Origin of the sequence: Polaromonas sp. 39-63-25, assembly GCF_002278925.1 — a bacterium.
Lineage (GTDB): Bacteria > Pseudomonadota > Gammaproteobacteria > Burkholderiales > Burkholderiaceae_C > Polaromonas.
In genome coordinates, this window is record NZ_NCJH01000021.1 from 1 (window position 1) to 55833 (window position 55833).

The window sequence follows — 55833 nt, forward strand, 5'->3', positions numbered from 1 at the left end:
GACTCACTTTCTCTTGCGTCGCCAAGAGAAAGTAAGCAAAGAGAAGGCGACCCGATGGTCTGGGTCCCTCCGCTTCGCTACGGGCAGCCTGCGGTGCTCGACAAAAGCGGGGTCTCGCTCGAACTCGGCTTCGCCTCAGACAATCGCGAGCCCTGTTCCGCTTTTGCCTGTGCTCCTCGGCCCAGCCCGACGGGTGGGAACAAATGCGGGTTCGGATGCGGGGAGACCTGACGCGCGAAGCGCGTCAGGTCGGGGTACGCGGCCGTCATGTTTGCACGTGAGAGCAGCAAACGCGGCCAAATGAAGCTCTCCGCCATCGCCCAGCGGGGGGAGGGAGTGGGGAGTCCGTCCTACTGTCCAAGGCAAACCGCAGGCGCAGCGTGACGCCTCATGGGTTTTGCGCAACCCTGCCAAAATCTCCACATGCAGTTCTTCAGAGACCTCAACCTCTCCGCCTTCACCGCAGGCTTCGTGGCCGTGCTCGTCGGCTTCACCAGTTCGGTGGCGATTGTTTTCCAGGCGGCGCAGGCCTTCAACGCCACGCCTGAGCAGATCAGCTCGTGGATGTGGGCGCTGGGCTGGGGCATGGGGCTGTGTTCGGCGATTCCTTCGCTGTGGCTGAAAAAGCCGGTCATGGTGGCCTGGTCCACGCCGGGCGCGGCGGTGCTGGCCACTGCGGGGTTGGCGGGCGGCTTCTCGATGGGCGAGGCGGTGGCGGCCTTCATGGTCAGTGCGGGGCTGATCACGCTGTTCGGCGTCACAGGCTGGTTCGAAAAGGTCATGAACCGGATCCCGATGGCGATTGCGTCGGCCCTGCTGGCCGGCGTGCTGGCGCGTTTTGGCCTGCAGGCTTTTGCTGCGGCGCAAACCGCCTTGCCGCTGGTGCTGTTGATGCTGGCGATCTATCTGCTGGGCAAACGCCTGATGCCGCGGTATGCGGTGGTGCTGACCTTGTTCGGCGCGATTGTGTTTGTTGCCGCGCGCGGCGAGATGGCCTGGACAGCCATGAACTTCTCTTTTGCCATGCCCGTGTTTGTCGCGCCGCAGTTCACGCTGGCGGCGGTTGTCAGCCTGGCTCTGCCGCTGTTCGTGGTGACCATGGCCTCGCAGAACCTGCCGGGCGTGGCGGCCATTCGCGCCGCGGGGTACGGGCCTGACGCGCCGGACGGCGGCATCCCGGTGTCCAAGGTCATCACGCTCACGGGCCTGGCGGCGCTGCTGCTCGCGCCTTTTGGCGCCTTTGCGCTGAACCTCAGCGCCATCACGGCCGCCATCTGCATGGGCCCCGAAGCGCACGAGGACCCGCGCAAGCGCTACACCGCGGCCGTGGCCTGCGGCGCCATTTATGTCGTGATCGGCATTTTCGGCGCTGCCGTGACCGGTTTGCTGACGGCTTTCCCCAAGGAGCTGGTGGTCGCGATTGCCGGGCTGGCCTTGCTGGGCACGATAGGCAGCGGCCTGGCGCAGGCCGTGCGTGACGAATCGCACCGTGAGGCCGCGCTGATCACTTTTCTGGTCACGCTGTCGGGCGTGGCCATTGCCGGCATCGGCTCGGCCTTCTGGGGCGTGGTGGCCGGCGCGATCGCGCTATTTGTACAACAATACCGGCAGCGCGCTGCCTGAGCAGTCACCACCCCCTTACAGATTGACCCGTTCATGAACATTCTCTTCATTGCCGACCCGCTGGCCTCTTTCAAGATCTACAAGGACACCACCTTCGCGATGATGCGCGAGGCGCAGCGGCGCGGCCACCAGATCAGCGCCTGCGAGCAGCAGGACCTGATGTGGCAGCGCGGTGCACCCGTGATGGCCCATGTGCGCGACATCACGCTGACCGGCGACGCCAAGGACTGGTTCACCGAGCGCGGCACGCGCCAGGTCGCGCTGAAAGACGTCGACGCCATCCTGATGCGCAAGGACCCGCCGTTTGACAGCGAGTATTTCTACGCCACGCACCTGCTCGAGCAGGCCGAGCGCGACGGCGCCCGGGTCTTCAACAAGCCGCGCGCGCTGCGCGACCATCCTGAAAAACTCGCGATCATGGAGTTCCCGCAGTTCATCGGTCCCACGCTGGTGACGCGCGACCCCGAGGACATCAAGCGCTTCCATGCCGAACACCAGGACATCATCCTCAAGCCGCTCGACGGCATGGGCGGCATGGGCATCTTCCGCGTCGGCCCCGACGGCCTGAACCTAGGCTCCATCACCGAAACGCTGAACCGTCACGGCGCGCAAAGCCTGATGGTGCAGAAATTCCTGCCCGAGATCGTCAAGGGCGACAAGCGCGTGCTCATCATCGGCGGCCGGCCGGTGCCGCACAGCCTGGCGCGTATCCCGCAAGGCAGCGAGGTGCGCGGCAACCTGGCGGCCGGCGGCAAAGGCGTGGCCTTGCCGCTGTCGGCGCGCGACCGCGAGATCGCCGAGGCGCTGGGCCCCATCCTGCACAGCCGCGGCCTGCTGCTGGCCGGTGTGGACGTGATCGGCGACTGCGTGACCGAGATCAACGTGACCAGCCCGACCTGCTTTCAGGAAATTTTCGACCAGACCGGGTTCGATGTGGCGTCCATGTTTGTGGATGCGCTCGAAGCCGCCCTCTGAATTTGATCAAACAGGCCTGTAGCCCGGCATTGACGGGCGCCACAAGCTCCTGTTTTTATAGCAAGTCAGGGGTCAGCGCACCGCCGACAAAAACCTTGAGCTCGCCCGATGCAAAGGCGACCCAGTGTTCATTGGTGGTCAGCGGCGCCGTCACCACCACCGCGACGCGGTCGGTGGGTTGCGTGTGTTCGGCAAAATTCACGCTGAGGTCTTCATCGCTGAGCGTGGCATGCGCAAACGGGTGCTTGCGCTCGACGTAATACAGGCTGGTCGAGGCATGGGCCCACAAGGCCTGGCCATTGCCGAGTAAAAAGTTGAAGGTGCCGTGGGGTGCGATCTGTGCTGCCAGTTCGCGCAGGGTCAGGGTCAGCTCACCCACGCTGGGCACACCGGCGTGCGATTTGGCCAGCTCCTGCATGATCCAGCAAAACGCGCGTTCGCTGTCGGTCGTGCCCACCGGCCGGAAGCTGCCGTGCAGGCGCGGTGAAAAATCCCTGAGGTCGCCGTTGTGCGCGAACACCCAGTAGCGGCCCCACAGCTCACGCACAAAGGGGTGGCAGTTTTCCAGCGCGACCCGGCCCTGGGTGGCCTTGCGGATGTGGGCAATCACGTTGCGGCTCTTGATCGGGTAACGCCGTATCAGTTCGGCCACGGGCGAGGCGCAGGCCGACTGGTGATCGACAAAATGGCGCAGACCCTTGTCGCTGCCGCCGCTGCCGTCGCCTTCAAAAAAGGCGATGCCCCAGCCGTCCGTGTGTTCGCCGGTGTTGCCGCCGCGTTGCGCAAAACCGCTGAAGCTGAAGGTCACGTCGGTGGGCGTGTTGCAGTTCATGCCGAGGAGCTGGCACATGGCATCAATCCTTGACAACGAGAGGACGAAGCCTCCAGGCTGCGAACAGCGCCAACACACACAGCGCCGCCAGCATCATGAAGGACTCGTTGAACGCGGCCAGCCGCGCCGGGCTGGTCGCAGCCTGCGTCAGCGAATCGCCATGCGCCGCGAGCCGCCATTCCAGCACGATGCCGCACAGGCTCACGCCGATGGCGCCGCCCAGCATGCGCACGAAGTTGATGGCGCTCGAACCTTGCGAAATCAGGCTGTGGTCCAGCGCCCGCAAGGAGCCGAGGTTGAGCGACGGAAGGATGAAGCCGAGCCCGATGCGGCCCAGGATGGCCCAGAGCACCAGCACCCAGATGGCGCTGGTCAGCGTCACCGTCAGCATCAGCGCAAACGACAGCGCCAGCAGCGCCAGCCCGATGCTCACCAGCAACCAGGTGGGGTGGCGGTCGGCCAGCCGGCCCACCAGCGCAATCGTCACCGCCAGCACAAAACCGGCGGGCAGCAGGATGGTGCCGACATAGGAGGCCGACAGGCCCAGCCCGAGCTGCATGTAGACCGGCAGCAGATAGGTGGAGCCGAACAGCGCCGTGCCGTAGATGAAGGCCACGATGCTGCCCATGGCGAAAGTCCGGTAGCCGAACAGCGCCAGGTTCATCAGCGGTTCGCGCCCGGTGGCGGCCATGCGCCGCTGCCAGGCCAGAAAGAGCACCAGCGCCAGCGCCGCGCCACCCAGCAGCAAGGCCGCTTGCAGCACCGAGCCGCCATGCAGGGCCACCATGCCGTTGAGCAGGCACAGGGTGCCGGCGCCGCCCAGCAGCAGGCCGCGCCAGTCCAGTGTGGCGCCCTTGCGGTTCGGCGCCACGCCGCCCGGCGAGGTGACCGGCACATAGCGCCAGGCCATCCACAGCGAGGCCAGGCAAAACGGGATCACCATGAAAAAAATCGAGCGCCAGCCGAACAGGTCGACCAGCACACCGCCCAGGCTGGGGCCGATGGCCGGTGCCAGAACCACGCCCATGCCGAAAATGCCGCTGGCGCGCCCCTGCTCGTGCGGCGCAAAAGCCCGCATGATGATGATGGCCGGAATCGGCTGCACCACGCCGGCCGCCAGGCCCTCGGCCACACGTGCGCCCAGCACCAGCGCAAAGCTGTTGGCAAAGCCGCCGACGATGCCGCCGGCCAGTAGCAGCAGCATGGTGCCCACATAGGTGCGGCGGTAGCCATACCGTGCCAGCAGCCAGGGCGTGGTCAGCATGGAGACCGTCATCGCCACCATGAAGCCCGAGGTGACCCACTGCGCCCGCTCCTGGCCCAGGGTGAAGTGCTGGCTCATGTCGGGAATCGCCACGTTGACGATGGTCGAGGACATGATGGAGGCCATCGTGCCGATCATCACCGAGAGCAGCAGCAGCCAGCGGTAACGCGCGCCGTAACGCGCCTGCATCTCGTCCAGGGTGGCGGGGCTGCTCAAGACCGGCTTTGTGCTGTCGCGGCGGAACGAGGCGGCATCAGTCGCGCGGTTCGGACCAGAGCTTGCCGCCGGTGGACCAGTTCTCGCGCTTGATGTCGGTGATGATCACATCCACCGAATCGGGCGCGCCGCCCAGGACGTCGACACTGACGCGGGTGATTTCGGCGACCAGCTTTTTCTTCTGCTCGAGGGTGCGGCCTTCCATCATTTCGACGTGGTAGGTGGGCATGGTTTTCCTTTGAATTGATTTGAACCGGTGCCCTGATGATAAAAGCCCGGCGGGCGTGTGCCTCTTTTTTGTCGGCAAAGACTGACACAAGAACAAGGCGGGCAGGCCCCCGGGCGGCGCGACAAACGTGGGAAACTCCAAAGGAAACGGCCCACCGGCCTTCGCCGGGCCACCAGCCCATGCCTTTGCCCGCCGCGCCAGGCGCTTTGAGAAAACCCCTTGTTCAACGACAGCCCTTCCTCCGCCCCCGCCCATTTGCCGCGTCTGGCCGGGCGTGCCTACCACTGCCATTGCGGCAGCCCCGTTTTTTTCAGGAACAGCACCTGCCTGGCCTGCGGTACGGCGCTGGGTTACGACCCGGCGCAGGCCAGCCTCCTGCCCCTGATGCCGGGCGACCAACCCGACACCTGGGTGGCCTGGCAGCCCGAAGACGGCGCTGCGCAGCCAGAGACACCGCCGGCGGTTTACCTCCGCTGCGACAACCTGCAGACCCCGGCGGCCTGCAACTGGCTGGTGCCGGTCAGCCAGGACGAACCGCAGTTGCTGCTGTGCCAGGCCTGTCGCCTCAACCGCACCATTCCCGACCTGAACGATCCGGCGCACCCGGACAACGGAGAGCTGTGGGGTCACATCGAGCTGGCCAAGCGGCGCCTGGTGTCGGCGCTTCTGGTGCTGGGTCTGCCGGTGGCGTCGCGGGCGAGTGAGGACAGCGAACATGGCCTGATGTTCGACTTCCTGCGCTCACCCGACTTCGGCCCGCACATCATGACCGGGCACGACACCGGGCTGATCACCCTCAACCTCAACGAAGCCGACGACGCCACGCGCGAGGCCACGCGCAAGGCCATGCATGAGCCCTACCGCACCTTGCTGGGTCACCTGCGCCACGAGGTCGGCCACTATTACTGGGACCGCCTGGTCGCCGGCACGTCCTGGCAACCCGGTTTTCGGGAGCTGTTCGGCGATGAAAGCCAGGACTACCTGGCCAGCCTGCAGGCCAACTACGAGCAGGGGCCGCGGCCGGACTGGGCCCTGCACTACGTGAGCGCCTACGCCAGCGTGCACCCGTGGGAAGACTGGGCCGAGTGCTGGGCCCATTACCTGCACATGCGCGACACCGTCGACACGGCCCTGAGTTTTGGCCTGTCGGCCGAAAGCGCCCAGCTGGAATTCACGCCGTTCACGCTGGATGCCTTGTACCAGCCGGACCACCCCGGTGCGCAGGTGTTCCTGGACTTCCTGAACCAGTGGACACGCCTGACCACGCTGCTCAACGAAATGTCGCGCGCCATGGGGCAGCCCGACTTTTACCCCTTTGTGCTGCCGCGCGAGGTGGTGGCCAAGCTGCATTTCATCCACCTGGTGGTGACTTCCGTCCATGACGGGGCAGACCATGGACAGGGGCAGGCGCAAGGCCAGCGCCAAAGTCAGTTCTGATCAAAAATCGGCTCTAGCCCAATATCCGTGGGCGGGAGCAGCTCCTGATTCAATAGCAGCCGGCGCTGCTCCGGCGGCGGCTATTCGAGCGCCTGCACGGACAGGCCGTGCTGTTCGGAAAACGCCTGAAGGACGGCGGCAATCTGCATGTCCTGCAAGGTGGTCACCAGCTCGACCATCTTGTGGCCGCTGCCCTTGTGGCTGTCGCTGATGGTCACCGTGGCCGCGCCGTCGCCGGCGGCAAACAGCGCCTGCAGCGTCGGGCCCAGCGCGGCCATCAGCTGCGCGCGTTGTGCCTCGGGCGCGCGGGTGCCGGCCGGGTAGTGCATCTCAAAGGAAAAATTGGTTTTCTGGCTCATCCTGATCTTCCATGTCCGTCGGGAAGTTTCCAGTGTGCCTTCGCGCCGGCCCGATGGCGTCGGGCAGGGGCGAGCGATGCCGTCGGCGGCTTGGCCCCGAATGATTGACGGACAGGTTCTAAGTATCCCCGGCGAGGTCTTTCATTTCCCAGGCAATGCGCCCCAGCTCGGCTTTGAGCTGCAGGCGCCCCGCGTCGTCCAGGCCGGCCAGGCTTTTGGCCAGGTTCACGCGGCGCGGTGAAATGGCCGGCCCGCGGGAGGCAAACACAATCGCGTTGCTTTTTTCCGCGGCCATGACTTCGACCGCGTTCCCGCTGAAGCTGCGGTGGATGCGACCGGCCAGCACCGGGTAGTCGGGGTGGTCGTGGTGCAGGTTGACCACCAGCACGCCGTGCTCGCCCAGGGCGGCGAAGCAGTCGTCATAAAACCGCTGGGAGCACAGCGCCGTGGGCTGGCCGTCCTGGTCAAAACCGTCGACCAGCAGCACATCGAAAACCGGAGCGGCGGCCTGCAGGTAAAGCGCGCCGTCGGCGGCGACCACTGCAAACCGTTCGTCGTCGTCGGGAATCTGGAACTCTCGCCGCAGGGCGATCACATGCGGGTTGATCTCCAGCACGGTCATGCGCGAGGCGGGCAACTGCCGGTGGCAGAACTTGGCCAGCGAGCCGCCGCCGAGTCCGATCATGCCGATGTGGGCCGGCGCGGGCTGGAACAGCAGAAAACCCATCATGGTCCGGGTGTAGTCCACGTCCAGCCGCCAAGGCTGGTGCAAAAGCATGCGGCTTTGCAGCTCGCCCAGCGTGAAATGCAGCGACTTCGATGCGCCGTCCTCCCGCACAAAAGGCACGATGTACTGCAGCGACTGAAAATCGTCGGGCGCCAGGGTCACAGCGACCTCGCGATCTTGCGCAGGTCCATCGCGACGGCCGGCAGGGCCATCGCCACCAGCAGCAGGGCAATTGGCAGCGTGGCGCTGAAGCCCATGGCCTTGAAGGCGACAGCGCCAAAAATGCCGCCCGAAAAAAACAGCCCCAGCAGGGTGGCATGGATGAACAGCTTGTCGGTGTTGGCCTGGACAAACTGGATGTTGTTGGCCTTTTTCGACTGGTTCCAGTAGATCAGGCGCCCCAGCTCAATGCCCAGGTCGGTGACGACTCCGGTCATGTGGGTGGTGCGGATCTCGGCGTTCGAGATTTTGGTGATGATGGCGTTTTGCAGGCCCATGATGAAACACAGCAGCAGCACCGCCGTCGGCACCAGCAGGGTGGCAAATGATTTCAGGTTGGCGCCCACCAGACCGAACATCAGCAGCAGCACCGCTTCCAGCAGCAGGGCCAGCGCGTACTTGCTGCGCAGTTCCTGGCGCCTTGCCCAGCTGATGAGCAAGGTGGTGGTGATGGCCCCGCCGATAAACGCGGCCAGGCTCACCAGGCCGGCCAGCGCCAGGCCAATGCTGCCGACCACCAGGTCGTCGGCGATGGACGAGACGATGCCCGTCATGTGCGAGGTATAGCGCTGCACGGCGAGAAAGCCGCCGGCATTGATGGCCCCGGCCACAAACGCCAGGATGCCGCCAAACTGCCGGTTGCTGCGGCGCGTGCGTTCCCTGGCGGTGAGTCGAAGCAGAAATTTGAACAAGATGGACCTCTGCCATGCAAGAAGCATGACAGTGGACATTATGGTGCGGAGAACCGGTGCCGCCGGTGCCGCCCACAAGATTTTTTGACGAAATCGGCCTCCAGTCCCCAAGTGATGGACGCGAGATGCTATTGAATTTGTAGCGCGTCGGGTTTGACCTCCGGATGGGCCGGCAAGCCGGCGTTAGGCGGCGCGACCTTCCGGATCCACTGGCGTGGCCTCCCTGACCAGGTGGTCCAGCGCATGCTCCACGACGCCGTGGGTTTCGACCGGGCGCAGCAGCTGGTCCTTGATCAGGCGCACGCAGCTGCGTTTGGTCATGGAGTGCGGCTGGCCGCCGTGGCTGACGAACATGAACAGGGTGCCGCGGTTGCTGGCCCAGATCAGCTGCGCGCGCAGCCAGCTGCGTTTGGAGTAGAGGTCCACCCAGCTGCCTTCGCGCAGGCCCATCAGGATGTCTTCGGGCTGGCGCCCGCCAGCGCCGGCGACGTCCGCCGGGGTGTCATCGGCGCCGCTGCCGGGCGCCTCAGAGGCCGGCGTGTCGTCCTCCGGCGTGGCGCTCAGCGCCGCCGGCCCGGACGGCAGGGTGTCGTCAAAGCCAGCCTTGTCGAGTTCCTGCGGCGCCAGCCAGGGCTGGCCGGCGGCCTTGGCTTTGCGCTGCTCGGGGGTGGCCGGCAGAAGGTCGCTCAGGTCGGACAGGTCGGTTTCGGCCATGGCCATTTCCAGCGGTGCGTTGTCCGATTCGACGGCGTCGCGCCGGCTGCGCACGCGGCGCAGCTTGAGCACCGGGCGGTGCAGTCTTTCCATGGCGTCGAAAAACGCCTCGGTCTCGCCCGGGTCCAGCCCCAGCGATGCCAGGCCCGCATGCAGCTTGCCCAGCAGGCCGGGAATCATCGCGATGAGCTTGCCCGGTCGCTTGAGCGTGGCCTGGCGCTTGACGCTCCAGAGCAGGTCGGTCACCAGCGAGCCATAACCCTGGGGGTCGATCTGGCGCGCGGTGTCGGTCAGCCGGGCATGCGCCATCACCAGCGCCCAGGGCCCGAACAGAAAGTCCAGCACCACGCCGGGCACATGGTCCAGGTCGGCGCGCAGACTCATGTCCAGGGCAATCTGGTCGGCCTGCGCCTGCCGCTCTTCGGCAAACTGCATGGTCTGGCGCATGTTGCCGCGCAGATCGCGCTCGTGCTGGTCCTGTTCGTCCCACAGCGCCTGCAGTTCGGCCAGCGCGGCGCCAAAGGGCCGGGCGTCCTCGATCTCCAGCGCGTTGAGCCCGTTGAAGGCCTCGGTCAGCGAATGGAAAAAAACGTCGAACGCCGGGCTGCGCTCGTCGTTGTACTTGAAGCTGCGCTGCGCCACCCGCTCCATCAGGCGGCGCCCGGGGTGGTTTTCCTCACTGAAAAAGCGCGAGTCCACCATGGCCAGGCGCAGCAGTGATGGCTCCAGCGCCACAATCGCCTCGCGCACCGGCACCAGCAGGCGTGGGTCCTGCGCGACCTGGTTGACCAGCTTTTTCACCACCTCCATACCCAGCACCTGGCCGACGCGGGTGGCGTCTTTCCTGAGCTGCGTGCGCACCAGCGCCCGCTCGCGGGCACGGCCATAGACGCCCCAGACCTGCGAGCTGAGCTGGCTCAGCACGTCCACGATGCGCGACGGGTTGTCCGGCCCCTCATCGGCGTCCTGCGCCGGCAGCGCCGGGCGGTGCGGGTCGCTGCGGGTGCCGTGGTAGCTTCGGACGTCATCGCCGGCATGGCCAGTATCGGGGGTGGCCGGCCCGGCCTGCAGCGCCGCCTGTGCCGAGTCGGGCGTGCCCTTGAGCGCGATCAGTTCTTCTTCAATGGTGGCGTAGTAGGCGGGCGCCAACCCGTGATCGGCGTTGCTGCCGCCGCGAAACAGGAAGTCCTGGAACAGCGCGTCCTTGACGTCGTGGTTGGACAGGTCCGCGTACTGCGACGGCACCCGGGTGAAGGGTTCGTCCGAGGCGTAACCGATGCCGACGGGGCCGCCCTGCGCGCCCGGCCCGGTGCCGGGGTTCTCACCCGCCGGGGCGCCAGCTGCGGCGCTGCCCGGCTTTTTGCCGGTGGTGGCGGGCGTCTGCAGCACCCGGTAGCTGGCGGCCCGCACCTTGGCCAGTTCCAGCTCATTGATCAGCCGTTCGTAGATGCGTTTGAGTTCGCGTCCCAGGGGCTCGCCGAGGTGTTTGATCCACAGCGCGCTGATGGTGGGCGCGACCGGCGCGGCCAGCAGCAGGGTGCGCAGCGTTTGCGCATACACCTCGGGCCGCACCGGGTTGGCCTCCGCGCGGACGTTGACCAGCCCCTGCGCCGAACTCATCAGGCCGTCGAGTTCGGCCAGCACCTGCTCGACCATGGGCGCGACCTGCTGCAGCAGCCGCGAGGACTCGATGCCTTCCTCGACCTCGGTGTCATCGACCAGCGAGAACATGTCGGCGCCTGCCAGCGCAGGCACCGGGGTGCGCGCCGCAACCGGCTGCGCAGCCGTTTTTGCGGGCTGGTTGAAGGCGGCCAGCAGGGCCCCGGGGTATTGCGCACACCAGCCATCGCGGTGGCGCAGCAGCTCGCGGCAGGCCAGTGCGAGGTCGTCGCGCTCGGTGATTTTCAGGCTTTGTGTCTCCGCCAGCTGCAGCGCCGCCACCGCGTGGTCGATAGAGCGTTCAAGCGCCGGCCTGGCGGCTTTGGCAGCCTCCTGCAGACAGCGGAGTAAGACGTCGGCTTGCGATGCCATGGTGGAGAGGCGAGGTGGCTAACAGAAGTAAGAGTGAAAACGTGTCAAGTCAATTTTCTGGGAAAAAATTCCGGTTCGACCCGACCCCGAAGTGTGGGCTGAACTGGCGGGCTGCTGCTGGAAATGCCGAAGTATCTTGTAACGATTTCTAACTAACCGCGCAGCAAAGAGACGCTGCTTACATTCCACCCGCGTGGCCGTAGCCGCTGGCGCCGCCCGGGGGCAACTTCTGGTGCTTCAGCCTTCGGTGGCTGGTTCGTGAAGAAAATCCGGCTTGAGCCCAATAAGGAAAAGCGCTGACAGCTATGTTTTACATAGCAAATCAGGAAGGCCTGTGCGGGTGCCGCAGCCTGCCGGCTGGCGCACCCTGTTTCTGCGTCACCGGGGCCGGATGGCCAAAGCCACAACAAACCGTTGCAGTTTGTGGTGGCTTTGCAGGGGCGGGTTCGCCGCCCCCGGGGTCAGCGCAACGCGGGATCAGTTGGGCACCAGCACCTTGTTGACCACGTGGATCACGCCGTTGGACTGGTAGACGTTGGCAATGCTGACCATCGCCGTGCCGCCTTTTTCATCGGTGACCATCACATTGGGGCCGCTGGCCGTGACCACGAGGCTGTCGCCGCTGGCGGTGGTCAGGGTCGCGCGGCCATTGCCGGCCATCACGCGCTGGCTCAGTGCTGCAGCGTCAAGCTTGCCGGGCACCACGTGGGCCGTCAGAATTTTTGTCAACAGGGCCTTGTTCTCGGGCTTGAGCAACGTGGCGACGGTGCCGGCCGGCAGGGCGTCAAACGCGGCATTGGTCGGTGCAAACACGGTGAACGGGCCGGGGCTCTTGAGCGTGTCGACCAGACCGGCCGCCTTGACGGCGGCCACCAGCGTTGTGTGGTCCCTGGAGTTGACGGCGTTGTCAACGATGTCCTTGGTCGGGAACATGGCGGCGCCGCCGACCATGACCGACGGGCCGCCGGACATCTGGCTGTTGGACATGCCACCGGCACAAGCGCTGAGCAAAACGGCAGCACCGGCTGCAATGAGTAGTTTTTTCATAGTGAGACTCCTGTTGAGGGTTGTTGGTCTGTGGAATCCGCCACAGCGCGTCGGCGTGGTGTCCGCCTGGAAGGAATACGCCGGGGATGACCCACTGGATTCAAGGGGCAATCTTCAAAAGGCCCTGGGCCGGACCGCAGGGAACAATGCCGGGCCAGGCCGGGTCAAATTTCCTGCAGCGGGCCCCGTTTTTCCCCGCTGTCAGGAGGTGTAACCATGGAGCAAGTGAAACACTGGCAAGACCCGGTCAATGCCTTGTTGGGTCTCTGGGTCCTTCTATCGCCCTGGGCGCTGGGTTTCCAGGATGACAGGGTGATCATGCTGAACGCGGTCATCGTCGGCGCGGCCCTGGTCGCCGTGGCACTGGGGGCGATTTTTGTGCCGCGTGCCTGGGAGGAGTGGACCGAGGGGGCCCTGGGCGTCTGGCTGATCGTCTCGCCCTGGGCACTGGGGTTCAACACGCATGAGCAGGCCACGCTCAATGCAGTGGTCGCCGGCCTGGCGATTGCCGTCCTGGCCCTGTGGACGCTGCTGACCGACAAGGACTACAGCGGCTGGACACGCGACTGGACAGTGCGCTGAGCGATTGGCGGCCGGCCGTGGCGGGCTGAAGCCGGTTACGGCCAGATGACAACCACAGCGCAGCGCGCTGTGGTGGGGGGGTGTTGGCCCGAACAGGCGGCAGCCCTCCCATGGGGAAAATAAAAACGGCGCCCGAAGGCGCCGTGGAGGGTAGTTTGTGCATCAAATACGGCCCCGGCCCTTGTTGGACGGGCGCAGACAGCTATTGACTTGGTAGTGAATCAAGCGCTGCCGGCCTTCACCTTCAAGCGCCAGGCGTGCAGCAGCGGCTCGGTGTAGCCGCTCGGCTGCTCCAGTCCCTTGAACACCAGGTCACAGGCCGCCTGGTAGGCGGCCGACGTGTCGAAGTGACCGGCCATGGGCTGGTACAGCGGGTCCCCGGCGTTTTGCTTGTCCACCACGGCGGCCATGCGTTCAAAGGTTTCCTTGACCTGCGCTTTCGTCACCACGCCGTGCAGCAGCCAGTTGGCCATGTGCTGGCTGGAGATGCGCAGGGTGGCGCGGTCTTCCATGAGGCCGACGTTGTGGATGTCGGGCACTTTGGAGCAACCCACGCCCTGGTCAATCCAGCGCACCACATAACCGAGGATGCCCTGGGCATTGTTGTCGAGCTCCTGCTGTTTCGCCTCAGCGCTCCAGTCCGGCGTGGCCGTGACGGGAACCTGCAGCAAGCCGTTCAGCAGGGCATTGCGCTCCTTGCCGGCGTCGATTTTCTCGAGGTCTTTCTGCACCTTGCTGACCTTGACCTGGTGATAGTGCAGCGCATGCAGCGTCGCGCCGGTCGGGCTGGGCACCCAGGCGGTGTTGGCGCCGGCCTTGGGGTGGGCAATCTTCTGCTCCATCATGGCCTTCATCAGGTCGGGCATGGCCCACATGCCCTTGCCGATCTGCGCCTTGCCGCGCAGGCCGCAGGACAGGCCCACCAGCACGTTGTTCTTCTCATAAGCCGCGATCCAGGCGCTGCTTTTCATGTCGCCCTTGCGGATCATGGGGCCGGCGTGCATGGCGGTGTGCATCTCGTCGCCGGTGCGGTCCAGGAAGCCGGTGTTGATGAAGGCCACGCGGCTTTTGGCCGCGGCGATGCAGGCCTTCAGGTTGACGCTGGTGCGGCGCTCTTCGTCCATGATGCCGAGCTTGACGGTGCTGTCGGGCAGGCCCAGCATTTTTTCGACACGGCTGAACAGCTCGGCGGCAAAGGCGACTTCGGCCGGGCCGTGCATCTTGGGCTTGACGATGTAGACCGAGCCCTTGCGCGAGTTCTTGATGCCTTTTTTGCCCTTGCGCTTGAGGTCGTGAATCGCGATCGTGGTGGTGATCACCGCGTCGAGGATGCCTTCAGGGATTTCTTTGGTCGAGCCGTCGGCGGCGGTGTAGAGGATGGCCGGGTTGGTCATCAGGTGGCCGACATTGCGCACAAACATCAGCGAGCGCCCGTGCAGGGTGACGGGTTTGCCCTTGGGCGAGGTGTACTCGCGGTCCGGGTTCAGGCCGCGGGTGAAGGTCTTGCCGTCCTTGGTCACGCTTTCTGTCAGCGTGCCTTGCAAAATCCCCAGCCAGTTGCTGTAGGCCAGCACCTTGTCGTCGGCATCGACGACGGCGACCGAGTCTTCCAGATCCAGAATCGTGGACAGCGCCGCTTCCACCACCAGGTCGCTGACACCGGCCGCATCACTTTTGCCGATAGCCGTGTTGCGGTCGATGCGGATGTCGATGTGCAGGCCGTTGTGCTGCAGCAGCACCGACGATGGTGCCGAGGCCTTGCCCTGGTAACCGATGAGCTGGCCCGCATCGGCCAGCGTGGTGGTTTTGCCGCCCTGGAGGGAAACGACCAGCTTGCCGCCGCGGACCGCGTAGCCGGTTGAATCGATGTGCGAGCCTTTGACCAGCGGCGCGGTGCGGTCCAGTACGTGACGTGCGTACTCGATCACCTTGGCGCCGCGCACCGGGTTGTAGCCCTTGCCTTTTTCCGCGCCATTTTCTTCGGAGAGCACGTCGGTGCCGTACAGCGCGTCGTACAGCGAGCCCCAGCGCGCATTGGCTGCGTTCAGCGCATAACGCGCATTCAGGATGGGCACCACCAGCTGCGGGCCGGCCTGTTTGGCGAGTTCTGCATCGACATTGCCCGTGGTGATGGGGACTTTTTTCGGCGAGGGCACGAGGTAGCCGGTTTTCTCGAGGAAGGCGCGGTAGGCCTTCATGTCGGCAATCGGGCCGGGGTGGGCTTTGTGCCAGCTGTCCATCTCGGTCTGCAGGCGGTCGCGCTCGGCCAGCAGGGCGATGTTTTTCGGGGCCAGGTCCGCCACGATGGCGTCAAAACCTTTCCAGAAGGCGGCGCGGTCCACGCCGGTGCCGGGCAGGACCTTGTCATCGACAAAGCGTTGCAGAACCGTGGCCACCTGCAGGCCGTGGAGCGTTGTGCGTGGGGTTGTTGTCGTCATGGGGGAACCTCAAAAAAGGGCAAAAAGAAGGAAAGGGAAGGAAAAAAGGGAAGCTCGAAACAGTGAAACGGATTATCCCGCCGGGAAGAAACCCAGCACGTCGCGCAGATTGCTGCCGTTGCGCGACGGCTGGGTGCCCAGCTCCTCGAAGGGCAGGGCGTAACGGTTGACCCAGAGGGTCTGGTAGCCGTACCAGGTCGCGGCCAGCGCGTCCCAGCTGTTGCAGCTGACAAAGGCGATCTGCGCAACGGGCAGCCCCGTGGCCTGCGGCCCGAGCGCATAGGCATCGGGGTGGGTCTTGTATTTGCGGATGCTGTCGACACTGATCACATGGTCGAGCAGATCCTCGAGCCCGGCGGACTTGACGGCCACGTCCAGCATCGAAGGATCGCCGTTGGACAGAATGCCGGTGACGATGCCGCGTTTTTTCAAAGCCTGCAACACTTCGCGGTTTTCCGGAAAGGCCGACAGGTGCCGGTACTGGTTCATCAGCCGATCTTCGCGTTCGGCCGTCAGGTCCAGTCCCAGGCGCTTGCACGCGTAACGCAGGCCGGCGCGTGTCAGCTCCCAGAACGGCCGGTAGTGTTCACCGCCATTGCTGGTAGTCACCAGCCGCGTGTATTCAATCTGCTTGTCGCGCCAGAGCACGCCCAGCGCCTGTCCCTGGCCCGGAAACAGCTGTTCCGCCAGCAGGCCGACGCTGTACACGTCGAACAGCGTGCCGTAGGCATCAAAGAGAACAGCCTGTGGCGCGGCGCGCCCGGTTTTGGGTTTTTCCATGGCTAGACTGTATTTGATACTTTGTCAAAGATTAATTGATTAAAAAGTGATTTATCCATGACATATTTGTTGGTAATTTCCGGGGCCTGACGGGTGCCGCATAATTTGCAGCCGACGATTCCCAAGTCCGACAGGCTCCTGGCAGTCGGTCAACCATCGTCTTTCAAGGATTCCACTGTGTCCGAGCCCTCCCCGCCGCCCCCAACGGCTTCTGGCCCCGCCACGCCTCTGCCGTTGGCAGGCCTGCGCGTGATCGAATTCACCCACATGGTGATGGGCCCGACCTGCGGCATGGTGCTGGCCGATCTGGGCGCGGAGGTCATCAAGGTCGAGCCGCTGGGCGGCGACAACACGCGCCGCTTGCTGGGCTCGGGCGCCGGGTTTTTTGCGCTGTTCAACCGCAACAAGAAAAGCATCGCCCTGGACCTGCAGACGCCGCAGGGCCGGGAGATTGCGCTCAAGCTGGTGGCGACCGCCGATATCGTCAGCGAGAACTTCAAGCCCGGCACCATGCAGAAACTGGGGCTCGACTATGCCAGCCTGTCCAGACTGAATGAAGGCCTGATTTATGTCAGCCACAAGGGGTTTTTGCCCGGCCCGTATGACCACCGCACCGCGCTCGACGAGGTGGTGCAGATGATGGGCGGCCTGGCCTACATGACGGGCCGGCCCGGCGATCCGCTGCGTGCCGGAACCAGCGTCAATGACATCATGGGTGGCATGTTCGGTGCCATCGGCGCCATGGCCGCGCTGGCTGCGCGCGCGAAAACCGGCAAGGGCCAGGAGGTGCAGGCGGCCCTGTTTGAAAACAATGTGTTCCTGGTGGCCCAGCACATGATGCAGTTTGCCGTGACCGGCCAGCCGGCCGCGCCCATGCCGGGCCGCATCTCGGCCTGGGGCATTTACGACGTGTTCACCGTGCAGGGCGGCGCGCAGATCTTTCTGGCCGTGGTCAGCGACACCCAGTGGCAGCTGTTTTGCGACGCTTTCGGGTTTGCCGACCTGCGCGCCGACCCGCGGCTGGACAGCAACAACGACCGCGTGCGTGCTCGCGACTGGCTGCTGCCGCAGCTGCGCGAACGTCTGGCGCCGCGAACGGCGGCCGAACTCAGCGCGCTGTTCGAGCAGCACGGCCTGCCGTTTGCGCCCATCACACGTCCCGAGGACTTGTTTGACGACCCGCATTTGCAGCAGACCGGCGGCCTGGCGCCGCTAACGCTGCCGGACGGGCGCGCCACTCATGTGCCGCTACTGCCCCTGACTCTGGGCGGCGAGCGCCCCGGTGTACGCCTGAACCCGCCCCGGCTGGGTGAACACACCTTGGGATTACTGCAGGAACTCGGTTATGGCGAGACGGACATCCAGGCCCTGCAGGACGGCAAGATTGTTGCGAGCTCAGGGATGGAGGCTCAGTCGGCGGCGCAATAAAGACCTTCAACGCCCCATTGCCACCTTTTGTGCTCATAATCGCGGGCCATGAGCAAACTCAAACAGATGGAGTCTTTCGTCTCGGTCGCCACGCGCGGCAGCCTGACCGCGGCGGCCAATGCCGAGGGCGTGGCGCCGGCCATCATGGGGCGGCGGCTCGATGCGCTGGAAGAACGGCTGGGCGTCAAGCTGCTGGTGCGTACCACGCGGCGGATTTCGCTGACCCACGAGGGCAGTGCCTTTCTGGAAGACTGCCAGCGCCTGTTGATCGATGTGGCCAACGCCGAGGCCAGCGTGTCGGCCGGCGGGGTCAAGGCCAGCGGGCATCTGCGCATCACCGCGCCGGCCGGGTTCGGTCGCCGCCATGTGGCGCCGCTGGTGCCGTTGTTTCGCCAGTTGCATGCCGACGTCACGATTTCGCTGAACCTCAGCGACCGCGTGGTCGATCTGGCAGGTGAGGGTTTCGACTGCGCGGTGCGCGTCGGCGACCTGCCCGATTCCTCGCTGGTCAGTGTGCGCATGGCCGACAACCGCCGACTGTGTGTGGCCACGCCCGGCTACCTGCAGCGCCACGGCACGCCGCAGCACCCCACCGAACTCGCGAAATTCGACTGTCTGACGCTGTCCAGCGACGCTTCGCAGACGCGGGGCTGGGCGTTTCGTGTTCCACGCAACGCCCAGGGGCGACAACATGAAGGCGTCCTCACGGACGCGGCAGGTGACAGCGACTACGAAGTCGTCCATCTCAAACCGGGCGGTCCGCTCGACTGCTCGGACGGCCAGGTGCTGCACGACTGGTGCATGGCCGGCTACGGCATTGCCTGGCGCAGCACCTGGGAGGTCGAGGCCGAAATTGCCGCCGGCAAGCTGGTGGCGGTGCTGCAGGACTTCGACGCGCCGCCCAACGGGATTTACGCGGTGTTCCCGCAGCGCAAGCACCTGCCGCTGCGCGTGCGCCTGTGGATAGACTTCCTCAAGCACAATTACGGCGAGCCGGCGTTCTGGACCGGCCAGCGCACCGCGCAGCCCTGAACACAAGCACCGGACCAGCCGCGAGACCTCCATGACGCTCGAAGCCCTGCTCGCCTACGCCCATATCCTGGCCATCCTGACCATGGTGGTGTTTCTTGCCAGCGAGGCCGCGCTGTGCCGCAGCGAGTGGCTCAACGCCGCCGTGGTCGAGCGCCTGGTCAAGATCGACCTGATCTACGCCGTGGCGGCGGGTGCCGTCTTGCTGACAGGCTTGCTGCGCGTGTTCCTGGGTGTCAAGGGTGCGGGCTGGTACGGCACCAACCCGCTGCTCTACGTCAAGCTGGCCTTGTTCGTCGTCATCGCGCTGTTGTCCATCCAGCCCACGCGGCTGTTTGCGCGCTGGCGCCGGGAGCTGCGCGCCACCGGCCGCCTGCCCGACGCCAGCCAGGTCACCAAGGCGCGCAAGCGGGTGATGGTGCAGGCCCATCTGCTGCCGCTGATCCCGCTGGCCGCCGTGTTTCTGGCGCGCGGCTACGGCAAGTAGTAGGCCGCGCGGAAACTGCGCCGGCCCGCACCCGTAAAATCAGCGCATGCTCCTAGTTAAACAAGAATTGCTCGCGGTCCTGGCCGCTGAGCTGGACAAGCTGTCCCCCGGTGCCGGCCAGAAGGCCGCTTTCGAGTCGCCCAAGGTCGCCGCCCATGGCGACTTCGCGTCCACGGCCGCCATGCAGCTGGCCAAACCGCTCAAGCTCAACCCGCGCCAGCTCGCCGAGGGGCTGCGCGGGTCTCTGCTGGCGGCGCCGGCTTACCAGCGCTGGGTCGATGCGGTGGAAATCGCCGGGCCGGGCTTCATCAACTTCCGGCTCAAGCCGGCGGCCAAGCAGGAAACCGTGCGCGAGGTGCTGACGGCGGCCGGGCAGTACGGCGTCAAGCCGGTGGACAAGACGCGCCGCGTGGTGGTCGAGTTTGTCTCGGCCAACCCGACCGGGCCGCTGCACGTGGGCCACGGCCGGCAGGCGGCGCTCGGCGACGCGATCTGCAACCTGTTTGCGACCCAGGGCTGGGACGTTTACCGCGAGTTCTATTACAACGACGCGGGCGTGCAGATTCACACGCTGGCCACCAGCACGCAGGCACGCGCCAAGGGCCTCAAGCCCGGCGACGCGCTCTGGCCCGAGCCGGCTTACAACGGCGACTACATCGACGACATCGCCCGCGACTTCATCGCGAAAAAAATGGTCCGCTCCGATGACCGTGAGTTCACGGCTTCGGGAGACATCGAGGACCTGGACGCGATCCGCCAGTTCGCCGTGGCCTACCTGCGCCACGAGCAGGATCTGGACCTCCAGGCTTTTGCAGTCGGCTTCGACAACTACTACCTCGAGTCCAGCCTGTACAGCTCGGGCCGGGTCGAGGCCACGGTGGCCAAGCTGAAGCAAGCCGACAAAACCTACGAGCAGGATGGTGCGCTGTGGCTGAAGTCCACCGACTACGGCGACGACAAAGACCGCGTGATGAAAAAAAGCGACGGCAGCTACACCTACTTCGTGCCCGATGTGGCCTACCACCTGGCCAAGTGGGAGCGCGGTTTCACGCGCGCCATCAACATCCAGGGCATGGACCACCACGGCACGATCGCCCGCGTGCGTGCCGGCCTGCAGGCCGCCGGTGCCGGCATTCCCCAAGGTTACCCGGACTATGTGCTGCACACCATGGTGCGGGTGATGCGCCACGGCGAGGAAGTGAAGATTTCCAAGCGCGCCGGCAGTTATGTCACGCTACGCGACCTGATCGAGTGGACCAGCAAGGACGCGGTGCGCTTTTTCCTGCTCAGCCGCAAGCCCGACACCGAGTATGTGTTCGACATCGATCTGGCCCTGGCCAAGAACAACGAAAACCCGGTGTATTACGTGCAATATGCGCATGCCCGCATCTGCTCCGTGCTGGCGGCCTGGGGCGGTGATGTCGCCACGCTCAAGGGCATGGACCTGTCCGCGCTCGACAGCCCGCAGGCGCAGGCCCTGATGCTGCTGATGGCCAAGTACCCCGACATGCTGGCCAACGCCGCAACCGGGTTTGCGCCGCACGACGTGGCGTTTTACCTGCGCGAGCTCGCGGCCAGCTACCACAGCTACTACGATGCCGAGCGCATTCTGGTCGACGACGAAGTGGTCAAGCTGGCGCGCCTGGCCCTTGTCGCCGCCACCGCGCAGGTGTTGCACAATGGCCTGAAGGTGCTGGGCGTTGACGCCCCGCAGAAGATGTAAACCAGAGCCTGACACCATGACGCGTCACTCTTTCACCAAGCAAACCGGGCAAGGCATGAACACACAACGAGGCGGGACCCTGCTGGGGCTCATTATTGGTGCGCTGATCGGCCTGGCCGCTGCCCTGGCGGTGGCCGTCTACATCACCAAGGTGCCGGTGCCTTTCATGAACAAGAGCCAGTCGCGCAGCCCCGACCATGACGCGGCCGAGGCCAAGAAAAACCGGGACTGGGACCCCAATGCCCCCCTGTATGGCAAAAACCCGGCCAAGCCGTCTGCGGCGTCGGGCGGACCGGTGATCGATGTCACGCCCCAGAAGCCGGCAGCGGCGCCTGTGGCCCCGGCTGAGCCGGCTGCCAGGACCGCCAAACCCGCGGTCGACCCGATCGGGGACCTGGCCAAGGCCAGGCTGGCCGCACCGGCCGCCGCCCCCGGGGCCGACCCGTTCACCTATTTTGTGCAGGTGGGCGCCTTCCGCACCCCCGAGGACGCCGAGCAGCAGCGCGCCAAGATCTCGCTGATGGGATTGGAGGCCAGGGTGACCGAACGCGAGCAGTCCGGCCGCACGGTGTTCCGGGTGCGGCTGGGGCCTTTCGACAAGAAGGACGACGCCGACAAGGCCAAGGAACGGCTTGACGGCAGCGGCATAGAAACCGCCCTGGTTCGCGTCCAGCGCTGAACTTTCTGCCGGCAGGGTATCCAACCTTCTCGCACCCCGCCAGCACTAACGGAGAAATGACTGATGCAACGACGTGAATTTTCGATGGCCACCGCTTCGGTGGCTGCCGCCGCCTCTCTGGGCGCCCTGAGTATCCCGGCCCAGGCCCAGGGGCCGGCGCCGCGCGCGGGAACCGACTTCCTGGTCCTGGACAAACCGGCCCCGGTCGAGGCCCCGGCCGGTAAGGTTGAGGTGGTGGAGTTCTTCTGGTACAGCTGCCCGCACTGCAACACTTTTGAACCGGCACTGGACGAGTGGATCAAAAAGGCGCCGAAAGACGTGGTGGTCCGCCGCGTGCCGATCGCCTTCCGTGCCGATTTCGAGCCGCAGCAGCGCCTTTACTACGTGCTCGAGGCCATGAACAAGGTCGACGAACTGCACAAAAAGGTGTTTTACGCCATCCATGTGGAAAAGCAGACGCTCAAAACGCCGGAACTGATTGCGGACTGGGCTGAAAAGCAGGGCCTCAACAAGGCGAAGTTTCTCGAGACCTACAACTCGTTTTCGGTGGCGACCAAGGCCCGCAAGGCCACCCAGCTGCAGGATGCCTACAAGATCGACGGCGTTCCGGCGCTTGGCGTCGCCGGGCGTTATTTCACCTCTGGGTCGATGGCACAGACCATGGGGCGCGCGCTGCTGGTCACTGACTACCTGATTGCCCAGGTCAGGAAGGGTTAGCCCCCACGGTCGCTCACTGCGTGTAGCTCCCTGCCCCCCGAGGGGGCCGCTGCGCCTGCGGCCCGGCAGAGCCGGTTCCGCGGCCCCGGCTGGTGGAGAAGCAGCAGCCCCCGTGCTTGTTGCTTCCCATCCCGTTCGTCCTGAGCTTGTCGAAGCATGTCCCTTGGGAGCTATCGAGCCCCGCCCCGAATGGACGGGTTTTTTATGGGGGCGGCGGATTCCCCGGAGTTGCGTCGCTACAATGGGCCAACACCACCAAAGCAGCAAGATTCGTGCCTTTATGAAAAAAACCGCCTGTGTACTGATGCTGGCCGCCGTCTTCGCGGCTTTTCCGGTTGCGGCTGAAAAGGCCGACCGCGACAAGCCCATGAACGCCGAGGCCGACGCCCTGCGTTACGACGACCTCAAGCAAACCAGTGTTTTCACCGGCAACGTGGTCATCACCAAGGGGACCATCATTGTTCGTGGCGCCCGCGTCGATGTCCAGCAGGACCCCGAGGGCTACCAGAACGCGATCGTGATTGCGGCACCCGACAAGCTGGCCTACTACCGCAAGAAGCGCGAAGGTGTTGATGAATACATCGAAGGCGAGGGCGAAAGAATCGAATACGACAGCCGTGCCGACACCGTCAAGTTCATCAGGCGCGCCGTGCTGCGCCGTTACGTGGGCGCCACCCTGGCCGATGAAACCACCGGCGAGCTGATTGTTTACGACAACCCGACCGATGTCTTCACCGTCGACGCCGGCGCCCAGACCAGGACCCCCTCCAACCCGACGGGGCGCGTGCGCGCCATGCTGGCCCCGCGCAACACGGTTTCCGGCGCCCCCGCAGCGCCCGCGCCGGCCGGGCCTTCTCCCTCCCTGCGGCCCAGCACCACGCTGGGCAATGACAAGAAGTAACCAAACTCCCATGGATGTGTCCCCGGAAACCGCTCCCGTCAGCCGCCTGGTCGCCACCGGCCTGCAAAAATCGTACGGAAGCCGTCAGGTCGTCAGGGATGTCTCCCTTGCGGTGAAAAAAGGTGAAGTGGTCGGCCTGCTCGGTCCCAACGGCGCCGGCAAGACGACTTCCTTTTACATGATCGTCGGGCTGGTGCGCGCCGACGCCGGCGAGATCACCATCGACGGCGAGTCGATCGAGCACATGCCCATCCACAAGCGTTCGCGCCTGGGCCTGAGCTACCTGCCGCAGGAGGCCTCGATTTTCCGCAAGCTCACGGTCGAGCAGAATGTGCGCGCCGTGCTGGAGCTGCAGACCGACGAGGCCGGCAAACCGCTCAATGCCGCGGTGCTCAACAAGCGCCTGGATTCATTGCTGCAGGACCTGCGGGTCGACCACCTGCGCGACTCGCCGGCACCGGCCCTGTCCGGCGGCGAGCGTCGCCGCGTGGAAATCGCCCGCGCGCTGGCCACGCAGCCGCGCTTCATCCTGCTCGACGAGCCGTTTGCCGGCATCGACCCGATCGCGGTGATCGAGATCCAGCGCATCATCGGTTTCCTCAAGTCGCGCGGCATCGGCGTGCTGATCACCGACCACAACGTGCGCGAAACGTTGGGCATCTGCGACCACGCGTACATCATCAGCGACGGCCATGTGCTGGCCACGGGAACCCCTTCTGAAATCGTCAACAACGCCGATGTGCGCCGGGTCTACCTCGGTGAGCACTTCAAGATGTGATGGTTCCCCCCCGTTGTCGCTCACTGCGTGTAGCTCCCTCCCCCCTGCAGGGGGCGGCGCCTGCGCCCCGGCCAAGCCGGTTGCGCGGCCCCTGCTTGCTTAATACCTCCCAACCCGCGTTGCTGCGCGTTTAAGGGGTGGCATGAAGCAGGGACTTTCCCTTCGCGTCTCGCAGCATCTGGCGCTCACGCCCCAGTTGCAGCAGTCGATCCGCCTGCTGCAGCTGTCGACGCTGGAGCTGAGCCAGGAAGTCGAGCAGATGCTCGACGAAAACCCGTTTCTTGAAGTGGCCGAGGAGGCCGCACCGCGTGAGGATTTCGGCCTGGGTCAGGTGGACACGCCGGTCAGTCAGGAAACCCGCGAGTTTGAATCCACTACGGATTCCATAGCAGTCAGCGCAGAAGATACGGGCGCTGCAGGCCAAAATGATGCCGAACCGAGCAGCGAGGCCAAACTCGAGGAAAGCTGGGAGGGCGACGGCAGCGTCGACACCGCACCTGACGACAACGAATGGGGCGGCGACGCCACGCCGCGCAAGAACAACAACGACGACAGCGATGTGGATGCCACCGAACTGGCGCGCAGCCATGAGTCGCTGCAGGACCACCTGCACCGGCAGGCTCTTTCGCTGCGCCTGTCGCCCGAGGGCAAGGCCGCGCTGCATTTCCTGATCGAATCGCTCAACGATGACGGTTACCTCGAAGACAGCCTGTCCTCGCTGGCCGCCGGCCTGGCCGGGGATGACCTCGAGCAGCTTGAAGCGGTGGAGCATGAGTTCGCGGTGGCGCTCAAGCTGCTGCAGCACATGGAGCCTGCCGGCGTCGGCGCGCGCAACCTCGCCGAGTGCCTGAGCCTGCAACTGCTCGACTGCAAAAACAACGACGAGACCCGCGCCGCCATTGCGATGTGCCAGCAACCCATGGAGCTGCTGGCCAAGCGCGACGTCAAACGCCTGTCGCAACTCTGCGGTTTCCCCGAGGCGGTGATCAAGGGCGCGATCGGCCTGATTGGCCGGCTCGACCCCAAGCCGGGCCGGCGTTTTGTCAACGTCGAGCGCAACCTGATCGTGCCCGACGTGCTGGTGGTCAAGTCCGGCCGCGGTTTCAAGGTCTCGCTCAACAGCGACGTGATGCCGCGCCTGCGCGTGCACGACATCTACGCCAACGCCCTCAAGCAGAACAAGGGCCAGGGCGGCCAGGCGCTGCAGCAGCGTCTGCAGGAGGCGCGCTGGTTCATCAAGAACATCCAGCAGCGTTTTGACACCATCCTGCGCGTCAGCAGCGCGATTGTCGAGCGCCAGAAAAACTTCTTCACGCACGGCGAGCTGGCGATGCGGCCGCTGGTGCTGCGCGAGATCGCCGACGAACTCGGCCTGCACGAATCGACGATCTCACGCGTGACCACCGCCAAGTACATGAGCACGCCCTTCGGCACTTTCGAACTCAAGTATTTCTTCGGCTCGGCACTCGGCACCGAGACCGGCGGCAATGCGTCCAGCACCGCGGTGCGCGCGCTGATCAAGCAGTTTGTCGCGTCCGAAAGCCTGAAAAAGCCGCTCAGCGACAACCAGATTTCCGAGATGCTCAAGGAGCAGGGCATTGAATGCGCGCGCCGCACGGTTGCCAAATACCGCGAAGCGCTGCGCATTGCGCCGGCCAACCTCCGAAAATCTTTATGAACATGGCCCCCACGCTCCCGCACTTCGTGTCGTTCGCTGCCCCCCGAGGGGGCCGCTGCGCCTTGCGGCCGGCGGAGCCGGACCGCGGCCCCTGCTTGTCTGGCGAGTCAGTTAATTTATGAACCAACTCCAACTTTTTCTCCCGTGCGCCGCCGGCGTCGAAGAACTTCTTGCCGCCGAGGTCAAACGCATCACCGGCAGCACCGGCAAGGCCTGGCGCGCCGGCGTGCAGGTGACGGGCTCTTGGCGCGATGCGCTGCAGCTCAACCTGCACAGCCGGCTGGCGCAGCGCGTGCTGATCGAGCTGCAGCACAACAGCTACCGCAGCGAGCAGGACCTGTACAACGCCGCAGCCGGCGTGGCCTGGGAGATCTGGTTCACGCCCAAACAGACCTTCAAGGTCGAGATCACCGCACAGCACAGCCCGCTGACCAGCCTGAACTTTGCCGCGCTGAAAATCAAGGACGCCATCGCCGACCGCTTCCGCGACAAATACGATGTGCGCCCCGACGTTGACACACGCTGGCCCGATGTGCGCGTTTACGCCCACCTGACCACCGACACCGTCACGCTCTACATCGACACCTCGGGCGAGCCGCTGTTCAAACGCGGCTGGCGCGAGGACAAGGGCGATGCGCCGCTCAAGGAAACCCTGGCGGCCGCGATGCTGGCCGCCAGCGGCTGGAGCGGCGAGGCAGGCCTGTGCAAGCAGGGTGTGCCGCTGTACGACCCCTGCTGCGGCTCCGGCACCATCGTCATCGAGGCGGCGCAGATCGCCTGCAACATCGCCGCCGGCATGGGCCGGCACTTTGCGTTTGAAAAATTCGTGCCCTTCCAGCCCCACGTCTGGGAAGGCCTGCTGGACCAGGCCGAGCAGGCCATCACGCCGCCGACGGCGCCGGTGTTCGGCAGCGACGTGTCCTTCCGCATGGTCGACTTCGCCGAACGCAACGCCGAACGCGCCGGCGTCTCGCACGCGGTGCAGCTGCGCGGCGGCGACGCGCTGCAGCGCATGCCGCCCGCGCCCTCGGGCGTGATGCTGGTCAATCCGCCCTACGGCGAGCGTATTGACGTGGCCGGTGTGGCCGGCATTCCCGCGCTGCAGGGACGCGACCAGCGCCGCCAGCAGGGCGGCCAGGCGCAACAGGACCACCGCAACCAGCCCATCGACGAGTTCGGCCAGCCCTTGAGCCGTGACGCCGGCGACAGCCGCGACACCCGGGACACGCGCGAAGAGCCCGCCTTCGAAACCTCGCGCGACCGTTCGGCCAACCCGGGCCGCGAGCAGGCCGTCAATGCCTGGGGCGAAGAGGCCTCGGACTTCTTTCCGCAACTGGCCAGCCACTGGAAGAAAAACTACGCCGGCTGGACCGCCCATGTGCTCACGCCCGACATGAAGCTGCCGCAAAAAATGCGGCTCAAGGAGTCGCGCCGCGTGCCGATGTGGAACGGCCCCATCGAATGCCGGCTGTTCCGCTTCGACATGGTGGCCGGCTCGGCGCGCGAGAAAAAGCCCGCCGCCACACCTTGAGCCCGGCCGCCATGGACACCCAGGCGCGGGCCGGCGACTGCGTGGTGCTGGACACCAACATCGTGCTGGACCTGTTTGTGTTCGGCGACCTGGCGGCGCAGGCGCTCAAAAGCGCCGTGATCACCGGGCAGCTGCAATGGCTGGCCACCGAGGCCATGCGTACCGAACTGGCGCGCGTGCTTGACTACCCGCAGGTCGCCAAACGCATGACGCGCGACGGCCTGGTTGCTGCGCAAGTGCTGCTGGCCTTCGACACCCATGCGCGCACCGTCGCAGCCGGCCCCAAGGCGCCGGTGACCTGCAGCGACGCCGACGACCAGATCTTCATCGACCTGGCCGTGGCGCACAAAGCCTGGCTGCTGAGCAAGGATCAGGCCGTGCTTTGCATGAAAAAAAGGCTGCTGGCCCTTGATGTACGTGCGCAATCAGCTATTGATTTGATAGCTGTTTGAGGTTTTCCGCCGGAGAACGTACGCCGGAAGAACGGCTTCAGCCCAGCGCCTGCACGACCGCAGCGAAGAAGCTCGCAGGCTGAATCGGTATGGTTCCTTTGGGTTTGGGCATGGCGCTCCACTGGGCGATGACCACCTGTTTTGCGGGGTGGATGTACAGGTACTGGCCAAAGATGCCGATGGCAAGATAAGCGCCCTGGTGCACCGCGCCGGCCGAGGCGGCCAGGGGCCACCACATATAGCCGTAGGGCGTCTGGCTGTCATGGCCGCTGTTGCTGCAGGCCTCCTTGATCCAGTCCTGGGGCAGGATCTGCGTACCACCGGCCACGCCGCCGCCCAGCATGAACAGGCCAAAACGCGCGAAGTCGCGCAGGCGTGCGCTCAGGCCGCTGCCCGCCACCTCCATTCCGCCCGGCGACTCCAGCCACCAGCTGGCATCGGCCTCCATGCCGAAGCGGGCCCAGATGCGTTCGGACAAATAGTCGGACAGCGGCTGCCCGACCGCCGCGCGCAGTACGGCGCCGGCCACCTGGGTTTCGCCGGTGCTGTAATTCCATACCGAGCCCGGCGGGCCGGCGCGCGGCAACGCGGCCATGCAGTCCATGAGGGCGCCCGGGCGCTGGCTCAGTTGCGCTTCCAGCAGGCGGCGCCGGTCGGAATGGGGGTCGGTGTAGGTTTCATTCCAGCGCACGCCGGAGCTCATCTGCAGGACCTGCCGGATCGTCACGCCCTCATAGGCCGAGCCTGCAAGCGTCGGGACGTAGCGGCAGACCTGCTCGTCCAGGCTGCCGATGTGGCCGTCGTGGATGGCCGCACCGACCAGGGTGGCGGTGATGGACTTGGCCATGGACATCGAGGTCCAGCGCGTCTGCGGTGTATTGCCCAGCGCGTAATGCTCGAAGGCGACCTCACCGTTCTGGAGAACCAGCAAGCCGCTGACACGGTTCAGGGCCAGATAGTCGAAAAGATCCCAGCGGTGGCCCCCATCGTCGAACCCGATCGCGGGCCAGGGCCGGGAACTCACGGGCAAGGCATGAACGTTGGCACCGCGCGCCACGACGCGGGTGGGGAACAGGTGGTCCACATGGCGAAGCGTGCTGACCTGCAGGTCGGGCAGCAGGGCGCCATCGTAAAGATCGCGGACGGAGCCGATGGCCTCCAGGCCGGAAGCTGCGCCGGCCGCGGCTGGCTGGTCAGGCATCGGGCGTTGCATCGAAGCCGCTGGCAGGTCGGAATGGACGATGGAGGCAGCCGGAGGCGTCATGCCGGGACGCCCAGACCCAGCGCAAGGGCGGTGTAGCGGATGGGATACACCGCGTTGATACGGTCAAGCATGCAGGCCTCTGTAAAAGGAGCTGGGTGGTGCGAAAGCGCCGGGCCGGCCCGCGTGGGGCCTGCGGCTACACTGCCCATCATACGAGTTAAACCACCACGGACACCCCATGACAGACGCCGCCGCCCCTGCCGATTCGACCTTCCCGGGCGCCCTGAGCCCCGAGGATTTCGAAACACTGGACACCATCCTCGACGACCTGCGCAAGCGCGAGGAAGAAACGCCGCAGTGGGAGTTCTGCGAGGGTTTCCTGGCGGCGCTCGCCTGCACGCGGCGCGAGATTCCGCCCGACGAATACATGGCCGTGCTGCTCGACTTCGAGGGTGCCGAAGACGAGGCCGCTGCCCGGCAGCTGTTTGCCAGTGACGAGCAGCGCGCGCAGTTCATGGACCTGTGGGAGCGCCGCTACAAAGACATCTGCCGCGCGCTGGATGCCGACGTGGAAAACCTGCAGGACGAGCGCGCCTTTTACCCGCAGGTCGGCGACATGCGCGGCATGCTGGCCCGGCTGCCCGAGGAAGAGCGCAAGGACATCGACATGGACAGCGTGCCCTCGTTCGCCCAGGTCTGGGCGCTGGGTTTCATGTACGCGGTCGAGTCCTGGCCCGACGAGTGGGCGCTCTCACGACAGGAAGCCAAGGACAAGCAGGCCGTCGAGGACCTCGACGCCGCGCTGGGCGCCATCATCGAGCTGACCGACGACGACCCGGGCCCGATGGAGATGCCCATGCTCGGCGAAGACGCCGCGCCCAGTGCCAGCGAAGTGCGCCTCGAACAATTCGGCGAAGCCTTATGGGCGGTGTACGACCTGCGCGGCTTCTGGCGCAGCTTCGGCGCCAAGGTGGCGACCATTCACAAAGAGGCCACGCCCGGCCGCAATGATTTGTGCCCCTGCGGCAGCGGCAAGAAATACAAGAAGTGCCACGGGGCGGGGTGAGCCCGGGTCTCTGGTTTGACCAGAGAGCGTGAAATCAGCGCGGTGCGGGCCGCTGCCGCATCAAGCGGGACTTCGCCGAGAACAGGAGCGCACGGGAATACAGCTTGTGAAAGCCAAGCAGCAGGCGAAAGGTCAAACCCAAGTCAGGCGTCTGGGCGCCGGCCCTTGCGGCGCGCGCCGGCACCACAGCGGACCCAAAGTACAAGCGCGTGCCTCTGGAGTTCTCGCCTTCCATAGGAATGACCATCAACCATGAGCGCGTACGTCCCTGGAAGTCGCACATGAGCAACTGATTTTCACGCCGTTCCTCCACGCTCCACGCGGCAAACGAATCAACTGCTCCTGAAGCCAGTTGACCGGCCTGGACGTCCGTCGAGGGTTTCGAAACGAGCCATGCAAGCAGCAGCCTTTCAAGCCTGAACAGGGGCGTTGTGTAAAAGGCCTGGACATACTCGGCCTGGGAAACGTGCCGCGCTATCTCCGTGGTGTAGCAATCCGCGTACGCCCCCCCGTATTGGTATTTTCTCAGGAGCGCGCCGTGCGGGAGTTCAGATCGTTGAATGGATGGCATGTAGTGGATGCTTGGAGTGCGAAGCCTGACGTGAAAATGACCGGACCACCACCCTTTGCGGCGACGCCGCCTCCGGCAGTTGCGGGTGCGTGTCGAGCGACATGTTATGCGTCTGGACTCTCATCACGCGATGACACACTCCACTACCATCCAAAGATACTCGCGGTTGCGAGGTCCTACAAGTTGAGACGTTTTTGATCGAGCCGCCCCAGATGGACAGAGTTTCCGAGCGATAACTTCCCTCTCAGCGAACAGCGCAAGCTCCGCCCTGATACTCTCCGATCCCCCACGTTTCAAGATTTCGAAGTATTGTTTATTGCCGACCTTCACTCGGAAAGCGCGTGCATTAACCGCCTCGACCGGCAGCCATCCAAACGAGGAGTTTGGAACTGAGGTCGCAGGAGGAGGAACATAGGCGACTGGTTCTACGATCACAAAGTCTGTATTCGGTGGAGACGAGGTGCACCCGATCAAGGCTTCGAGCAGCAATGCCAGGGTCAATGAAGTGACCGACGCGGACAAGCTAGGACGCATAACGTCGGCGCTGTACGGCGGGCAGCGTACGCCGCGCAGCGGCCTTCTGCTGCTGCATGTCCGCGACGAGCAACAGGTTAAACATCATTGTGTGCCCATGACTCATCAACCAGCACTTTGAAGTAAGACCAGAGATTGTCTTCTGCTCCGTTTGTCAGACGCTTATTCACTTTTGCCGGTGGAAAGACCCAACTCTCTCCGCGCACAATCCCCAACGCTTGGTACTCTTGATTAATTGCCCAGTCTCCGCCTTTAGAGCGCCGATAGACCTCACCGAGATAACCACCAAGCATTTTGCAAACCGTTTGAATTTCCTCGTCCGACGGAGACTTCCGTAGTAGCTTAGCAATTACGCCTTTAGGCCGCGCCTTCTCAAGTTGTTCGGCTACAAATTCAACCTGTTGGACGCTTGCAGTTGAATAGTCTAGCGAAACAGCAAATTTTTCACGCGCAAAGTCCACTGCATCCTCAGCGTACGCAGCCATCATTTCGTTGATTGTCGGGGCAGCCATGTTTGATGTTTAACATTGATTGGACGCCAACGGCACCCAGTGGTCCGAAGGAAAACTAAGACGTTGCCTGCCGTTGGCGGTCCAATCGATCAACCAGTTAAACTTCATTTTTTTACCTGCGATCTGACTGACCGATGCGCTCGTTCAACTCTTTGAAATCGGCGATGAGTTTGTCACATGCTGCTTTTTCCGCTTGGCACAAGGCAGACATCTCAATGAATATGCCACCATCGGTCTTCATTTTTATGGCTCGACGAACTACGGCGGGATAGGCACTGTGGCTACTTGGTGTGAATGACCATTGAACATCGCCTGGCTCATTTGCAATCGTCCAGGCATCAGGCTTTGTAGTTTGGATTTGAACCCCCGGTTTGGCCTGCAGCGCTTCAAGCGCAGCTTGAACAGTTGGATAACCAATGCCTGGACTCAAAGCGGACGGGGCTGGTTCGGCCGGAACAACAGATTGAGCAAAAGCTGAGGCTCCGACAAAGCAGAACAGCAGCGAGGCAAGGTAACGCATTTGAGCAACCCTCGGTGAGGTTTAACGCTGGAGATGACCGGTGGACAGTAGGTCGGCGAAGCCGGCCAATAGGACGTCCGTGTCGATCAACCTGTTAGATTGCGGGGCGCTCACTTTCCCTCGCCCGCCCACGAGGGACGTTTCTTCACAGGCTTCGATTTCCATTCGTGCCCATTCGAATCGCTAACTTGGGCCACGATTTTGTCCCAGTACTTAGCGTATACGTCCATGGCGTCCTGGGTCACGACGTAGATTTCCGACGGTGCGGCCTCGGAGAGTGTTTTGCCTCGAATGCCGCTACTGATCAGAAGGTGGGTGTCGTCCAGTCCCTTCGGCAGGCGAAGAGCGACGTGGCTCACGTGGATGGGACGGCGTCCGACGTTCGTGACAGTTACGACACCCCAGAACTTGTTCTCGTCGTACTCCGGCGCGCCAAAACTCTTCATGTCCCATTGAAGCGATACCTGAACACTTGCACGATCGCGCAGGTAGTTCATCACGCCAAGGACGGTGCCCGTAACGCCAGATGCAAGACCCAGGACTGCGACTACTTCGGTGATGGTCATAGAGCAATCTAACGTGATGTCGACCGCAAACCCTGCGGTATAACTTGGCGAATGCGGTTCAACTTGGTCATCAAAATTTCCTGCAAATGGCGCGGCTGTTGGGTTTTACCGCAATACGCTGCAAATTCATACAGGGATAAAAAATTTGCGAAACACCGCAAATTCACATTTTGTGCTTCCTGAGGTGCCGGTCAGGCAAATTCAATAGTCTTTTTGGCCTCCAGCCCAATGGAGACGGGCGCAAGCAGCTATTTATTTGGTAGCGAATTGCCATGGTTCGCCGGACTCAATCCGGACTTTGTCAAACATCATGCGAATAAACGATGAACCCCATGTGTTGGGCCACCTTGTCATAAAGAAGCCGGCCGGCTGAATTGGTGGTGTGTGTTTGCCAGTACACCCGTTTGATGCCGGCGGCCTTCGCGCGCTCGTACACGCCTTCGATCAGCGCGCGCCCGACGCCCTGGCCGCGCGCGGCCGGATCGGTGAAGAGGTCCTGCAGGTAACAGGTGAGCTCGATGCGGGTCGTGCTGCGGTGATACAGGTAGTGGGTCAGCCCGAGCAATTGCCCATCAAGCTCGGCCACCAGCGCAAAGACAGGCTCGTTAGGGTCGAAGAAACGCTGCCAGGTGGTTTGCGTGATCTCCGGCGCCAGCGCGGTCTTGCCCTCGCGGCCGTAAAAGGCGTTGTAGCCGTCCCAGAGCGGTGTCCAGGCCGGAAAGTCGGTTTGTTCAATCGGACGTATGCGAAGGGGAGAGGTCATGTCTGAAGGGTGGTGAGTTTCAGGTTCAGTGCAGTGAGCGGGTCTTCAAGGCATCCGGAGCAACCACGCTGTCGTCCTGGTAGACCCGCGCGAGCAGCAGGCTGAGGGCGTACCGGCGTGCCGGCGGCGTGGCGCGGAGAATGCCCTCGTCCTGCAGGATCTTGATCAGTTTTGTCGGGGCCACGCGTTTGTCGCCCACGATCTCGACATGGCCCGCATCGACTTCCACCCGGCGCGCCCGCGTGTCGGTTTCTATCCGGGCGTTGCGCTGCTCCGCCAGCGAGAAAATTTCGTCACCTTCCGCGCAGCGCCCGCCCTCTTCGCGCCGGCAGGTGCCACGCTCGTTGGTGTCTATCTTCAGGTAGTTGGCGACCTGTTGCGCCAGAGCGCCGGGCTCGCGGATGAACAGCGAGGAATAGGTGATGTCGGCCCATTTCGGGCCTGTCACCAGGTAACAGCTCAGCGGCACCATGCCCAGCGTGAGCGGGTAGAGCCAGGTCTTGCCGCAGGTCCTGGCCGCGTCGATGCCGGCAAAAGGCCCGGAGATGGTCACCAGACGCACATCGACAGCGCGGCCGGAGGGCGCCGTGGCGGAAGATTCCGTCATCGACCTGCGTGCGATCAGCGCGCCCTGGCTGTGGCCTATCACCGTGATCTGGGGGACCCGGGATTGCGCCGAGAGCTGGCTGACGGCCTGCTTCAGCTCGTCGGCAACTTCGGCGAGCCTGGCACGGTCGTCATAGGTAAAACAAGCCGTCTGCTGGCCATGAAAAGCCAGCACCTGGGCCAGGCCCCGAAACTGGCCGGAGGAGCCGAAGCAGCCGTGCACCAGGATGTGGACCGGCTGGCTCGCGTCGAGGTGCAAGGTGCGATCCGGGTTGTCCGTGCAAGGCCCCAGGCCGGGAATGTTGAGGCTGATGTCAGGCGACGGCAGGCGGCCCGGCTCCAGGTCCACGGTGTTCATCGCCTGTTTTGAAGCGCAGCCGGCCAGCAGGCCGAGAAGGGCGATGAGAATGGCGATGTGTTTCATGTCTTTCTTTCAAGCATGGCGCCGGCTCATGCGAGCGCCCCGTACACCGGCTCGCAGCGCACGTCGGTCTTGACCGAGTTGGCGATGAAGCAGGCGTCGTGTGCCTCGTGGTGCAGACTGTCCAGCTCTTCGCGGGTCGGCTGGCGCGCGCCGGAAAACTCCACGTCGGGCCGCAGGGTCACGACAGTCATGGCCATTTTTCCATCGGCATTTTTTTCCATGACCCCTTCCGCGGCGTCGAAATAACGGTCCACGCAGAATTTGCGTTTGGCCGCGATCGACAGAAACCACAACATGTGGCAGCTCGACAGCGAGGACACAAAGGCTTCCTCCGGGTCCAGCGCCGAGGCGTCGGACATCGGCAGCGGCACCACATGCGGTGACGACGAACCGGGCACCTCCAGGCCGCCGTCAAAACGCAGCAGGTGCCGGCGGCTGTAGCGGTTGCCCGCAAAGTCGCCTTCGTTGCGCAGCCATAAAACTTCAGCGGTGTAGTGAGCCATGGTTATTTGAAGAAGGTGTGCAGGGCGTGCGCCGTTTCCAGCGGCAGCTCTTCGGGAATGAAATGCCCGGCCGGCAAGGCCTGGCCGCTGACGATGCCGGCGCATTGCGCCTGCCAGAGGTCCAGCGGCTGGAACAGCTGCTGCACCACACCGCGCTCACCCCAGAGCACCTGGGTGTCGCAGGCGATCTTGTCGCCGCGCGCCCGGCTTTCGCGGTCATGCACCAGGTCGATGCCGGCGCTGGCACGGTAGTCCTCGCAGGCGGCGTGGATCGCCTCGGGCGTGCAGAAGCAACGTTCGTACTCGATCAACGCCTCGGGTTCGATGTAGCTCAGGCCCCGGCTGCCCCAGCCGCCGAGCTTGGCGTGCAGGTAGGCCAAGGCGCAGCCGCCAATCATGGTTTCGGGCAGCGGGTTGGGCTGGATCAGGTGGAACCAGTGGTAATACGCGGTGGCAAAACGCATGTCGGTGGCGTTGTACATGTCCAGCGTGGGCGCAATGTCGATCAGGCACAGCTTGTCCACGCGCCCGGGGTGGTCCACGGCCAGGCGGTGCGCCACGCGGCCGCCGCGGTCGTGGCCGCACAGGTAGAAGCTGCCGCGGCCCAGCGCGTCCATCACGGCCACGGCGTCCTGCGCCATGTTGCGTTTGCTGTAGTTGCTGTGGTCGGGCAGGCCGGCCACCTTGGACGAGTCGCCGTAGCCGCGCAGGTCGGGCAGGACCAGGAAAAAATGCGCCTGCAGCGCCAGCGCCACGCGGTGCCACATCACATGGCTTTGCGGAAAGCCGTGCAGCAGCAATAGCGTCGGGCCGGCGGCATTGCCGCCGTAGCGGGCGAAGATGGAGGTGCCGTTGACTTCGAAGTCGCGCGCCTCGAAGCCTTCAAACCAGGCCTGCGGCAGGGTGGAGGCCATGCTCAGTGCCCGCCCTGTTTCCGGCGCGCCAGGTAGGTGTGCAGGTTGGCCGCCGCCGTTTTGCGTACCTTGCTGCGCAGAAAGGGCGTCCAGCCCAGCAACAGGCCCGGCGTGCCCAGCGCCTGGCGCGCCCAGGCCCAGAAGTCGAAGCGGTCACGGTGGGTGGCGATCAGCCCCTGCGGCGTGAAGGTGAAGCGCCCGTCGATCACGTTGTGCACCATGCGCCCGGTGGCACTGAAGCGGTAGTGGGCCTCCCAGTGCGCCTGGCCACCGGCCGCGTCGGCCCTGACGTCGCTGTAGTCGAGTTTCCACACATCGCGCCCCTTGGCCCGGGTGGCGTCGCACAACATGTGCCACATGCCCGTGACCTGCTCATGCCCGCGCAGCGAAAAGGCCTCGTCGTCAAAGGACGCGTCGGGCGCATAACACTGGGCCATGGTGTCCGGGTCCAGGCGCGCAAAGGCGCTGTAGAACTTCTCCAGGGTCTGCTGGTTGGGGTGCATAAACACTTTCGGACGGGAGGGCTCGCGGGGATCTACTCGCGAAATCGTACACCCTCCGGCTGCGCCTGCGTCGTGACCTGTCGCCGACGGCAGGCACCCGGGCGACAGGCCGGGCATTGATAATGCGCCAACGCGACCCATCTGCTCCACCATGATCCCTTTTTCCGTTCTGGACCTCTCCCCCATCGTGGAGGGCAGCGACGCCGCGCAGTCCCTGCGCAATACCCTGGACTTGGCGCAACACGCCGAACGCTGGGGCTTCCAGCGCTACTGGCTGGCCGAGCACCACGGCATGGCCGGCATTGCCAGTGCCGCCACGGCCGTCGTCATGGCGCATGTGGCCGGCGGCACCTCGCGCATCCGCGTCGGTGCCGGCGGCATCATGCTGCCCAACCATTCCCCGCTGGTGATTGCCGAGCAGTTCGGCACGCTCGAATCGCTGTTTCCCGGCCGCATCGACCTCGGGCTGGGCCGGGCGCCGGGTTCCGACCAGGCGACGGCACGCGCGCTGCGGCGCGACCTGAACGCCGACCCCAACGAGTTTCCGCAGGACGTGGTCGAACTCATGCATTACTTCGAGCCGGTGTCCGAGGGCCAGCGCGTGCGCGCCGTGCCCGGCGCGGGCCTGAAGGTGCCGCTCTGGATTCTGGGTTCCAGCCTGTTCGGCGCGCAGCTGGCGGCCCAGCTCGGCCTGCCGTTTGCCTTTGCCTCGCACTTTGCGCCGGCGCAGATGATGCAGGCCATCGAGGTTTACCGCAGCCGCTTCCGCCCCTCGGAACAGCTGGCGCGTCCCTATGTGATGCTGGGTTTCAATGTGTTTGCGGCCGACAGCGACGAGCAGGCGCAGCTGCTGTCGTCGTCGATGCAGCAGGCCTTTGTCAACCTGCGCAGCGGCCGGCCGTCGCGCCTGCAGCCGCCGGTGGCCGGTTACGAGGAGCGCCTCACGCCGCCCGAGCGCGCCATTCTGGAACAAACGCTGTCATGCTCGGCCATAGGCGCCCCGACGACGGTGCGCCATGCGCTGGAGGCCTTCGTGGCCCGTACCGGCGCCGACGAGCTGATGATCACCTCACAGATCTTCGACCACAAGGCGCGCCTGCGGTCTTACGAGATCACGGCGGGCCTGCAGGACTAAGCGCACTTTCAAGAGTTGAAATGCAAGCCAGGGCCGCGGGTCCGGCTTTGCCGGCCCGCAGGCGCAGCGGCCCCCTCGGGGGGCAGGGAGCTACACGAAGTGAGCGACCGTGGGGGCCTATTTCTTGACCGACAGGAGCTCGATCTCGAACTGTAGCGTGGCGTTCGGCGGAATCACGCCGCCTGCGCCGCGCGAGCCATAGGCAATTGCCGCCGGGCAGGTGAGTTTGGCCTTGCCGCCCACCTTCATTTTCTGCACGCCTTCGGTCCAGCAGGGGATGACGCGGTTCAGCGGGAATTCGGTCGGTTCGTTGCGCTTGTACGAGCTGTCGAACTCCTTGCCGTCCGGAAAGCTGCCGCGGTAGTGCACCTTGACGGTGTCGGTGGCGGCCGGGCTGGCGCCGCTGCCGTCTTTCAGCGAGCGGTAGACCAGCCCGCTGGCCGTGACGGACGCACCCGCCTCCTTGGCGGCAGCGGCCGCGGCCGCATCGGCTTGCGCCCAGGCGGCGGGCAAAACAAACAATGACAAAACGCTGGCGCAGAGGATGGATCGCACAAAAACTCCTTGGGTGATGTTCAGAAAGACTGGCCGGGCCCGGCCTGATGCACCCATGTTAGCGCGGCACGGGTCAGCGCCGCCGCCCGCCTTCTTTACCAGCCAGAGCCGCGGGTCCGGCTCTGCCGGCCCGCAGGCGCAGCGGCCCCCCTGGGGGGCAGGGCGCTACACGCAGTGAGCAACCGTGGGGGCCACATTCAGCGCGGCGCGTTGCGCAACAGGTCCCGGTTGTCGTTCCACCAGGGGTCGTTGATGCCCTCCAGCAGCTTGTCGAAGGCAAAAGCCTTCTGGCTGATCACCAGCCGGGCCGCGCAACGCCGCACGGCGTGAAAGGACTCGTCCGTACTGTCCAGTGGCGGGCAGCGGGCGCTGAGCCTCTGGAAATAGTACGGCGGCCAGGTGCCGGTGGTGTTGACCTCCTGCCCGGACAACCAGTACACCCCGTCGGTGCGGTTGGCCCTCCAGCGTTCGTACACCGGCGCGGGCAGGCCCTGCTTGAAAAAGTAGTTGCGCAACTGGTCGGTGGGAGCCTTGCCCGGCGCGGAAGCCGGCGCTTGTTGCAGGCCAATCCGCCCGGCGGGCAACAGTCGCCAGGCGCCGGCCAGCCAGACGATGGCGCAGGCGCCCGCGCAGTCGGCGCTCGTGACCGTGTGCGGGTACAGGGCGGCCAGGGTGTCGGCCAGCAGCAGGGCTTCCGCGGTGTCGCCGCCTGAAATGGCCAGCTCGACCCGCCCCAGGGCATGCCAGGCGTCGGCCGGTTTGCGCCGCACCAGTTCGGTCAGGCGGGCCGTGTCGCCCGGCACCAGCTCGCCGCTGATTCTCAGGCTGCGCGCCACACCGGCCAGCGGGCCGTCCGGGAAGGGGTTGCTGTAGCTGAACTCCAGCGCGTGGGCGCAAGGCAGCGCCAGCAAGGATCCCAGCAGGGGCAGCAGCGCCATCGGTGCGGCGCCGGGCACGCGGCCCGTCGCACCGGGGCGGTGCCAAAGCGTCTGGAGCCAGCGGGGTATCAGCATTCAATCCTTGTCAAACCCGTCAGCCGCGCTGTGGGTGCTTCTGGCCAAAAAACAAAACAACTTTACACGTCCCGCCTCTGCGGCGCTGCAGGGCAAGGCCTACTTTACACAGCCCGCAAAAACCCTTCGCCACGAGACCCTGAACGTCGCCGGCCTGGCGTTGATCTGCGGCAAGCCAGCCTGGCGCTCCTGTGTCATCCTGTCGCCATGAACACAGTCACTGCCTCTGCTCCGGGTTTTCTTTCTGCCGCCACGCGTTTTCTTTTCTTCACCGGCAAGGGCGGGGTCGGCAAGACCTCCTTGTCGGCCGCGGCGGCCATCGCACTGGCTGATGCGGGCTGGCGCGTGCTGCTGGTCAGCACCGATGCCGCGTCCAACCTCGACGAGATGCTGGGCGTGCCGCTGCGCAACCAGCCGGTGGACGTGCCCGGCGTGCCGGGTCTGGCCGTGCTCAACATCGACCCTGACGCAGCCGCCGAGGCCTACCGCCTGCGCGTGCTCGCGCAGCTGGAAGCCGATGCCAGCGAGGACGAACGTGCCACCGTGCGTGAGCAGCTGTCCGGCGCCTGTACCACCGAGATTGCCGCGTTCGACGAATTTGCCGCCTTGCTGGCCCAGGAGGGCGGCGGCTGGGACCATGTCATCTTCGACACCGCGCCCACCGGCCACACCTTGCGCCTGCTCAGTCTGCCCAAGGCCTGGAGCGGTTTTCTGGCCGGCAACGACCGCGGCGCCTCCTGCCTGGGCCCGCACTCGGGCCTGAAGATGCAGGAAACGCGCTTCAACGCCGCCCTGGCCGCGCTCAGCAATGCGGCCATCACCACCGTGGTGCTGGTGACACGGCCCGATCCGCGCCCCATGCAGGAGGCCGCGCGCACCGCCGAGGAGCTGCGCACCCTGGGGCTGTCCAACCAGCGCCTGGTGGTCAACGGCGTGTTTCACGCCACGGTGCAGGCGGGCGGCAAGGTGGACCCCACCGCCCGGGCCGTCGAGGCGCTGGGCCTGCAGGCCCTCGCGCAAATGCCCGACGCGCTGGCGCGCCTGCCGCGCGACGAGGTGCCGCTGCGCGCCTTCGACACCGTGGGCCTGTCGGCGCTGCGTGCGTTGTTGGGGGGCGGTCCGATGCCGGCGACGGTCCCCGATGCAGCTACGGGTGTGGCCTCCTTGCCGGCCGAACCCTTGTCCCGCATGGCCGACGAGCTGGCCGCCCTGGGCCACGGCCTGATCATGGTGATGGGCAAGGGCGGCGTCGGCAAAACCACCATTGCCGCCGCACTGGCCGTGGGCCTAGTGCAGCGCGGCCACAGTGTGCACCTGACCACCACCGACCCGGCCGCCCATGTGGCCGGGACGCTGAACGGCAGCCTGCCCAACCTGAAGGTCGGCCGCATCGATCCCAAAGCCGAGACCCAGGCCTACATTGCCAAAATCATGGCCACACGCGGCAAGACGCTGGACGAGCAAGGCCAGGCGCTGCTGCTGGAAGACCTGCAGTCGCCCTGCACCGAAGAGGTGGCGGTGTTTCATGCCTTCAGCCGCGTCGTCAACGAGGCGCGCAGCGCCTTTGTGGTGCTGGACACCGCGCCCACCGGCCACTCGCTGCTGCTGATGGACGCCACCGGCGCCTACCACCGGCAGATGATGCAGCAGTACGAGGGCAGCAACAACGCCGTGCACATCATCACGCCGCTCATGCGGTTGCAGGATGCGTCCATGACCCACGTCATCCTGGTGACCCTGCCCGAGGTCACGCCGGTGAGCCAGGCCGCGGCATTGCAGGACGATTTGCGCCGCGCCAAAATCGAGCCCTGGGCCTGGGTCATCAACAAAAGCGTGGCCGCCACCGGCACCACCGACCCGCTGCTGCAGGCCCGCCTGGCCGGCGAACACCGCCAGACCGCGCGTATTGCCGGCGGCCTGGCACGCCGCACCTTTGTGCTGCCCTGGCTGGCCGAGCCGCCGGTGGGGGTGTCGGCCCTGGGCGCGCTGGCAGCGCCTGCCGCGGTGTGAACAGGCCCTAAAGCGCCTTCGGCACCGCCTGGCTCAAAAAGTCATACACCGCGCGTATGCGGCGGCTGGTGCGGATCTCGCGGTGCACGGTGAGCCAGATCGGCAGCGGCGGCACCTTGATCATGGGCAGCACGGCGACGACGTCCCTGTCGGTGGCGGCCAGGTAGTCGGCGATGAAGCCTATGCCCAGACCGGCACGCACGGCCTCCCAGTAGGCGATCAGGTCGTCGCAGCGAAACGCAAATGCTTCGCGTGTGACCGGCAGGCCAAAGCCCGCCATGCCCTTGAGGATGGCCTCGTCGCGGTCGCTGCCTACCAGCTCGTGGTTCAGCAGATCCTGCGGTTGCTTCGGCGTGCCGCGCCGGCGCAGGTAGTCGCGGTGCGCATAAGTGCCCAGCGTGACCCTGGCGATGCGCTTGACCACCAGGCTGGCCTGGTCGGGCTGCACCATGCGCAGCGCGATGTCGGCCTCGCGCCGCAGCAGGTTGCTGACCGCGTTGCTGGCCACCAGTTCGACCTGGATGTCGGGCAGGGCCAGGCGCATTTGCGCCAGGATGGGTGGCAGCACAAAACAGGCCACTGGCTGGCTGGCGGTGATGCGTACCGTGCCCGAGATGCCCGGCTCCAGGCCCGACACGTTGCGCGCGAGTTCGTTGGCGGCGTTGTCCATGGCGCGGGCCGACTCGGCCAGCTGCAGCGCCGTGGCGGTGGGCAGCAGGCCACGCCCGGTGCGCTCAAACAGCAGCACGCCGAGCTGTGCTTCCAGCTCGGCGATGTGGCGACCTATGGTGGGCTGGCTGGCGCTGAGCACACGCGCCGCGCCCAGCAGGCTGCCCTGGTCCAGTGCCGCCAGGAAGGAGCGCACCAGGCGCCAGTCGAAGTTGTTATTCATGGATGAATACCTGATGTGGAGCGTTAGGGGATTGTCGAACAGCTGGCAGATTTCCACAATCACGCCATGTCCACCCCTTTTCTTCAGGAGATTTCCATGACGCAGCCTGCCACCGTTCTTATCCTCGGCGCCCGCGGGCGGTTTGGCCTGGCGGCCACACGCGCCTTTGCCCAGGCGGGCTGGCGGGTGCTCGCCCAGCTGCGCCCGGGCGCCAGCGGCCCGGTGATGCCCGGGGTGGTGTGGCTGGCCGCGCAGCCCGGCGACACGGCCCGGCTTGCCGCCGCCGCACACGGCGCCGCGGTGGTGGTGCAGGGGCTCAGCCCGGTGTACACACACCGGGCCTGGCGCCGGGACCTGCCCGGCCTGACCCAGGCCGCCATCAATGTCGCGCGGGAACTCGGCGCCTTGCTGATGCTGCCGGCCAGCGTCTACAACTTCGGCGAATCCATGCCACCCCTGCTGCGCGAAGACACGGCGCAGGCGGCCAGCACCTTCAAGGGCCGCATGCGCATCGCCAGCGAAGCGCAGGTGCGCGCGGCCACGCAGGACGGCCGCATGAAAGCGGTGGTGATTCGCGGCGGCGACTTCTTTGGCAGCGGCACCGGCTCGTGGCTGGACGAGGTGATGGTCAAGGACATCCGGCGCGGCAAGTTCACCTATCCTGGCCCCCTGAACGTGCCCACGGCCTGGGCCTGGCTGCCCGACATGGCGCGCAGCTTTGTGGCGGTGGCCGGGCAGCGCCATCAGCTGCCGGCCTTCGAGACCCTGCACTTTGCCGGCTACAGCCTCACGGGGCAGGACTGGGTCGATGCACTGACCGACATCGCGTGGGAGCGCGGCTGGCTGCCCGCCGGCGGCAAGCTGCGTACTCAATCGCTGTCCTGGCTGATGATGCGGGCGCTGGGCCTGGTCATGCCGAAAATCGCGGCGCTGTGTGAAATGCGCTACCAGTGGTTCACGCCGCACACCCTGGTCAACACCCGCATGGCCGCCCTGACCGGCGCCGAGCCCCACACACCGTTTCCCGAGGCGCTGCGTGCGGCCCTGGCAGAGCTGGGCCTGTTGACCTCGCGCAAGGAGGTGGCGGCAAAAGGCGCTACGGTGACGGCACCAGTCTTTGAACGGAGCGCCTCATGAACCTGAACCGCAGAAACTTTGTGCGCTTGGCCGGTGGCGGCGTGGTGCTGGGCGCCACGGCCGGACTCGCCGGCTGCTCGTCCGAGCTGCCGCCCGAGGCGATTGCCGCCTGGAACGGTCCCGCGGCCGATACCGCCGATGTACGGCGCTGGATCCTCAGCTACGCGATTCTGGCGCCGCACTCGCACAACCTGCAGTCCTGGCTGGTGGACCTGCGCCAGCCCGGCGAGATCATGCTGTACTGCGACCTCACGCGGCTGTTGCCCGAGACCGACCCGCAGTCGCGCCAGATCATGATGAGCCAGGGTACTTTTCTGGAATTGCTGGACCTCGCCGCCAGACAGAAAGGTCTGCGCGCCGACATCACCCTGTTCCCGCAAGGCGAGTTCGGTCCGGCCACGCTGGACAAGCGACCCGTCGCACGCATCGTTTTGGCCGCAGATGCCGGCGTCAAGCCGGACCCGCTGTTTGCCGACATCCTCAAGCGCCACACCAACCGCGAAGCCTATGAGATGCGCGAGCCCGCGACAGATGCGCTGCAGGCCATTGCCGCCAGCGTCGCGCCCTTTGCCTTGCGCACCGGCTTCGTGGGAACCAGCCAGCCTGACCTGATGCAGAAGCATCGCGCCATTGCCATGGAGGCCTGGCGCATCGAGCTGGTGACGCCGCGCACCGTGCTGGAATCGTTCAAGGTGCTGCGTGTCGGCCCGCGCGAAATTGCCGAGCACCGCGACGGCCTCACCATCAACACGCCCATGGTGCGTGCGCTGACGTCACTCGGCCTGTTCGACCGCAGCAAGGCGCCGGGGCCGGATGACGCGGCCACCACCGGCCAGATCAAGGATTTCAATACCAAGATCGCCGCGACGCCGGCATTTTTCTGGATGGTGACCGAAGGCAATGACCGCAAGACCCAGGTCAACGCCGGCCGGGCCTATGCGCGCGCGCAACTGGCGGCGACGGCGCAGGGGCTGGCCATGCAACCGCTGTCGCAGGCCTTGCAGGAGTATCCGGAACAGGCCAGACCTTATGCCGACATCCACGCCCTGCTAAAAGCGCCACAGCCACGTTATACGGTGCAGATGTGGGCGCGGCTGGGTTATGCGCCGGCTGTCGGCCCGTCGCCACGGCGCGGTTTGCAGTCCCACCTGATCACCGCCGCTTAGGCAGCGGCAAATCGCGGCCTGAGCGTTCGGCGCAGCAAAAACAGCACCACCCCGAAGTTCAGCAGGTTCCAGGCAATGCCGTTGAGGAAAGCAGCGTTGTAGGAGCCGGTGAGGTCAAACACCTTGCCCGACATCCAGCCACCCAGTGCCATGCCCACCATGGTGAACATGATGACGGTGCCGACGCGGGCGCCGGCTTCGGCGGCGGGAAAATGCTCGCGCACGATGATCGCGTAGCTCGGCACAATGCCGCCCTGAAACAGGCCGAACATCGCGGAGATCACATACAGCGAGACCATGCCGTCAAACGGCAGGAACAGCAGCAGCGCGACGGTTTGCAAGGCCGAGCCCAGCAGAAGCGTGCGCAGCCCGCCGATGCGGTCGCAGATGGCGCCGGAAATCAGGCGGCTCACGATGCCGCAGGCCAGCATCAGCGACAGCATTTCAGCACCACGCGCCGCGCCGAAGCCGAGGTCGGTGCAATAGGCCACGATGTGCACCTGCGGCATGGACATGGCCACGCAGCAGGACAGGCCCGCCACACACAGCAGCGCCTGCGCCTGACCCAGCGTCAAACCGAAAGGCCGGTCGCTGGCGGCGACACCGCGCACGCTGACCGGCGCCAGAGCGAGCGCCGGCGGTCGCTGGCGCATCAGCTGGGCCAGCCCGAACATCGCCAGGCTGCAGAACACGGCCAGTCCCCAGTAGGTCTGGCGCCAGCCCACGCTTTCCACAAAGTGCTGGATGATGGGCGGCCAGAGGGCGCCGCCCAGGTAGTTGCCGCTGGCGCACACCGCCACGGCAATGCCGCGGCGCCGCACAAACCACAGCGAGGTGTCGGCCAGCAAGGGAGAAAACGTGGCCGAGCTGCCCAGCAGGCCGATCAACAAACCGTGCGCCAGCGCAAACAGCCAGATGTTTCCCGACAGGGCGGCTGCGCCGAAACCCAGGCCCATGCCGACAGCGCCCACGCTGAGCGGCAGCGCCACACCGAAACGGTCGGCCAGCCGGCCCATGAGCATGCCGCCCAGGCCAAAGCCGACCATCAGCAGCGTGTAAGGCAAGGCAGCGTCGGCACGCGCCACGCCGAAGTCGGCCTGCACCGCCGGCAACACCACGGGCACCACATACATGCCGGCGGCACCCACGGTCATCAGCGCCAGGGTCACCAGCAGGCGGCGCCAGGCCGTCGCGGAGTCAATCAGATGGGCAGCGGCAGGGGTGGCAGGCATGAGCTAGGGCCTGTTCACACTGTTTATACAAGTGCGAACGTGGTGAAAACAGTGCCAATCTAGGCGCGCGACGACACCCAGACCGGGCGTCTGGGTTAGGAGTGCAACAACGAGTGGCGCTGTTTTCACCACGTTCCCTTCGGGTTGCGGCCAAAAAGGCCATGCGCAGCGTTGCAAAGCCTTGCCGGGCGCCAGCCCGGCTGCGTTTTGCGCCTCGCGCATGACCTTTTTGACTCGCAACGCATCTTGCATAAACAGTGTGAGCAGGCCCTATCCCAGCAGTTGCACCAGCCGCTGCAGCGCATGCTGCACGGTGGCAAGGCGCACCGCGGCGCGGTCACCGTCAAAGTGCTGGACTTCGCTGCTGAGCCGGCCGTCCACCATGAAGCCGAACCAGACGGTGCCCACGGGTTTGGCCCGGCTGCCGCCGGTGGGGCCGGCCACACCGGTGACGGCGACGGCGACCCGCGCCCGCGAATGCGTGATGGCGCCCTGCACCATGGCGCGCGCGACTTCTTCGCTGACCGCGCCGTGCCCGGCGATCAACGCCGCATCCACGCCCAGCATGTCGGTCTTGGCTTCGTTGGAGTAGGTGACAAAGCCGCGCTCGAACCAGTTGCTCGAACCCGCCAGGTCGGTGCAGGCGGCGCTGATCAAACCGCCAGTGCAGCTTTCGGCGGTGGCCAGCAGCCAGTCTTTGTTGAGAAGCAAATCGGCCAGAAGCCCAACCAGGACGGGCGCAGGCAGCTCACCTTTTGATAGTGATGAAAAGTTCACCAGAAGCTCCAGGCGGCGATCACCAGCAGCGTGCAGAACGCAGCCGCGAAGTCGTCGAGCATGATGCCGAAACCACCGCGCCAGCCAAAACCCTTGAAGGTCCTGTCGGCCCATGCCATGGGGCCGAACTTCACCGCGTCAAAAAAGCGGAACAGCACAAAGGCCGCGAGCTGGCCCCACAGGCCCGCCGGCATGACCAGCCAGAGGATGAGCCAGAAGGCCACGACTTCGTCCCAGACGATGCTGCCGGGATCGGCCACGCCCATGTTTCTGGCCGTGACCGTGCTGGCCCACCAGCCCAGCAGCGTGGCCACGGCAATCAGCAGCCCCATCTGCGGCGTGCTCAGCCAGGGCGCCATTGCCAGCCAGGCCAGCCAGGCCCACAAGGTGCCGGCCGTGCCGGGCGCCACCGGGCTCAGGCCCGAGCCGAAGCCCAGCGCCAGCAGGTGGGCTGGGTGCGCCAGCATGAAGCGGGCCGTGGGCCGGCGCGGTGGCGCCGGGTTTGGCACGCCCGGAAAGGCAGGGGTTTCGTTCAGTGGGGGCATGGTGTGTGGGAAGAGGGTGCGCTGGGGGCGAGGCGATTTTATTTCATGCGTAAAAATGGCACGCAGCCCAATGAGGGTGTGCGCAGATAGCTATGTTTTTCATGGCGTTTCAAGGGGCGGGGCTTTCTTCCAGCACTGCCCGCAACACGGCATCAAAGGCCTGCGGCTGCTCGAACTGTACCCAGTGGCCCGCGTTGTCTATCCAGTGCATGCCGCGAAAATTCGGCGCCGACTGCAGGGCCAATGCCAGCGCTTCCTGCCGTTCGCGGTACAGCGCGTCTTCGCGGCCGTAAATCGCGTACACCGGACAGCGCACCTCGGCGAGTGTGCGCGCCAGCACGTCGGTGTAAGCCAGGCGGCGGCCCTTCATGCGATCGCGCAGCGTGTTGTCGCTGTGTATCCGCAGCGCCAGCGCGGTGATGGCCTCGGGCCGGTAGAGCATCAGCGCGGCGAGGTTCTTGCGGTGCACGGCCTCGCGTTCGGCCGGGTCGGGCAGGTGGCGCCAGGCGGTGAGCGTGACGGTGTTTCGCGAGGCCACGCCCAAGCCGGGCGAACCGATGAGCACCAGCCGCGCCACGCGGGCCGGCCACTGCGCCGCCAGAAAGCCGGCGACCATGCCACCGAAGGAAAACGCCACCAGGTCGCAGGCGGCATCGCCCAGCAGAACCTGCAGACCCGCTTGCACCGGCGCGGCCAGCGCGTCGGCGTCGTTGCCGGTGGCGGGCGGCGCCGAATCCCCAAAACCCGGCAGATCGGCGGCCAGCACCTCGCGTCCGCTGCCCACCAGCGCGTCGATGTTGCGCAACCAGTGGGTCCAGCTGCCGCTGCCGCCGTGCAGCAGCACCACGGGCCGATGCGGCGCACCGGTCGGGGCCGGATCGGGCCGCCAGCGGTGCCAGACCATGCTGCCGCTGCCGCAGGGCGTTTCGAGTCGGGTGGCGCGGTCCAGCAGGCGCCGGACTTCGGGGGGCGGGGCGGTGGACGTGTCGGCTTGCATCAGGGGGTTATACCTGCACCGCGGGCTGAACGCCCTCGGCCTGGGCAAACCACCCGGCCCAGTGGTCCAGGCAGGCCCTGATCTTGGGCAGGCGGTGCCGGCTCGTCAGCGTGACGGCGTAAATCGGGCTGGGCTGCTCGTCCACAAATTCGGGCAGGACGGGCACCAGCAGGCCTTGCCGCACCAGGGGCTCGGCGACCACGGTGGCAAAACGCGAAATGCCCAGGCCGTGCAGCGCCAGCTGCGCGGTGATGCCGGTGCTGCCCGAACGCCACTGGCCCTCCGCCACCACTACGCTCGGCTCGCCCTTGACGATGAAAGGCCAGCGGTTGAGCATGGCGACCGCGCTGTTCGTGATCAGGCGGTGCTGGTGCAGATCGTCCGGATGGCGCGGTGTGCCGTGGGCCTGCAGGTAGCCGGGCGTGGCGTACAGCTTGCGACCCAGCATGCCGAGCTGGCGTGCCACCACCGTGTCGGTGGTCGGCGTGCCGGTGCGGATGGCGATGTCGATGCCGTCGTGCGCCATGTCCACCAGCCTGTCCTCGACCTGCAGTTCCACACACAGCCTGGGGTGGCGCGCGTGCAGGCTTTCGAAGCTGGGGATCAGGAGGTACTCGGCCACCACCGTGCTGGCCGCCACGCGTACCCAGCCGCTGGCCTGGCGCGACTGGCTGGCAAACTCGCCTTCGAGCTCGTCCAGCGTGCCGGTCAGGCGCCGGCAGTACTGCAAAAAGGTCTCGCCTTCGGCGGTGGGTGTCAGGCCGTGGGTGGAGCGGTGGATCAGCCGCGCGCCACAGGCTTTTTCGATGCGCGCCAGCGCGCGCGAGACCTGGCTCACCGGCACGTCGCGCTCGCGCGCCACGGCAGAAAGGGAGCCGAGCTCGGCCACGCGGGCAAACAGGTGCATGTCGTCGAAGCTGAGGTCGCGCATGGCGTCATGGTAACCAGCCGCCGGCATCCCCGCCTTTGCAGCGAATGCAAAACCCAATTGCACGGCGCGCCGTTTCCCGCGGGCGAGGGTTTGCCTACAGTTGCCTGCACCAGCCACCGCAACGAAAGGACCGGCCATGTACAGCGATCTCCACCATGACAGCTACCAGCGCCTGCACGATGCAGCCAAGCGCCAGGCCGAGGCCTTGCGCCGGCAGGCGATCGACGACTTCTGGCGCCAGTTGGGGCAGGCCTTGCGCCGCCCGGCAAGGCTGCAACTTCCGCGGGAGGCCTGAGATGCCCACGCTGACGCTGAAAGTGGCACCGCTGCAAACCCCGGCCCGTGACCGGCAACTCGCCCAGGCGCTGACCACGCTGACCGCACAGCTGCTCGGCAAGCGGCGCGAGGTGACGGCGGTCATCATCGAGAGCCTGCCTGCCGGACATTGGTACGTGGGTGGCGACGCCGTGCAGCGGCCCACCGCGCTGCTGGAGATCAGCATCACCGCCGGAACCAACACGGCGGAAGAAAAAGCCGCATTTGTCAGCGCGGCGTTTGCCGAACTGCAGCGCCAGCTCGGCGAGGGCGGCGCGCTGGAAGAAGCCAGCTACGTGGTGGTGCGGGAACTGCCGGCCACCGATTGGGGCTATGGCGGGTACACGCAACAGGCCCGCAAGCGCGCACCGGCTCAGGCAAAGTGATCGAAGGACGCGTACCGGCCCGGCACCGCATGGCCCGAGGCGTCGACCAGCCGCAGGCCAGGCGGGTGTTCGATGACACCGATGCGGGTCACCGCTGTCTGCGCCTGCAGCGCGGCGGCCTGCACCACCGCCCGTGCCGACACCGGGGCGGTGAAGACCAGCTCGTAGTCGTCGCCGCCGGCCAGCGCGCAGCGCAGCCGGGTTTCATGAGAAAAATGGCCCTCAGCCCTTGCTGGATAAGCGTCATCAGCTAGTAAATTTATAGCAACCGAGGTGTCGATGCGGGCGCCGGTGCCGGAGGCCTCCAGGATGTGGCCGAGGTCGCCGAGCAGACCGTCGCTCACGTCGATGGCCGCCGTCGCGATGCCGCGCAGCGCCAGGCCCAGCGCGACACGTGGCGTGGGCTGTTCCAGCCGCGTGCGCGCGGCGGCCAGCCGTTCATGCGGCAAGGCGATGCTGCCGCGCAGCGCTTCCAGCGCCAGCCGCGCCTCGCCCAGCGTGCCGCTGACATACACCTCATCGCCGTCGCGTGCGCCCGAACGCAGCAGCGCCTGCCCGCGCGGCACCTCGCCGAACACGGTGATGCAGATGTTCAGCGGGCCCTGTGTCGTGTCGCCGCCGACCAGTTCGCAGCCGTGGGCATCAGCCAGTGCGAACAGGCCACGCGAAAAGGCCGCGAGCCAGGCCTCGTCGGCCCGCGGCAGCGCCAGCGCCAGCGTGAAGGCCAGCGGCTGTGCGCCGCAGGCGGCGAGGTCGCTGAGGTTGACGGCCAGTGCCTTGTGGCCCAGCGTGAACGGGTCCACGTCGGCAAAAAAATGCCGGCCCTCGACCAGCATGTCGCAGGAAATGGCCATCTGCATGCCGGCGGCGGGCTGCAGCAGCGCGCAGTCGTCGCCGACGCCCAGCACGGCGCGGGTCGTGGGGCGTGTGAAGTAGCGTGCGATCAGGTCAAATTCACTCATGGGGGGAGCATAACGGGTGGAATCCTTCTTTGCTTCTACTGCTGGAGGTTTGCCCACAAGCCGGGGGTTGCCCGGCGGCAACTCACTTTCTTTTTGCGTCGCCAAAAAGAAAGTAAGCAAAGAAAAAGGCGACCCGATGGTCTGGGTCCCCTGCGATCCGCTTTTACCTGCGCTCCTCGGCCCAGCCCGACGGGTGGGGGAAGAACGCGGGAACGGATACAGATACGGGGAGACATGACGCGCGCAGCGCGTCATGGCGGACTCAAGCAACCGTCATGTTTGCACGCGAGCGCAGCACACGCGACCAAAGGAAGTCCCCCTCCATCGCCCAGCGGGGCGAGGGGGCTAGGGGTGGGAGTGGGGAGTTGCGCCTAATGTCCAAGGCAGACTGCAGGCGCAGCGTGACGCTGACAAGGTCAGACCGGCAATCCCCGAAACTTCAGCGCGGCCTGGCGAATCACTTCGGCCAGCAGGTTTTCCTTGGCCTGCAACTCGCGCAACCAGCGTGCGTCGTTGTTCGACAGCTCCACGCTGCTGCGCAGCAGGTGGATGCCGCTGCTGGCGCCCAGGGCTCTGGCATGTGAGCCGATCTTGTCCATGGTCATCAGGATGTGGTCGCGCAAGGCCATGTGTTCGCCGGTAGCCGGATCCACGTAAACGGCTTCCAGCCCGAAGCGGCAGGCCTGGAAGCGGTTGTAGGTATAGACCAGGTAATCGTCCTCGGTCGGCGTGAAGGGTTGGTCGTTCATGAACCACGAAGCGAGCGACTGCACGTAACCGGACAGCGCGGCGGCCCGGCCTATGGTCAGCGGCGTGTCGAAGACGCGGATCTCGATGGTGCCGAACTCCGGCTTGGGCCGGATGTCCCAGTAGAAGTCCTTCATGCTCCTGACCACACCGGTGCGCGTCATCTTCTCGAAGTAGACGGTGAACTCGTCCCAGGTCAGCGCCATCGGCGCGCGGCCCGACAGCGGAAAGGCAAACACCGAGTTCAGGCGCGCCGAATCAAAGGCCGTGTCCTGCCCCTGGACATAAGGCGAGGAGGCCGACAGTGCGATGAAATGCGGAATGTAGCGCGACATGCGGTGCAGCGTCAGAAGCGCGGTGTCGGCATCGGGGCAGCCCACATGCACATGCTGGCCGAAAATCGTGAACTGCTTGGACAGGTAGCCGTACAGCTCGGACAGCTCGCGAAAACGCGGCTTGTCGTAGATGCGGCGCTCATGCCATTGCTGGAAGGGGTGGGTGCCGCCACCGACCACGGCGATGTTGAGCTTGTCGGCGCATTTGACCAGCGCGTCGCGGATCTGTGTGAGCTGGCCCAGCACCTCGGACGAGGACTGGCAGACGCCGGTGGAGATCTCGATCATGCTTGAGGTCATTTCAGGCACCACGCTGCCGGGCAGCGGGATCTTGTCCATCAGGCGCAGCATGTCTTCGGCATACGGGGCGAGATCGTAGTCATGGGTGTTGACGAGCTGCAGTTCCAGCTCGACGCCCAGCGACAGCGCCTCCGATTTCTGGAAGGGCTCCAGCCCGCCGGGTGCCAGTGGCGTAGGGGTGTTCTTACTCACGGAGCTCTCCGGTTGAGTTGGTCCAGGGCTTGTGCGTCCAGGGTCTGGAGCTTTCACCTGCGCGGTAGATGGAGAAGGTGGCGAGCATGGCGCCCAGCACCTCCATCAGCAGGATGGCCGGCAGCGCAATGCTGGCAATGCGGGGGCCCAGCGACGCCGACGAAGCCACAAACTGGGACACGATGAGCAGCGCCACCGAGGACATCGGCGACATCGCGCAGCCGACCCACAGGGCCTGCTTCCAGCTGGCGCCGCTGCCCACATTGCCGAGCGCGACGCCGGTGATCTTGGCCAGGGCCCGTGCCACGACCAGCGCCGCCACCAGTCCGGCCACCTGGCCGCTCCAGTCGGCCTGCGCGGCCACCACGGAGACCAGCACGAACATCAGCATGGTCAGCATCGCCGAGGCGGTGCCCATCTGCCGCGGCCATGACCAGGGCCGCGGGTTGAGCTGCTTGAGCATCATGCCGCCCAGCAGCGCGGCCAGCGGCGCCGAGCCGCCAAAGTGGGCGGCCAGCGCGGCGCCTGCGGCGATCAGGGCCAGCAGCAAGATGGCGGTGTTCTCGCTGGTCGGGCTCATCACGCGCAGCGCCGACCGCAGCGCCAGCGCCAGGCCGGCACCGACCACCACCGACAGGCCCAGCACCACGGCCACCGGGTAGAAGGTATCGGTGAGGCTTTGTTCACCGCGGCCCATCATGCCGGCGCGGGCGCTGCAAAGTGTCAGCGCATACAGCGTGCTCAGGGTCGACAGCACCATGGCGCGCTCGGTCACGGGGCCGGAGGCGCGGGTGTCGATGATCACACGCGACAGCACCGCCGGCGAAGCCGCCATGGCCAGCAGGGCCAGCGGCTCGGCGACAACCTCACGCATGCCGAAAAAGGTCAGCGCCCAGTAGACGGCAACAAAGGTCAGCGTCGATTCGGCCAGGCTTTGCACCAGCACCATGGGGTTGTGGCGGAACCAGCGCAGCGGAATGCGGCCGCCTGCTTCAAACAGCACGACGGCCACGCCGAGCTCCAGCAGAAACAGGCCCGTTCCCTGCAGCGGCCAGGCCGCGCCGGTGAACCCGGCCAGGCCGGCAAAGGCGCCGACCGCCGAATAACCCACCACCTTGGGAACGCCGGCATAACGCTGCACCAGGTGCCCGGTCAGCGCGGCCAGCGCCAGCAGGATGGACCACTGAACTGTGGGCAGGCCTGCCGAGGGTTTGATCCATTCGGCCCAGATGGCCATGACTTCATTCATGGATGAGTGTCTCCGCTGATTGATTGAAATTCACGCAGCGCCGCGCCAGGATGCGCGGGTGCTCGATGGGGACAAGCCGCCGATGCGGCGACAGGCCCCGGGGCCTGCTGTGGTTCATTGTTGCGGCCGGTGGTTGCAGGCCGGGCAGGCACCCATGGAAAAGGGAGTCCTAATTTACAACGTTTCACACTCTTTGCACGTAGGACAATCACTGACATGCGGACTTGCTGCGCGATTTGCGCGCCTGTTGTCAGGGTGTTGACAGTTCCTGTGCAAACTTCCTGCCCGAAAAATTCAATCAGGCAGAAAAAAACTGGCCGGCTTGCTGCGCCAGCGGGCCCAGATCGCGGAACGGATACGGCGGCGGTCCACACCGCTGACGCTGTGGGCGCGCAGCGCCAGCCGGAAGGCGAAGTAAAAGCTCACCCCCAGGTTGAGTGCACCGATCAGCGGGATGGACGCCACACACCACCACAGGGCCGGTTGCCGCAGCGCATCCCAGCCGAGGGCCGCCGCGGCTGCGGCCAACTGGCCGGAGGACAAGGTGACGTGGCGCACTTCGAGCTCCAGCCCGAAAAAGCCGGTCATGGGCGGAATCAGCCCCAGCATGAAACCCAGGGCGATGTTGGACGTGAAGCCCGAAATGTTGTCGCGCATGAAATGGGCCCAGCGTCGCGCCCGTACCACGCCCAATGCCCGCGTGATGCGCGGGTTGTAACGCATGGCCGACGCCAGGTGGTACAGCACAAACCAGTTTTCCACCCAGCCGCCTATGATGCTGGCGACAAACAGCACTACGCCGGTGAAGGCGGCCCACAGCAGCGTGGGGCCGAACAGGCTCAGGGTGTGCAGCACATGACCGGCTTCTTTCGCGTCTATCATCGGCTGCCCCAGCGCATACTGCATGGCGAGGCTGATCAGCAGCACCACCGGCACCACCACAAGCACGTTGCCCAGCACAGCCGCCACCTGGGAACGCACCAGGTGGGTGACCTCGTCGACAAACTCGCTGACCGCTTCGCCGGTGCGCAGGTCCTTGAGCTTGGCGGCCATGGCCGGTGCCGTCATGGCCGGCTGCTTGGTGGCCAGCGTGAAGTGCAGCAACTGGATCAGCACAAAGCTGGCGGCATACACGATGCTGGCCAGAAAGCCGCTCCAGAAGGCCGACAGCGCCAGCCCCACCACCATGAACTTGAGCAGCGTCGTGATGGCCGTCACGGCGCCGCCGCCGGCCGCCGTGCCCAGCATGTTGGTATAGGCTGCACGGTCGCGCGTGATGTAGTGCTCGCCGGTTTCGGCGCCGCGCTCGGCCACCTTGGCGGCCAGCAGGGTGGAGTTGCTGGCAACCAGCGCGCGTATGCTGCGCCGTTCTTCGGCCAGCAGCACCAGCCGGGCCAGCAGCTGCATGGCGCTGGTGGCGGGCTTGTCCGAGAGCAGGCAGTCGAGCAGCTCACGAATGCGCAGGATGCGTTCGCGCAGCTGGCGCAGGCGAAACACCAGGCCGACCGAGATGCCGTGTTCGTCGAGATGGGCGTACACCGACGAGGCGGCACTGCGGCAAGCCTCCAGCCGGCTCTTGAACTGGTCCAGCGTCAGGTGCAGCGCGCCGCTGTCGGGCCCGTGCAGCAGCAGCGCGGCGCGCAGCGCTTCAAGATCGGTTTGCAGGCCGTGAAAGGGCCGGGCCAACAGGCTCTGGGGGCTCATGCGCAGTCGCAGTTCCGGCGCAAAGCCGGTGGCGCAGACCTGGCTGGTGCAGTAGGTCAGGGAGTCCAACAGGGTGATTTGCCAATCCTGCGGCAGGGTGCTGGCGGCGGGGGCAAAGGGTTCGACGGGGGCTTCGTCGCCGGCCGGTGCGGCGATGGGCGGGTCCAGCAGGGCGCCCAGCCGCCCCAGCGTGCCCTCGTCGAGCAGTTTGAGCCACTGCGCGTCAAACGGCACCGGGAACAGCAGCATGAACAGTTCGGTGGCATGCGTGGTCTCGGGCGTGCCCGGCAGCAGCTTGTAGCGCAGCCGTTCGCCCAGTTCGCTGAGAAAAGCGGCACGCGGCGCAAAACCGAAATCGGCAAACAGGGGCGTGGCATCCACCGTTTCGACCAGGGTCAGCCACCATAGACGCAGCCGCTCCGGAAAACCCGGCCGGGCCTGCGCCGCGTCGAGGAACAGCCCCACCCGCGACAGCGCCGCCTGGGCATTGCTGGCGTCTCCGCGTATCCAGTCCAGCAGGTCGCTGAGCCAGAGGTGCCGCACGGCCAATTCGGCCCGCGGCTCCAGCTGGTCCAGCAGCTCGCTCAGTGTCCGCATGACCAGAGGGCCCTAATGCAGCACGCGGCCGCCGCCGGCCCCGTTGCCGGGTCCGCCGGCATCGCCAGCGTCGAGCACAAACATCGGAATGACCGACTCGAAACGTTCACCATCCTCGGCGACGCAGAAGTAGCTGCCATGCATGGTGCCGGTCGGGGTGCGCAGGCGCGAACCGCTGCTGTACTGGAAGGACTCGCCCGGCTTGAGCAGCGGCTGATGGCCCACCACGCCCAGGCCCTTGACCTCCTCGGTGTGGCCGCGTGCGTCGCTGATGATCCAGTGGCGCGAGATCAGCTGCGCCGCGACTTCGCCGGTGTTGGTGATCGTGACGGTGTAGGCAAAGCCATACACCTCGTCGTCGGGTGCAGATTGATCGGGAAGGTAGTGCGGCAGGACGTCGCA

The 55833-nt window shown here is 65.6% G+C and carries 56 protein-coding genes (1 of these 56 only partly in view); 23 read left to right on the plus strand and 33 right to left on the minus strand.

What is annotated here, in order from left to right; all coding sequences use genetic code 11:
* Window positions 1-423 precede the first annotated feature (423 nt).
* On the plus strand, window positions 424-1623 hold the full coding sequence (locus B7X65_RS19405) for a benzoate/H(+) symporter BenE family transporter (RefSeq protein ID WP_293595937.1): 1200 nt from the start codon (window positions 424-426) through the stop codon (window positions 1621-1623).
* 33 nt (window positions 1624-1656) lie between these two features.
* On the plus strand, window positions 1657-2598 hold the full coding sequence (gene gshB / locus B7X65_RS19410) for a glutathione synthase (protein ID WP_293595938.1): 942 nt from the start codon (window positions 1657-1659) through the stop codon (window positions 2596-2598).
* A 55-nt stretch (window positions 2599-2653) separates the two neighbouring features.
* Here the strand turns inward: gshB and B7X65_RS19415 are convergent, their stop codons facing one another.
* The 3 genes from B7X65_RS19415 to B7X65_RS19425 are packed head-to-tail and all read right to left on the minus strand — an operon-like array spanning window position 2654 to window position 5139.
* Window positions 2654-3448 (minus strand): class II glutamine amidotransferase, encoded by a 795-nt coding sequence (locus B7X65_RS19415; RefSeq protein WP_293595939.1) that lies wholly within the window; start codon window positions 3446-3448, stop codon window positions 2654-2656.
* A 4-nt stretch (window positions 3449-3452) separates the two neighbouring features.
* Complete coding sequence (locus tag B7X65_RS19420; protein ID WP_324488589.1) at window positions 3453-4910, minus strand: MFS transporter; 1458 nt, start codon at window positions 4908-4910, stop codon at window positions 3453-3455.
* A 37-nt stretch (window positions 4911-4947) separates the two neighbouring features.
* Window positions 4948-5139 (minus strand): 4-oxalocrotonate tautomerase, encoded by a 192-nt coding sequence (locus B7X65_RS19425; RefSeq protein ID WP_293595940.1) that lies wholly within the window; start codon window positions 5137-5139, stop codon window positions 4948-4950.
* A 219-nt stretch (window positions 5140-5358) separates the two neighbouring features.
* On the opposite strand from B7X65_RS19425, the gene B7X65_RS19430 reads away from it, so the two are divergent.
* The gene (locus B7X65_RS19430) at window positions 5359-6576 is read left to right on the plus strand and encodes a putative zinc-binding metallopeptidase (RefSeq protein WP_293595941.1); all 1218 of its coding nucleotides are present in this window, start codon (window positions 5359-5361) and stop codon (window positions 6574-6576) included.
* 80 nt (window positions 6577-6656) lie between these two features.
* Here the strand turns inward: B7X65_RS19430 and B7X65_RS19435 are convergent, their stop codons facing one another.
* The 5 genes from B7X65_RS19435 to B7X65_RS19455 form a co-directional block, all read right to left on the minus strand.
* Entirely contained in the window at window positions 6657-6935 is a 279-nt protein-coding gene (locus B7X65_RS19435) for a hypothetical protein (RefSeq protein WP_293595942.1), read from the minus strand.
* A 118-nt stretch (window positions 6936-7053) separates the two neighbouring features.
* Window positions 7054-7824, minus strand: coding sequence for a fused MFS/spermidine synthase (locus tag B7X65_RS19440; protein ID WP_293595943.1), 771 nt, complete (start codon window positions 7822-7824; stop codon window positions 7054-7056).
* Window positions 7821-8573 (minus strand): YoaK family protein, encoded by a 753-nt coding sequence (locus B7X65_RS19445; protein ID WP_324488593.1) that lies wholly within the window; start codon window positions 8571-8573, stop codon window positions 7821-7823. The genes B7X65_RS19440 and B7X65_RS19445 overlap by 4 nt, the downstream gene beginning before the upstream one ends.
* Window positions 8574-8756: 183 nt before the next feature.
* On the minus strand, window positions 8757-11318 hold the full coding sequence (locus tag B7X65_RS19450) for a DUF1631 family protein (protein WP_293595944.1): 2562 nt from the start codon (window positions 11316-11318) through the stop codon (window positions 8757-8759).
* A 477-nt stretch (window positions 11319-11795) separates the two neighbouring features.
* A complete protein-coding gene (locus B7X65_RS19455) occupies window positions 11796-12365 on the minus strand; it encodes a fasciclin domain-containing protein (RefSeq protein WP_293595945.1) in 570 nt (189 codons plus the stop codon).
* Between the two features lie 216 nt (window positions 12366-12581).
* Between B7X65_RS19455 and B7X65_RS19460 the strand changes: the two genes are divergently transcribed.
* Window positions 12582-12947 (plus strand): SPW repeat protein, encoded by a 366-nt coding sequence (locus B7X65_RS19460; RefSeq protein WP_293595946.1) that lies wholly within the window; start codon window positions 12582-12584, stop codon window positions 12945-12947.
* Window positions 12948-13168: 221 nt separating this feature from the next.
* Here B7X65_RS19460 and B7X65_RS19465 read toward each other — a convergent pair whose 3' ends face one another.
* Entirely contained in the window at window positions 13169-15385 is a 2217-nt protein-coding gene (locus B7X65_RS19465) for a malate synthase G (protein WP_293595947.1), read from the minus strand.
* Between the two features lie 72 nt (window positions 15386-15457).
* Window positions 15458-16165, minus strand: a complete 708-nt coding sequence (locus B7X65_RS19470; RefSeq protein WP_293595948.1) for a haloacid dehalogenase type II — start codon at window positions 16163-16165, stop codon at window positions 15458-15460.
* A gap of 177 nt (window positions 16166-16342) precedes the next feature.
* Here B7X65_RS19470 and B7X65_RS19475 point away from each other — a divergent pair, with 177 nt between their 5' ends.
* The 11 genes from B7X65_RS19475 (at window position 16343) to B7X65_RS19525 (ending at window position 27568) form a co-directional block, all read left to right on the plus strand.
* On the plus strand, window positions 16343-17593 hold the full coding sequence (locus B7X65_RS19475) for a CaiB/BaiF CoA-transferase family protein (RefSeq protein WP_293595949.1): 1251 nt from the start codon (window positions 16343-16345) through the stop codon (window positions 17591-17593).
* A gap of 48 nt (window positions 17594-17641) precedes the next feature.
* Window positions 17642-18625, plus strand: a complete 984-nt coding sequence (locus B7X65_RS19480; protein WP_293595950.1) for a LysR family transcriptional regulator — start codon at window positions 17642-17644, stop codon at window positions 18623-18625.
* 31 nt (window positions 18626-18656) lie between these two features.
* Window positions 18657-19109, plus strand: coding sequence for a DUF2214 family protein (locus tag B7X65_RS19485; protein WP_293595951.1), 453 nt, complete (start codon window positions 18657-18659; stop codon window positions 19107-19109).
* A gap of 46 nt (window positions 19110-19155) precedes the next feature.
* Window positions 19156-20832, plus strand: a complete 1677-nt coding sequence (gene argS / locus B7X65_RS19490; protein WP_293595952.1) for an arginine--tRNA ligase — start codon at window positions 19156-19158, stop codon at window positions 20830-20832.
* Between the two features lie 55 nt (window positions 20833-20887).
* Window positions 20888-21511 carry an SPOR domain-containing protein gene (locus B7X65_RS19495; RefSeq protein WP_293595953.1) on the plus strand — a complete coding sequence of 208 codons (624 nt, stop codon included), beginning with the start codon at window positions 20888-20890 and terminating at the stop codon, window positions 21509-21511.
* A gap of 63 nt (window positions 21512-21574) precedes the next feature.
* On the plus strand, window positions 21575-22228 hold the full coding sequence (locus B7X65_RS19500) for a thiol:disulfide interchange protein DsbA/DsbL (protein ID WP_293595954.1): 654 nt from the start codon (window positions 21575-21577) through the stop codon (window positions 22226-22228).
* A gap of 280 nt (window positions 22229-22508) precedes the next feature.
* The gene (lptA, locus tag B7X65_RS19505) at window positions 22509-23129 is read left to right on the plus strand and encodes a lipopolysaccharide transport periplasmic protein LptA (RefSeq protein WP_293595955.1); all 621 of its coding nucleotides are present in this window, start codon (window positions 22509-22511) and stop codon (window positions 23127-23129) included.
* Window positions 23130-23139: 10 nt separating this feature from the next.
* Window positions 23140-23907, plus strand: coding sequence for an LPS export ABC transporter ATP-binding protein (gene lptB, locus B7X65_RS19510; RefSeq protein WP_293595956.1), 768 nt, complete (start codon window positions 23140-23142; stop codon window positions 23905-23907).
* Between the two features lie 142 nt (window positions 23908-24049).
* Window positions 24050-25585, plus strand: coding sequence for an RNA polymerase factor sigma-54 (locus B7X65_RS19515; protein ID WP_293595957.1), 1536 nt, complete (start codon window positions 24050-24052; stop codon window positions 25583-25585).
* A 118-nt stretch (window positions 25586-25703) separates the two neighbouring features.
* Entirely contained in the window at window positions 25704-27116 is a 1413-nt protein-coding gene (locus B7X65_RS19520; protein WP_293595958.1) for a THUMP domain-containing protein, read from the plus strand.
* 11 nt (window positions 27117-27127) lie between these two features.
* Window positions 27128-27568, plus strand: a complete 441-nt coding sequence (locus B7X65_RS19525; protein WP_293596005.1) for a putative toxin-antitoxin system toxin component, PIN family — start codon at window positions 27128-27130, stop codon at window positions 27566-27568.
* Between the two features lie 37 nt (window positions 27569-27605).
* Here B7X65_RS19525 and B7X65_RS19530 read toward each other — a convergent pair whose 3' ends face one another.
* On the minus strand, window positions 27606-28769 hold the full coding sequence (locus tag B7X65_RS19530; protein WP_293595959.1) for a serine hydrolase: 1164 nt from the start codon (window positions 28767-28769) through the stop codon (window positions 27606-27608).
* A 241-nt stretch (window positions 28770-29010) separates the two neighbouring features.
* Between B7X65_RS19530 and B7X65_RS19535 the strand changes: the two genes are divergently transcribed.
* Complete coding sequence (locus tag B7X65_RS19535; RefSeq protein ID WP_293595960.1) at window positions 29011-29838, plus strand: UPF0149 family protein; 828 nt, start codon at window positions 29011-29013, stop codon at window positions 29836-29838.
* 34 nt (window positions 29839-29872) lie between these two features.
* Here the strand turns inward: B7X65_RS19535 and B7X65_RS19540 are convergent, their stop codons facing one another.
* From B7X65_RS19540 to B7X65_RS19580, 9 genes are all read right to left on the minus strand, one after another.
* Entirely contained in the window at window positions 29873-30409 is a 537-nt protein-coding gene (locus tag B7X65_RS19540) for a hypothetical protein (protein ID WP_293595961.1), read from the minus strand.
* Window positions 30410-31020: 611 nt separating this feature from the next.
* Window positions 31021-31455, minus strand: a complete 435-nt coding sequence (locus B7X65_RS19545; RefSeq protein WP_293595962.1) for a hypothetical protein — start codon at window positions 31453-31455, stop codon at window positions 31021-31023.
* A 112-nt stretch (window positions 31456-31567) separates the two neighbouring features.
* A complete protein-coding gene (locus tag B7X65_RS19550; protein WP_293595963.1) occupies window positions 31568-31975 on the minus strand; it encodes a hypothetical protein in 408 nt (135 codons plus the stop codon).
* A 110-nt stretch (window positions 31976-32085) separates the two neighbouring features.
* Window positions 32086-32541: a hypothetical protein gene (locus tag B7X65_RS19555; protein WP_293595964.1), complete on the minus strand. Its 456-nt coding sequence runs from the start codon at window positions 32539-32541 to the stop codon at window positions 32086-32088.
* Window positions 32542-32842: 301 nt separating this feature from the next.
* Window positions 32843-33304, minus strand: coding sequence for a GNAT family N-acetyltransferase (locus B7X65_RS19560; protein WP_293595965.1), 462 nt, complete (start codon window positions 33302-33304; stop codon window positions 32843-32845).
* 25 nt (window positions 33305-33329) lie between these two features.
* Window positions 33330-34334 (minus strand): alpha/beta hydrolase family protein, encoded by a 1005-nt coding sequence (locus B7X65_RS19565; RefSeq protein WP_293595966.1) that lies wholly within the window; start codon window positions 34332-34334, stop codon window positions 33330-33332.
* A 26-nt stretch (window positions 34335-34360) separates the two neighbouring features.
* Window positions 34361-34837 (minus strand): OsmC family protein, encoded by a 477-nt coding sequence (locus tag B7X65_RS19570; protein ID WP_293595967.1) that lies wholly within the window; start codon window positions 34835-34837, stop codon window positions 34361-34363.
* Between the two features lie 2 nt (window positions 34838-34839).
* Window positions 34840-35751: an alpha/beta hydrolase gene (locus tag B7X65_RS19575; protein ID WP_293595968.1), complete on the minus strand. Its 912-nt coding sequence runs from the start codon at window positions 35749-35751 to the stop codon at window positions 34840-34842.
* Window positions 35752-35753: 2 nt separating this feature from the next.
* Window positions 35754-36254, minus strand: a complete 501-nt coding sequence (locus tag B7X65_RS19580) for a nuclear transport factor 2 family protein (protein WP_293595969.1) — start codon at window positions 36252-36254, stop codon at window positions 35754-35756.
* A 151-nt stretch (window positions 36255-36405) separates the two neighbouring features.
* Between B7X65_RS19580 and B7X65_RS19585 the strand changes: the two genes are divergently transcribed.
* Window positions 36406-37389 (plus strand): LLM class flavin-dependent oxidoreductase, encoded by a 984-nt coding sequence (locus B7X65_RS19585; protein ID WP_293595970.1) that lies wholly within the window; start codon window positions 36406-36408, stop codon window positions 37387-37389.
* 117 nt (window positions 37390-37506) lie between these two features.
* On the opposite strand, the gene B7X65_RS19590 is transcribed toward B7X65_RS19585, so the two are convergent.
* Window positions 37507-37944 (minus strand): FKBP-type peptidyl-prolyl cis-trans isomerase, encoded by a 438-nt coding sequence (locus tag B7X65_RS19590; protein WP_096667721.1) that lies wholly within the window; start codon window positions 37942-37944, stop codon window positions 37507-37509.
* Window positions 37945-38141: 197 nt separating this feature from the next.
* On the minus strand, window positions 38142-38957 hold the full coding sequence (locus B7X65_RS19595; protein WP_293595971.1) for a hypothetical protein: 816 nt from the start codon (window positions 38955-38957) through the stop codon (window positions 38142-38144).
* A 7-nt stretch (window positions 38958-38964) separates the two neighbouring features.
* On the opposite strand from B7X65_RS19595, the gene B7X65_RS19600 reads away from it, so the two are divergent.
* Window positions 38965-39168 carry a hypothetical protein gene (locus B7X65_RS19600; RefSeq protein WP_293595972.1) on the plus strand — a complete coding sequence of 68 codons (204 nt, stop codon included), beginning with the start codon at window positions 38965-38967 and terminating at the stop codon, window positions 39166-39168.
* Window positions 39165-40967, plus strand: coding sequence for an arsenical pump-driving ATPase (gene arsA / locus B7X65_RS19605; protein WP_293595973.1), 1803 nt, complete (start codon window positions 39165-39167; stop codon window positions 40965-40967). The genes B7X65_RS19600 and arsA overlap by 4 nt, the downstream gene beginning before the upstream one ends.
* Window positions 40968-40974: 7 nt before the next feature.
* On the opposite strand, the gene B7X65_RS19610 is transcribed toward arsA, so the two are convergent.
* Window positions 40975-41859: a LysR family transcriptional regulator gene (locus B7X65_RS19610; RefSeq protein WP_293595974.1), complete on the minus strand. Its 885-nt coding sequence runs from the start codon at window positions 41857-41859 to the stop codon at window positions 40975-40977.
* Between the two features lie 96 nt (window positions 41860-41955).
* Here B7X65_RS19610 and B7X65_RS19615 point away from each other — a divergent pair, with 96 nt between their 5' ends.
* Window positions 41956-42996: an epimerase gene (locus tag B7X65_RS19615; RefSeq protein ID WP_293595975.1), complete on the plus strand. Its 1041-nt coding sequence runs from the start codon at window positions 41956-41958 to the stop codon at window positions 42994-42996.
* Entirely contained in the window at window positions 42993-44162 is a 1170-nt protein-coding gene (locus tag B7X65_RS19620) for a nitroreductase family protein (RefSeq protein ID WP_293595976.1), read from the plus strand. The genes B7X65_RS19615 and B7X65_RS19620 overlap by 4 nt, the downstream gene beginning before the upstream one ends.
* Here B7X65_RS19620 and B7X65_RS19625 read toward each other — a convergent pair.
* The 5 genes from B7X65_RS19625 to B7X65_RS19645 all read right to left on the minus strand — a co-directional run bounded on the left by B7X65_RS19625 (window position 44159) and on the right by B7X65_RS19645 (window position 48644).
* Window positions 44159-45394, minus strand: a complete 1236-nt coding sequence (locus tag B7X65_RS19625) for an MFS transporter (RefSeq protein ID WP_293595977.1) — start codon at window positions 45392-45394, stop codon at window positions 44159-44161. The genes B7X65_RS19620 and B7X65_RS19625 overlap by 4 nt on opposite strands.
* 270 nt (window positions 45395-45664) lie before the next feature.
* On the minus strand, window positions 45665-46141 hold the full coding sequence (locus B7X65_RS19630; RefSeq protein ID WP_293596006.1) for a CinA family protein: 477 nt from the start codon (window positions 46139-46141) through the stop codon (window positions 45665-45667).
* A 26-nt stretch (window positions 46142-46167) separates the two neighbouring features.
* Window positions 46168-46716, minus strand: a complete 549-nt coding sequence (locus tag B7X65_RS19635) for a phosphatidylglycerophosphatase A (RefSeq protein ID WP_293595978.1) — start codon at window positions 46714-46716, stop codon at window positions 46168-46170.
* A 109-nt stretch (window positions 46717-46825) separates the two neighbouring features.
* On the minus strand, window positions 46826-47713 hold the full coding sequence (locus B7X65_RS19640; RefSeq protein WP_293595979.1) for an alpha/beta fold hydrolase: 888 nt from the start codon (window positions 47711-47713) through the stop codon (window positions 46826-46828).
* 7 nt (window positions 47714-47720) lie between these two features.
* Complete coding sequence (locus B7X65_RS19645) at window positions 47721-48644, minus strand: LysR family transcriptional regulator (protein WP_293595980.1); 924 nt, start codon at window positions 48642-48644, stop codon at window positions 47721-47723.
* Window positions 48645-48780: 136 nt separating this feature from the next.
* On the opposite strand from B7X65_RS19645, the gene B7X65_RS19650 reads away from it, so the two are divergent.
* Together B7X65_RS19650 and B7X65_RS19655 are read left to right on the plus strand one after the other, a co-directional pair.
* Window positions 48781-48939, plus strand: a complete 159-nt coding sequence (locus B7X65_RS19650) for a hypothetical protein (protein ID WP_293595981.1) — start codon at window positions 48781-48783, stop codon at window positions 48937-48939.
* Between the two features lies 1 nt (window position 48940).
* Window positions 48941-49345: a tautomerase family protein gene (locus B7X65_RS19655; RefSeq protein WP_293595982.1), complete on the plus strand. Its 405-nt coding sequence runs from the start codon at window positions 48941-48943 to the stop codon at window positions 49343-49345.
* On the opposite strand, the gene thiL is transcribed toward B7X65_RS19655, so the two are convergent.
* The 5 genes from thiL to apaG form a co-directional block, all read right to left on the minus strand.
* On the minus strand, window positions 49333-50307 hold the full coding sequence (gene thiL / locus B7X65_RS19660; RefSeq protein WP_293595983.1) for a thiamine-phosphate kinase: 975 nt from the start codon (window positions 50305-50307) through the stop codon (window positions 49333-49335). The genes B7X65_RS19655 and thiL overlap by 13 nt on opposite strands.
* A 416-nt stretch (window positions 50308-50723) precedes the next feature.
* Window positions 50724-51881 (minus strand): YbdK family carboxylate-amine ligase, encoded by a 1158-nt coding sequence (locus B7X65_RS19665; RefSeq protein ID WP_293595984.1) that lies wholly within the window; start codon window positions 51879-51881, stop codon window positions 50724-50726.
* A complete protein-coding gene (locus B7X65_RS19670) occupies window positions 51874-53130 on the minus strand; it encodes a cation:proton antiporter (protein ID WP_293595985.1) in 1257 nt (418 codons plus the stop codon). Before B7X65_RS19670 ends, B7X65_RS19665 begins: the two co-directional genes overlap by 8 nt.
* A gap of 294 nt (window positions 53131-53424) precedes the next feature.
* The gene (locus tag B7X65_RS19675; RefSeq protein ID WP_293595986.1) at window positions 53425-55431 is read right to left on the minus strand and encodes a site-specific recombinase; all 2007 of its coding nucleotides are present in this window, start codon (window positions 55429-55431) and stop codon (window positions 53425-53427) included.
* A gap of 12 nt (window positions 55432-55443) precedes the next feature.
* Window positions 55444-55833, minus strand: the 3' portion of a protein-coding gene (gene apaG / locus B7X65_RS19680; protein ID WP_293596007.1) for a Co2+/Mg2+ efflux protein ApaG. The gene runs 21 nt beyond the window's last position; only the last 390 of its 411 coding nucleotides appear in the window; the start codon falls outside the window, past its right edge — the gene reads right to left on this strand; it ends in the stop codon at window positions 55444-55446.

Coding starts and splice junctions, on each gene's coding strand:
- B7X65_RS19405 (WP_293595937.1), top strand. CDS start 424: ATGCAGTTCTTCAGAGACCTCAACCTCTCCGCCTTCACCGCAGGCTTC.
- gshB (WP_293595938.1), top strand. CDS start 1,657: ATGAACATTCTCTTCATTGCCGACCCGCTGGCCTCTTTCAAGATCTAC.
- B7X65_RS19415 (WP_293595939.1), bottom strand. CDS start 3,448: ATGTGCCAGCTCCTCGGCATGAACTGCAACACGCCCACCGACGTGACC.
- B7X65_RS19425 (WP_293595940.1), bottom strand. CDS start 5,139: ATGCCCACCTACCACGTCGAAATGATGGAAGGCCGCACCCTCGAGCAG.
- B7X65_RS19435 (WP_293595942.1), bottom strand. CDS start 6,935: ATGAGCCAGAAAACCAATTTTTCCTTTGAGATGCACTACCCGGCCGGC.
- B7X65_RS19450 (WP_293595944.1), bottom strand. CDS start 11,318: ATGGCATCGCAAGCCGACGTCTTACTCCGCTGTCTGCAGGAGGCTGCC.
- B7X65_RS19455 (WP_293595945.1), bottom strand. CDS start 12,365: ATGAAAAAACTACTCATTGCAGCCGGTGCTGCCGTTTTGCTCAGCGCT.
- B7X65_RS19460 (WP_293595946.1), top strand. CDS start 12,582: ATGGAGCAAGTGAAACACTGGCAAGACCCGGTCAATGCCTTGTTGGGT.
- B7X65_RS19465 (WP_293595947.1), bottom strand. CDS start 15,385: ATGACGACAACAACCCCACGCACAACGCTCCACGGCCTGCAGGTGGCC.
- B7X65_RS19470 (WP_293595948.1), bottom strand. CDS start 16,165: ATGGAAAAACCCAAAACCGGGCGCGCCGCGCCACAGGCTGTTCTCTTT.
- B7X65_RS19480 (WP_293595950.1), top strand. CDS start 17,642: ATGAGCAAACTCAAACAGATGGAGTCTTTCGTCTCGGTCGCCACGCGC.
- B7X65_RS19485 (WP_293595951.1), top strand. CDS start 18,657: ATGACGCTCGAAGCCCTGCTCGCCTACGCCCATATCCTGGCCATCCTG.
- argS (WP_293595952.1), top strand. CDS start 19,156: ATGCTCCTAGTTAAACAAGAATTGCTCGCGGTCCTGGCCGCTGAGCTG.
- B7X65_RS19495 (WP_293595953.1), top strand. CDS start 20,888: ATGAACACACAACGAGGCGGGACCCTGCTGGGGCTCATTATTGGTGCG.
- B7X65_RS19500 (WP_293595954.1), top strand. CDS start 21,575: ATGCAACGACGTGAATTTTCGATGGCCACCGCTTCGGTGGCTGCCGCC.
- lptA (WP_293595955.1), top strand. CDS start 22,509: ATGAAAAAAACCGCCTGTGTACTGATGCTGGCCGCCGTCTTCGCGGCT.
- lptB (WP_293595956.1), top strand. CDS start 23,140: ATGGATGTGTCCCCGGAAACCGCTCCCGTCAGCCGCCTGGTCGCCACC.
- B7X65_RS19515 (WP_293595957.1), top strand. CDS start 24,050: ATGAAGCAGGGACTTTCCCTTCGCGTCTCGCAGCATCTGGCGCTCACG.
- B7X65_RS19520 (WP_293595958.1), top strand. CDS start 25,704: ATGAACCAACTCCAACTTTTTCTCCCGTGCGCCGCCGGCGTCGAAGAA.
- B7X65_RS19525 (WP_293596005.1), top strand. CDS start 27,128: ATGGACACCCAGGCGCGGGCCGGCGACTGCGTGGTGCTGGACACCAAC.
- B7X65_RS19530 (WP_293595959.1), bottom strand. CDS start 28,769: ATGCCTGACCAGCCAGCCGCGGCCGGCGCAGCTTCCGGCCTGGAGGCC.
- B7X65_RS19535 (WP_293595960.1), top strand. CDS start 29,011: ATGACAGACGCCGCCGCCCCTGCCGATTCGACCTTCCCGGGCGCCCTG.
- B7X65_RS19540 (WP_293595961.1), bottom strand. CDS start 30,409: ATGCCATCCATTCAACGATCTGAACTCCCGCACGGCGCGCTCCTGAGA.
- B7X65_RS19545 (WP_293595962.1), bottom strand. CDS start 31,455: ATGGCTGCCCCGACAATCAACGAAATGATGGCTGCGTACGCTGAGGAT.
- B7X65_RS19550 (WP_293595963.1), bottom strand. CDS start 31,975: ATGCGTTACCTTGCCTCGCTGCTGTTCTGCTTTGTCGGAGCCTCAGCT.
- B7X65_RS19555 (WP_293595964.1), bottom strand. CDS start 32,541: ATGACCATCACCGAAGTAGTCGCAGTCCTGGGTCTTGCATCTGGCGTT.
- B7X65_RS19560 (WP_293595965.1), bottom strand. CDS start 33,304: ATGACCTCTCCCCTTCGCATACGTCCGATTGAACAAACCGACTTTCCG.
- B7X65_RS19565 (WP_293595966.1), bottom strand. CDS start 34,334: ATGAAACACATCGCCATTCTCATCGCCCTTCTCGGCCTGCTGGCCGGC.
- B7X65_RS19570 (WP_293595967.1), bottom strand. CDS start 34,837: ATGGCTCACTACACCGCTGAAGTTTTATGGCTGCGCAACGAAGGCGAC.
- B7X65_RS19575 (WP_293595968.1), bottom strand. CDS start 35,751: ATGGCCTCCACCCTGCCGCAGGCCTGGTTTGAAGGCTTCGAGGCGCGC.
- B7X65_RS19580 (WP_293595969.1), bottom strand. CDS start 36,254: ATGCACCCCAACCAGCAGACCCTGGAGAAGTTCTACAGCGCCTTTGCG.
- B7X65_RS19585 (WP_293595970.1), top strand. CDS start 36,406: ATGATCCCTTTTTCCGTTCTGGACCTCTCCCCCATCGTGGAGGGCAGC.
- B7X65_RS19595 (WP_293595971.1), bottom strand. CDS start 38,957: ATGCTGATACCCCGCTGGCTCCAGACGCTTTGGCACCGCCCCGGTGCG.
- arsA (WP_293595973.1), top strand. CDS start 39,165: ATGAACACAGTCACTGCCTCTGCTCCGGGTTTTCTTTCTGCCGCCACG.
- B7X65_RS19610 (WP_293595974.1), bottom strand. CDS start 41,859: ATGAATAACAACTTCGACTGGCGCCTGGTGCGCTCCTTCCTGGCGGCA.
- B7X65_RS19615 (WP_293595975.1), top strand. CDS start 41,956: ATGACGCAGCCTGCCACCGTTCTTATCCTCGGCGCCCGCGGGCGGTTT.
- B7X65_RS19620 (WP_293595976.1), top strand. CDS start 42,993: ATGAACCTGAACCGCAGAAACTTTGTGCGCTTGGCCGGTGGCGGCGTG.
- B7X65_RS19625 (WP_293595977.1), bottom strand. CDS start 45,394: ATGCCTGCCACCCCTGCCGCTGCCCATCTGATTGACTCCGCGACGGCC.
- B7X65_RS19635 (WP_293595978.1), bottom strand. CDS start 46,716: ATGCCCCCACTGAACGAAACCCCTGCCTTTCCGGGCGTGCCAAACCCG.
- B7X65_RS19640 (WP_293595979.1), bottom strand. CDS start 47,713: ATGCAAGCCGACACGTCCACCGCCCCGCCCCCCGAAGTCCGGCGCCTG.
- B7X65_RS19645 (WP_293595980.1), bottom strand. CDS start 48,644: ATGCGCGACCTCAGCTTCGACGACATGCACCTGTTTGCCCGCGTGGCC.
- B7X65_RS19650 (WP_293595981.1), top strand. CDS start 48,781: ATGTACAGCGATCTCCACCATGACAGCTACCAGCGCCTGCACGATGCA.
- B7X65_RS19655 (WP_293595982.1), top strand. CDS start 48,941: ATGCCCACGCTGACGCTGAAAGTGGCACCGCTGCAAACCCCGGCCCGT.
- thiL (WP_293595983.1), bottom strand. CDS start 50,307: ATGAGTGAATTTGACCTGATCGCACGCTACTTCACACGCCCCACGACC.
- B7X65_RS19670 (WP_293595985.1), bottom strand. CDS start 53,130: ATGAATGAAGTCATGGCCATCTGGGCCGAATGGATCAAACCCTCGGCA.
- B7X65_RS19675 (WP_293595986.1), bottom strand. CDS start 55,431: ATGCGGACACTGAGCGAGCTGCTGGACCAGCTGGAGCCGCGGGCCGAA.